The 53,175-nt window shown below is 52.5% G+C and carries 72 protein-coding genes and 2 pseudogenes (2 of these 74 only partly in view); 35 read left to right on the plus strand and 39 right to left on the minus strand.

What is annotated here, in order from left to right; genetic code table 11:
* Positions 1-4, plus strand: the final stretch of a protein-coding gene (locus AC0LWE_RS13330) for a flavocytochrome c (RefSeq protein ID WP_219347612.1). It extends 2,780 nt beyond the left edge of the window; only the last 4 of its 2,784 coding nucleotides appear in the window; its start codon lies beyond the left edge, outside the window; it ends in the stop codon at positions 2-4.
* 85 nt (positions 5-89) lie between these two features.
* Positions 90-1,055 carry an FAD:protein FMN transferase gene (locus AC0LWE_RS13335; RefSeq protein ID WP_219347613.1) on the plus strand — a complete coding sequence of 322 codons (966 nt, stop codon included), beginning with the start codon at positions 90-92 and terminating at the stop codon, positions 1,053-1,055.
* Here AC0LWE_RS13335 and dcuR read toward each other — a convergent pair.
* Positions 1,036-1,755, minus strand: coding sequence for a two-component system response regulator DcuR (gene dcuR, locus AC0LWE_RS13340; protein WP_059179602.1), 720 nt, complete (start codon positions 1,753-1,755; stop codon positions 1,036-1,038). The two genes, AC0LWE_RS13335 and dcuR, sit on opposite strands and share 20 nt — an antisense overlap.
* Positions 1,752-3,368, minus strand: a complete 1,617-nt coding sequence (locus AC0LWE_RS13345; RefSeq protein ID WP_234593046.1) for a sensor histidine kinase — start codon at positions 3,366-3,368, stop codon at positions 1,752-1,754. The genes dcuR and AC0LWE_RS13345 overlap by 4 nt, the downstream gene beginning before the upstream one ends.
* 163 nt (positions 3,369-3,531) lie before the next feature.
* Here AC0LWE_RS13345 and AC0LWE_RS13350 point away from each other — a divergent pair, with 163 nt between their 5' ends.
* Positions 3,532-4,395: an N-acetylmuramic acid 6-phosphate etherase gene (locus AC0LWE_RS13350; protein WP_219347615.1), complete on the plus strand. Its 864-nt coding sequence runs from the start codon at positions 3,532-3,534 to the stop codon at positions 4,393-4,395.
* Between the two features lie 57 nt (positions 4,396-4,452).
* Here AC0LWE_RS13350 and ompC read toward each other — a convergent pair whose 3' ends face one another.
* The gene (ompC, locus tag AC0LWE_RS13355) at positions 4,453-5,574 is read right to left on the minus strand and encodes a porin OmpC (protein WP_202667574.1); all 1,122 of its coding nucleotides are present in this window, start codon (positions 5,572-5,574) and stop codon (positions 4,453-4,455) included.
* 368 nt (positions 5,575-5,942) lie between these two features.
* Here ompC and AC0LWE_RS13360 point away from each other — a divergent pair, with 368 nt between their 5' ends.
* The 3 genes from AC0LWE_RS13360 to AC0LWE_RS13370 are packed head-to-tail and all read left to right on the plus strand — an operon-like array spanning position 5,943 to position 8,593.
* Entirely contained in the window at positions 5,943-6,644 is a 702-nt protein-coding gene (locus AC0LWE_RS13360; protein WP_219347616.1) for a phosphohydrolase, read from the plus strand.
* Between the two features lie 43 nt (positions 6,645-6,687).
* Positions 6,688-8,121 carry a DNA cytosine methyltransferase gene (locus tag AC0LWE_RS13365; RefSeq protein WP_202693069.1) on the plus strand — a complete coding sequence of 478 codons (1,434 nt, stop codon included), beginning with the start codon at positions 6,688-6,690 and terminating at the stop codon, positions 8,119-8,121.
* The gene (locus AC0LWE_RS13370) at positions 8,102-8,593 is read left to right on the plus strand and encodes a very short patch repair endonuclease (RefSeq protein WP_219347617.1); all 492 of its coding nucleotides are present in this window, start codon (positions 8,102-8,104) and stop codon (positions 8,591-8,593) included. Before AC0LWE_RS13365 ends, AC0LWE_RS13370 begins: the two co-directional genes overlap by 20 nt.
* Here AC0LWE_RS13370 and yedA read toward each other — a convergent pair.
* Positions 8,565-9,479, minus strand: coding sequence for a drug/metabolite exporter YedA (yedA, locus tag AC0LWE_RS13375; RefSeq protein ID WP_059179609.1), 915 nt, complete (start codon positions 9,477-9,479; stop codon positions 8,565-8,567). The two genes, AC0LWE_RS13370 and yedA, sit on opposite strands and share 29 nt — an antisense overlap.
* A gap of 177 nt (positions 9,480-9,656) precedes the next feature.
* On the opposite strand from yedA, the gene AC0LWE_RS13380 reads away from it, so the two are divergent.
* From AC0LWE_RS13380 to dgcQ, 3 genes are all read left to right on the plus strand, one after another.
* The gene (locus AC0LWE_RS13380; RefSeq protein WP_059179805.1) at positions 9,657-10,568 is read left to right on the plus strand and encodes a DUF808 domain-containing protein; all 912 of its coding nucleotides are present in this window, start codon (positions 9,657-9,659) and stop codon (positions 10,566-10,568) included.
* Positions 10,569-10,646: 78 nt separating this feature from the next.
* A complete protein-coding gene (locus tag AC0LWE_RS13385) occupies positions 10,647-10,829 on the plus strand; it encodes a YodC family protein (RefSeq protein WP_059179610.1) in 183 nt (60 codons plus the stop codon).
* Between the two features lie 125 nt (positions 10,830-10,954).
* Positions 10,955-12,649, plus strand: coding sequence for a cellulose biosynthesis regulator diguanylate cyclase DgcQ (gene dgcQ / locus AC0LWE_RS13390; protein WP_202667578.1), 1,695 nt, complete (start codon positions 10,955-10,957; stop codon positions 12,647-12,649).
* On the opposite strand, the gene AC0LWE_RS13395 is transcribed toward dgcQ, so the two are convergent.
* Positions 12,616-13,443 carry a mannosyl-3-phosphoglycerate phosphatase-related protein gene (locus AC0LWE_RS13395; protein WP_059179612.1) on the minus strand — a complete coding sequence of 276 codons (828 nt, stop codon included), beginning with the start codon at positions 13,441-13,443 and terminating at the stop codon, positions 12,616-12,618. The two genes, dgcQ and AC0LWE_RS13395, sit on opposite strands and share 34 nt — an antisense overlap.
* Positions 13,444-13,748: 305 nt before the next feature.
* The gene (gene yodD, locus AC0LWE_RS13400; RefSeq protein ID WP_015959546.1) at positions 13,749-13,976 is read right to left on the minus strand and encodes a YodD family peroxide/acid resistance protein; all 228 of its coding nucleotides are present in this window, start codon (positions 13,974-13,976) and stop codon (positions 13,749-13,751) included.
* A 128-nt stretch (positions 13,977-14,104) separates the two neighbouring features.
* Here yodD and dsrB point away from each other — a divergent pair, with 128 nt between their 5' ends.
* Positions 14,105-14,293: a protein DsrB gene (gene dsrB / locus AC0LWE_RS13405; RefSeq protein ID WP_015959545.1), complete on the plus strand. Its 189-nt coding sequence runs from the start codon at positions 14,105-14,107 to the stop codon at positions 14,291-14,293.
* Between the two features lie 100 nt (positions 14,294-14,393).
* On the opposite strand, the gene rcsA is transcribed toward dsrB, so the two are convergent.
* From rcsA to fliF, 14 genes are all read right to left on the minus strand, one after another.
* Positions 14,394-15,017 carry a transcriptional regulator RcsA gene (gene rcsA, locus AC0LWE_RS13410; protein ID WP_015959544.1) on the minus strand — a complete coding sequence of 208 codons (624 nt, stop codon included), beginning with the start codon at positions 15,015-15,017 and terminating at the stop codon, positions 14,394-14,396.
* Positions 15,018-15,304: 287 nt separating this feature from the next.
* Positions 15,305-16,099: a flagellar biosynthetic protein FliR gene (fliR, locus tag AC0LWE_RS13415; RefSeq protein ID WP_059179613.1), complete on the minus strand. Its 795-nt coding sequence runs from the start codon at positions 16,097-16,099 to the stop codon at positions 15,305-15,307.
* Positions 16,100-16,107: 8 nt separating this feature from the next.
* Entirely contained in the window at positions 16,108-16,377 is a 270-nt protein-coding gene (gene fliQ, locus AC0LWE_RS13420; protein ID WP_015959542.1) for a flagellar biosynthesis protein FliQ, read from the minus strand.
* Positions 16,378-16,387: 10 nt separating this feature from the next.
* Entirely contained in the window at positions 16,388-17,125 is a 738-nt protein-coding gene (gene fliP / locus AC0LWE_RS13425) for a flagellar type III secretion system pore protein FliP (protein WP_204771397.1), read from the minus strand.
* Positions 17,125-17,499 (minus strand): flagellar biosynthetic protein FliO, encoded by a 375-nt coding sequence (fliO, locus tag AC0LWE_RS13430; RefSeq protein ID WP_059179615.1) that lies wholly within the window; start codon positions 17,497-17,499, stop codon positions 17,125-17,127. Before fliO ends, fliP begins: the two co-directional genes overlap by 1 nt.
* Before the next feature lie 2 nt (positions 17,500-17,501).
* Positions 17,502-17,915, minus strand: coding sequence for a flagellar motor switch protein FliN (gene fliN, locus AC0LWE_RS13435; RefSeq protein ID WP_015959539.1), 414 nt, complete (start codon positions 17,913-17,915; stop codon positions 17,502-17,504).
* A complete protein-coding gene (fliM, locus tag AC0LWE_RS13440; RefSeq protein ID WP_059179617.1) occupies positions 17,912-18,916 on the minus strand; it encodes a flagellar motor switch protein FliM in 1,005 nt (334 codons plus the stop codon). The genes fliN and fliM overlap by 4 nt, the downstream gene beginning before the upstream one ends.
* Positions 18,917-18,920: 4 nt before the next feature.
* Positions 18,921-19,388, minus strand: a complete 468-nt coding sequence (fliL, locus tag AC0LWE_RS13445; RefSeq protein WP_015959537.1) for a flagellar basal body-associated protein FliL — start codon at positions 19,386-19,388, stop codon at positions 18,921-18,923.
* A gap of 105 nt (positions 19,389-19,493) precedes the next feature.
* Entirely contained in the window at positions 19,494-20,717 is a 1,224-nt protein-coding gene (fliK, locus tag AC0LWE_RS13450) for a flagellar hook length control protein FliK (protein ID WP_219347618.1), read from the minus strand.
* On the minus strand, positions 20,714-21,157 hold the full coding sequence (fliJ, locus tag AC0LWE_RS13455) for a flagellar export protein FliJ (RefSeq protein ID WP_059179619.1): 444 nt from the start codon (positions 21,155-21,157) through the stop codon (positions 20,714-20,716). The genes fliK and fliJ overlap by 4 nt, the downstream gene beginning before the upstream one ends.
* 21 nt (positions 21,158-21,178) lie before the next feature.
* Positions 21,179-22,549: a flagellar protein export ATPase FliI gene (fliI, locus tag AC0LWE_RS13460; RefSeq protein WP_059179620.1), complete on the minus strand. Its 1,371-nt coding sequence runs from the start codon at positions 22,547-22,549 to the stop codon at positions 21,179-21,181.
* A complete protein-coding gene (fliH, locus tag AC0LWE_RS13465) occupies positions 22,549-23,259 on the minus strand; it encodes a flagellar assembly protein FliH (RefSeq protein ID WP_202693065.1) in 711 nt (236 codons plus the stop codon). The genes fliI and fliH overlap by 1 nt, the downstream gene beginning before the upstream one ends.
* Positions 23,252-24,253 (minus strand): flagellar motor switch protein FliG, encoded by a 1,002-nt coding sequence (gene fliG, locus AC0LWE_RS13470; protein WP_059179622.1) that lies wholly within the window; start codon positions 24,251-24,253, stop codon positions 23,252-23,254. Before fliG ends, fliH begins: the two co-directional genes overlap by 8 nt.
* Complete coding sequence (gene fliF, locus AC0LWE_RS13475) at positions 24,246-25,943, minus strand: flagellar basal-body MS-ring/collar protein FliF (protein WP_202667581.1); 1,698 nt, start codon at positions 25,941-25,943, stop codon at positions 24,246-24,248. The genes fliG and fliF overlap by 8 nt, the downstream gene beginning before the upstream one ends.
* A 228-nt stretch (positions 25,944-26,171) precedes the next feature.
* Between fliF and fliE the strand changes: the two genes are divergently transcribed.
* A complete protein-coding gene (gene fliE, locus AC0LWE_RS13480; RefSeq protein ID WP_015959530.1) occupies positions 26,172-26,486 on the plus strand; it encodes a flagellar hook-basal body complex protein FliE in 315 nt (104 codons plus the stop codon).
* 23 nt (positions 26,487-26,509) lie between these two features.
* On the opposite strand, the gene AC0LWE_RS13485 is transcribed toward fliE, so the two are convergent.
* The 19 genes from AC0LWE_RS13485 to AC0LWE_RS13575 form a co-directional block, all read right to left on the minus strand.
* Positions 26,510-27,808, minus strand: coding sequence for a tyrosine-type recombinase/integrase (locus AC0LWE_RS13485; protein ID WP_474265557.1), 1,299 nt, complete (start codon positions 27,806-27,808; stop codon positions 26,510-26,512).
* Positions 27,809-27,853: 45 nt separating this feature from the next.
* A complete protein-coding gene (locus AC0LWE_RS13490) occupies positions 27,854-28,099 on the minus strand; it encodes an excisionase family protein (RefSeq protein ID WP_474265559.1) in 246 nt (81 codons plus the stop codon).
* Between the two features lie 10 nt (positions 28,100-28,109).
* Complete coding sequence (locus AC0LWE_RS13495; RefSeq protein ID WP_474265561.1) at positions 28,110-28,310, minus strand: hypothetical protein; 201 nt, start codon at positions 28,308-28,310, stop codon at positions 28,110-28,112.
* Positions 28,311-28,502: 192 nt separating this feature from the next.
* Positions 28,503-28,688: a hypothetical protein gene (locus AC0LWE_RS13500; RefSeq protein ID WP_474265563.1), complete on the minus strand. Its 186-nt coding sequence runs from the start codon at positions 28,686-28,688 to the stop codon at positions 28,503-28,505.
* A gap of 9 nt (positions 28,689-28,697) precedes the next feature.
* Positions 28,698-28,934 (minus strand): DUF4222 domain-containing protein, encoded by a 237-nt coding sequence (locus AC0LWE_RS13505; protein WP_474265565.1) that lies wholly within the window; start codon positions 28,932-28,934, stop codon positions 28,698-28,700.
* Positions 28,897-29,613: a DNA cytosine methyltransferase gene (locus tag AC0LWE_RS13510; protein WP_474265567.1), complete on the minus strand. Its 717-nt coding sequence runs from the start codon at positions 29,611-29,613 to the stop codon at positions 28,897-28,899. Before AC0LWE_RS13510 ends, AC0LWE_RS13505 begins: the two co-directional genes overlap by 38 nt.
* A 3-nt stretch (positions 29,614-29,616) precedes the next feature.
* Positions 29,617-29,832 (minus strand): TraR/DksA family transcriptional regulator, encoded by a 216-nt coding sequence (locus AC0LWE_RS13515; RefSeq protein ID WP_474265569.1) that lies wholly within the window; start codon positions 29,830-29,832, stop codon positions 29,617-29,619.
* Between the two features lie 214 nt (positions 29,833-30,046).
* A complete protein-coding gene (locus AC0LWE_RS13520; protein ID WP_474265571.1) occupies positions 30,047-30,598 on the minus strand; it encodes a phage N-6-adenine-methyltransferase in 552 nt (183 codons plus the stop codon).
* A 320-nt stretch (positions 30,599-30,918) separates the two neighbouring features.
* Positions 30,919-31,353 (minus strand): single-stranded DNA-binding protein, encoded by a 435-nt coding sequence (locus AC0LWE_RS13525; RefSeq protein WP_474265573.1) that lies wholly within the window; start codon positions 31,351-31,353, stop codon positions 30,919-30,921.
* Entirely contained in the window at positions 31,354-32,064 is a 711-nt protein-coding gene (locus AC0LWE_RS13530; protein WP_474265575.1) for a Rad52/Rad22 family DNA repair protein, read from the minus strand.
* Complete coding sequence (locus AC0LWE_RS13535; RefSeq protein WP_474265577.1) at positions 32,061-32,216, minus strand: hypothetical protein; 156 nt, start codon at positions 32,214-32,216, stop codon at positions 32,061-32,063. Before AC0LWE_RS13535 ends, AC0LWE_RS13530 begins: the two co-directional genes overlap by 4 nt.
* Before the next feature lie 202 nt (positions 32,217-32,418).
* Entirely contained in the window at positions 32,419-33,453 is a 1,035-nt protein-coding gene (locus AC0LWE_RS13540; protein WP_474265579.1) for a hypothetical protein, read from the minus strand.
* A 76-nt stretch (positions 33,454-33,529) separates the two neighbouring features.
* The gene (locus AC0LWE_RS13545; protein ID WP_474265581.1) at positions 33,530-33,952 is read right to left on the minus strand and encodes a zinc-finger-containing protein; all 423 of its coding nucleotides are present in this window, start codon (positions 33,950-33,952) and stop codon (positions 33,530-33,532) included.
* Positions 33,952-34,260 (minus strand): hypothetical protein, encoded by a 309-nt coding sequence (locus AC0LWE_RS13550; RefSeq protein WP_474265583.1) that lies wholly within the window; start codon positions 34,258-34,260, stop codon positions 33,952-33,954. Before AC0LWE_RS13550 ends, AC0LWE_RS13545 begins: the two co-directional genes overlap by 1 nt.
* The gene (locus AC0LWE_RS13555; protein ID WP_474265585.1) at positions 34,257-35,375 is read right to left on the minus strand and encodes a DUF7666 domain-containing protein; all 1,119 of its coding nucleotides are present in this window, start codon (positions 35,373-35,375) and stop codon (positions 34,257-34,259) included. Before AC0LWE_RS13555 ends, AC0LWE_RS13550 begins: the two co-directional genes overlap by 4 nt.
* Before the next feature lie 150 nt (positions 35,376-35,525).
* Positions 35,526-35,837: a hypothetical protein gene (locus tag AC0LWE_RS13560; protein WP_474265587.1), complete on the minus strand. Its 312-nt coding sequence runs from the start codon at positions 35,835-35,837 to the stop codon at positions 35,526-35,528.
* A 40-nt stretch (positions 35,838-35,877) separates the two neighbouring features.
* Positions 35,878-36,045 carry a hypothetical protein gene (locus AC0LWE_RS13565; protein ID WP_474265589.1) on the minus strand — a complete coding sequence of 56 codons (168 nt, stop codon included), beginning with the start codon at positions 36,043-36,045 and terminating at the stop codon, positions 35,878-35,880.
* Between the two features lie 56 nt (positions 36,046-36,101).
* On the minus strand, positions 36,102-36,425 hold the full coding sequence (locus tag AC0LWE_RS13570) for an antitermination protein N (RefSeq protein WP_474265591.1): 324 nt from the start codon (positions 36,423-36,425) through the stop codon (positions 36,102-36,104).
* Between the two features lie 397 nt (positions 36,426-36,822).
* Complete coding sequence (locus tag AC0LWE_RS13575; RefSeq protein WP_219347019.1) at positions 36,823-37,485, minus strand: LexA family protein; 663 nt, start codon at positions 37,483-37,485, stop codon at positions 36,823-36,825.
* A gap of 116 nt (positions 37,486-37,601) precedes the next feature.
* Here AC0LWE_RS13575 and AC0LWE_RS13580 point away from each other — a divergent pair, with 116 nt between their 5' ends.
* The 24 genes and pseudogenes from AC0LWE_RS13580 to AC0LWE_RS13695 form a co-directional block, all read left to right on the plus strand.
* The gene (locus AC0LWE_RS13580; RefSeq protein WP_047416742.1) at positions 37,602-37,817 is read left to right on the plus strand and encodes a helix-turn-helix transcriptional regulator; all 216 of its coding nucleotides are present in this window, start codon (positions 37,602-37,604) and stop codon (positions 37,815-37,817) included.
* A gap of 120 nt (positions 37,818-37,937) precedes the next feature.
* Positions 37,938-38,219, plus strand: coding sequence for a CII family transcriptional regulator (locus tag AC0LWE_RS13585; protein WP_474265594.1), 282 nt, complete (start codon positions 37,938-37,940; stop codon positions 38,217-38,219).
* A complete protein-coding gene (locus AC0LWE_RS13590; protein WP_474265596.1) occupies positions 38,219-38,689 on the plus strand; it encodes an HNH endonuclease in 471 nt (156 codons plus the stop codon). The genes AC0LWE_RS13585 and AC0LWE_RS13590 overlap by 1 nt, the downstream gene beginning before the upstream one ends.
* Before the next feature lie 48 nt (positions 38,690-38,737).
* The gene (locus AC0LWE_RS13595) at positions 38,738-39,730 is read left to right on the plus strand and encodes a replication protein (protein WP_474265598.1); all 993 of its coding nucleotides are present in this window, start codon (positions 38,738-38,740) and stop codon (positions 39,728-39,730) included.
* Positions 39,727-40,413, plus strand: coding sequence for a replication protein P (locus tag AC0LWE_RS13600; RefSeq protein ID WP_474265600.1), 687 nt, complete (start codon positions 39,727-39,729; stop codon positions 40,411-40,413). The genes AC0LWE_RS13595 and AC0LWE_RS13600 overlap by 4 nt, the downstream gene beginning before the upstream one ends.
* 650 nt (positions 40,414-41,063) lie before the next feature.
* Positions 41,064-41,597, plus strand: coding sequence for a hypothetical protein (locus AC0LWE_RS13605; RefSeq protein WP_474265602.1), 534 nt, complete (start codon positions 41,064-41,066; stop codon positions 41,595-41,597).
* Positions 41,594-42,022 (plus strand): ead/Ea22-like family protein, encoded by a 429-nt coding sequence (locus tag AC0LWE_RS13610; protein ID WP_474265604.1) that lies wholly within the window; start codon positions 41,594-41,596, stop codon positions 42,020-42,022. The genes AC0LWE_RS13605 and AC0LWE_RS13610 overlap by 4 nt, the downstream gene beginning before the upstream one ends.
* Before the next feature lies 1 nt (position 42,023).
* Positions 42,024-42,779 carry a hypothetical protein gene (locus AC0LWE_RS13615; RefSeq protein WP_474265606.1) on the plus strand — a complete coding sequence of 252 codons (756 nt, stop codon included), beginning with the start codon at positions 42,024-42,026 and terminating at the stop codon, positions 42,777-42,779.
* Positions 42,780-42,882: 103 nt separating this feature from the next.
* A complete protein-coding gene (locus tag AC0LWE_RS13620; protein ID WP_474265608.1) occupies positions 42,883-43,584 on the plus strand; it encodes a DUF551 domain-containing protein in 702 nt (233 codons plus the stop codon).
* 227 nt (positions 43,585-43,811) lie between these two features.
* Complete coding sequence (locus AC0LWE_RS13625; protein WP_474265610.1) at positions 43,812-44,267, plus strand: YbcN family protein; 456 nt, start codon at positions 43,812-43,814, stop codon at positions 44,265-44,267.
* A complete protein-coding gene (locus AC0LWE_RS13630) occupies positions 44,267-44,431 on the plus strand; it encodes a NinE family protein (protein WP_474265612.1) in 165 nt (54 codons plus the stop codon). The genes AC0LWE_RS13625 and AC0LWE_RS13630 overlap by 1 nt, the downstream gene beginning before the upstream one ends.
* The gene (locus AC0LWE_RS13635; protein ID WP_474265614.1) at positions 44,428-45,096 is read left to right on the plus strand and encodes a metallophosphoesterase; all 669 of its coding nucleotides are present in this window, start codon (positions 44,428-44,430) and stop codon (positions 45,094-45,096) included. The genes AC0LWE_RS13630 and AC0LWE_RS13635 overlap by 4 nt, the downstream gene beginning before the upstream one ends.
* Positions 45,089-45,670 (plus strand): recombination protein NinG, encoded by a 582-nt coding sequence (locus AC0LWE_RS13640; protein WP_474265616.1) that lies wholly within the window; start codon positions 45,089-45,091, stop codon positions 45,668-45,670. The genes AC0LWE_RS13635 and AC0LWE_RS13640 overlap by 8 nt, the downstream gene beginning before the upstream one ends.
* A 106-nt stretch (positions 45,671-45,776) precedes the next feature.
* Complete coding sequence (locus tag AC0LWE_RS13645; protein WP_474265618.1) at positions 45,777-46,466, plus strand: bacteriophage antitermination protein Q; 690 nt, start codon at positions 45,777-45,779, stop codon at positions 46,464-46,466.
* A gap of 780 nt (positions 46,467-47,246) precedes the next feature.
* Positions 47,247-47,564, plus strand: a complete 318-nt coding sequence (locus AC0LWE_RS13650; protein ID WP_474265620.1) for an SHOCT domain-containing protein — start codon at positions 47,247-47,249, stop codon at positions 47,562-47,564.
* Complete coding sequence (locus AC0LWE_RS13655; RefSeq protein WP_474265622.1) at positions 47,539-48,021, plus strand: lysozyme; 483 nt, start codon at positions 47,539-47,541, stop codon at positions 48,019-48,021. Before AC0LWE_RS13650 ends, AC0LWE_RS13655 begins: the two co-directional genes overlap by 26 nt.
* Positions 48,003-48,485 carry a lysis protein gene (locus AC0LWE_RS13660; protein ID WP_474265624.1) on the plus strand — a complete coding sequence of 161 codons (483 nt, stop codon included), beginning with the start codon at positions 48,003-48,005 and terminating at the stop codon, positions 48,483-48,485. The genes AC0LWE_RS13655 and AC0LWE_RS13660 overlap by 19 nt, the downstream gene beginning before the upstream one ends.
* Positions 48,454-48,951: an HNH endonuclease signature motif containing protein gene (locus AC0LWE_RS13665; protein WP_474265626.1), complete on the plus strand. Its 498-nt coding sequence runs from the start codon at positions 48,454-48,456 to the stop codon at positions 48,949-48,951. Before AC0LWE_RS13660 ends, AC0LWE_RS13665 begins: the two co-directional genes overlap by 32 nt.
* Positions 48,952-49,059: pseudogene (locus AC0LWE_RS13670) on the plus strand (lysis system i-spanin subunit Rz); the annotation flags it as partial.
* Between the two features lie 71 nt (positions 49,060-49,130).
* Positions 49,131-49,352, plus strand: coding sequence for a head fiber protein (locus tag AC0LWE_RS13675; RefSeq protein ID WP_474265628.1), 222 nt, complete (start codon positions 49,131-49,133; stop codon positions 49,350-49,352).
* Between the two features lie 162 nt (positions 49,353-49,514).
* The gene (locus tag AC0LWE_RS13680; RefSeq protein ID WP_474265630.1) at positions 49,515-50,171 is read left to right on the plus strand and encodes a putative metallopeptidase; all 657 of its coding nucleotides are present in this window, start codon (positions 49,515-49,517) and stop codon (positions 50,169-50,171) included.
* 31 nt (positions 50,172-50,202) lie between these two features.
* Entirely contained in the window at positions 50,203-50,688 is a 486-nt protein-coding gene (locus AC0LWE_RS13685; protein ID WP_063858626.1) for a DUF2280 domain-containing protein, read from the plus strand.
* Between the two features lies 1 nt (position 50,689).
* A complete protein-coding gene (terL, locus tag AC0LWE_RS13690; RefSeq protein ID WP_474265632.1) occupies positions 50,690-52,366 on the plus strand; it encodes a phage terminase large subunit in 1,677 nt (558 codons plus the stop codon).
* Between the two features lie 69 nt (positions 52,367-52,435).
* Positions 52,436-53,175: pseudogene (locus AC0LWE_RS13695) on the plus strand (DUF1073 domain-containing protein) (its annotated part continues 703 nt past the right edge of the window); the annotation flags it as partial.

Here is a 53,175-nt window from a genome sequence, read left to right on the forward strand (position 1 = left end):
CTGAGCCGTTATGGTTGACCGGAACGCGGTGTTCCGGTCATTTCCCCGACAGCGTTTGCCTGTCAGAGCTACCGTCAGGAGCCACTCCCATGCCAGATGACGACCGCGTCTACAGTTATTCCGCCGTGCTGATGGGCTCTCCCATTCTCCTCAAACTCTTCTCGCACAACGAAGCGCTTGCCGCGCAGGTTTTTCGCTTAATCAAACAGTACGAAGATTTACTGACCGTGAACCGCGCGCGCTCCCAGGTGATGGATATAAATCTCGCCGCTGGGAAGCACCCCGTCGCCGTTAGCCGTCCGGTATTTGAATTGATTCGCTGTGCAAAAGCGGCCAGTTTGCTGGAAAACAGCGCATTTAATCTGGCCATTGGTCCGCTGGTTAAATGCTGGAAAATTGGTTTTCAGGGCGACAGCGTCCCGCCTGCCGATGAAATCAATACGCTGCTGGCGTTAACCGATCCGATGGAAGTCGTGCTGGATGAGGCGTCATGCAGCGTGTTTCTTACTCGATCGGGAATGGAGATCGACCTGGGCGCGATCGCTAAAGGCTATATCGCTGACCGGGTAAGGGATTTCCTGCGCAAACAGGGCGAAACGCTGGGGTTAATCAATCTGGGTGGGAACATCCAGACGCTTGGCTCGCCTGAAGGGGGCTGGACGGTCGGGGTTAAAAAACCGTTCGACGCTGCGGATGCGCTAATCGGTTCGCTGCAAATTGAAAACAAATCGGTGGTGACATCGGGAACCTATGAGCGCTATTTCGAACGCGACGGCACGCGTTATCACCACATTTTAAACCCGCGCACCGGTTATCCGCTGGACAATGAACTCGACAGCGTGACCGTCATCTCGACGGACTCCATCGACGGCGATCTCTGGACCACGCTCGTTTACGGATTGGGCGTTGAGAAAGGCTGTGCCGCGCTGCGTGCGCGGCCAGACATTGAAGCGATTTTCGTGACCAAAGCACGTGAAATTGTATTCTCGTCCATGCGTCACTTTCGTTTCACGCTGCTCGACAACCGCTATCGCCTTACTGGCAATATTGTCTGAGTAGCCCGATTTGTTCCGGCTGGAGCCGGTATCGATACACCGGACGACCGGTAGCCCCGTAATGAATGCTGGTAAATAGAATTGTAATCTGTGCCAGCCAAATCAGGTACTTACGACAGGATACGCGTGAAATACTGACCGCGTTCGCCAGATCATCGGTGGAAAACTCCGTGTCGGGATGCCCGTCAATCCACTGACAAATCGTGCGCAGCGTCTGCGGGGTTAAGCCCTTCGGCAGGCGCTTGCTGTCTGCCAGCTCCGGCGCGCCGCCGTGCAGCAGACGATCAACGTCTGCCTGTTCATAATATTGATGTGACCCCATCAGATGTTTCTTTTCCTTCCAGCCGTTAAGCGCCTCTTCAAAACGCGGAAACTGGAACGGCTTAATCAAATAATCCACCACGCCATAGTGCATAGAGGTCTGAATGGTGGTGGCATCGGAGGCCGACGAAATCATGATCACATCGATGGCGCGGCCTGAAGCACGGATAATCGGCAGCAAATCCAGACCATTATCCTGCTGCATATAGACATCCAGCAGCACCAGATCGACAGCCTGAGCGGGGTTGCTAATGATGGCCTGGGCCTGACTGAGCGTGGAGGCGACGCCGCAGCAGCTAAAACCCTCAACACGATTCACATACAGTCGGTTAAGGTCAGCCACCATGGCATCATCATCGACAATTAAGACATTTATCACGCGATTTTCCTCTCGCTATCCCAGGGGATCTGAACAAAAAATTGAGTAAACACGCCAGGCTCTGATTCCACGACGATTTCACCGCCGAGTTTTTCGAGCTGCTGGCGGGCAAGAAATAATCCCACACCTCGGTTTTCGCCTTTCGTCGAAAAACCTTTAGTAAAAATGTGTGCCAGACGCGACGGGTCAATACCGGGACCATCATCGCTAATCTCACAGCTTAGCCAGCCGTTTTGATAATGCATCAGCAGGCTGATTTCGCCTTCGGGCTGGTCTGTCATCGCGTCGAGTGCGTTTTCGATAAGGTTACCGAGCACCGTGATCAGCACCGTCACGTGTTCAGTATTTGGGGTATCCGGCACCTGACACTCTTCCGCCAGCGTCAGGCTAATACCCGCTTCCTTGGCGCGATTTATTTTCCCCAGCAGAAAACCGGCAATCACTGGAGATTTGATTTTGTTCTGAATGGCGCCAATATCCGTCTGATAATTTTGCGCCGTCTGGATAATGTACTCTTCGAGCTTGTCGTAGCGCTTCATGTGCAGGAGCCCCAGGATCACATGCAGCTTATTCATAAACTCATGGGAGTGGGTCCGCAGCGCATCCACGTAACTCACCATCCCATCCATTCGCTGCATCAATTCCCGGATCTCGGTTTTGTCACGAAACGTACTGATTGCGCCAATCACTGCGTTCTGGCTTTTGACAGGAAAGGTGTTGCAGAGCAGCAGCCGGCCGTTACAGTCAATCTCCTGATCCTGCAATGCCTTACCCGTCTGCGATACCCTGCGCAGCGAGGCGAGCATCGGAACGTGATGGGGCATTTCCGCGCTGTGGGTTGGCAGAAGCAGAATCTGGCGGGCGGTGTGGTTAATCATTGTCACGCGACCCTGACTATCAATAGCAATCACGCCTTCCTTCAGGGATTGCAGCATCGCCTGGCGTTGTTCAAACAGAGCGGAAATTTCGTAAGGTTCAAGGCCAAACAGAATGCGTTTCAGTAAATGTACCAGGCCCCAGGTTCCCAGAGTACCCATCAACGCACTGAATAATACCGTCCAGATAACACCCCAACGGCTGCGGCTGATCTCTTGATCCACCTTATTGAGCGATATGCCAATCGCCACCACCCCGATTTGCCGGTGCTGGTCGTCATAAACCGGCGTGAAAACGCGCAGGGCTTCTGCCAGCACACCGTGGTTTACCGACACATTTTCATTTCCGGCGAGCGCAGGTTTAAGATCCTCACCGATAAACTTCTTGCCGATCAGGCTCTTATCTGGATGAGAATACCGTACACCCTGCATGTTGGTGACCACGGCGAAAAGCAGATCGTTGCGTCGGGTGATAGCTTCTGCGACAGGCTGAATCTGACTTTTCTGTGCGGATAACAGTAGGCCACGCTTTACGTCAGGACTGTCGGCCAGCGTTCTGGCGATGGCAAGCGCGGTGTCTTTCACGCCGTCTCGCGTCGCCTTGGTGATCTGCATAAAGTAGAGGGCAAAGATGACCAGCAACACCGATCCAATCACACTGCTGACCATCAGTGTGACCAGCGTGTTGAGTTTCATTGGGCGCTTGCGCGTCATGACTAAAGGCTGCACATCGCTCATCCGCACTCCATGGCTAATTATTAAGGGGTAATTATCGCTGATGACGGCGCTTTCTTAAAGTCATGTAAAAGCTTACGAATACATACCTTTTCGTGACCCCCCTCGCAGGTGACCTATATAAAACACTTTATAGTGTAAGGGAATTCATACAAGGAGGCAGTTTATGAGCGTTAAGCTGAACGGTTTAGTCAAGGAAAGACGTCACGCGGATACGGCGGATATCGACAGGTTGTCGACCCTGGACATGCTGAATGTGATTCATCAGGATGATAAAAAAATAACCGAATCCATCACACCCTTTTTATCCGTCATTGCCCACGTGGTCGACAACGCGGCCGCAACCCTGAGTCACGGTGGCCGGCTGGTGATGGTTGGTGCAGGAGCGTCTGGCCGCGCGGCGCTCCAGGCTGCCTTAGAATTTGCCCCAGGCAAACATCCTGTCATAGCGCTTGAGGCCGCAGACGGCGCGGCAAATTATGACCGTGGTGTAGCCGACTTACAGGCTATTAACTTTGGTGAGCACGATATGATGCTGGCGCTGACGGTCAGCGGTAAAACGCCGTGGGTCTGGGGGGCAATGCGACATGCCTGGTCGCTGAGATCGCCTGTTGCCATTATTACCCGCGACGAGCAGAGTGAAGCGGCGCAGCTGGCGAGCTGGGTGATTGCTCCGCAAACGGGCGCAGATGTGGTAGCCGGTTTTCATACCGTCAAAGCCGCGATGGCGCAAAAACTGATCCTGAATATGATTTCGACCGGATTAGCGGTCCGTTCAGGGCGCGTTTACAGCAATATGCGTGTGGATCTCGAGGCCAAAAGTACCCGCTGGGCCGAGAGACAAATCGCGATTGTGATGGAGGCGGGCGGATGTACGCGTACCGTGGCGAAAGCGGCGCTGGAAAGTTGTAATCAGCATTGCAAAACAGCCGTATTGATGGTCATGACCGGTTTGGATGCCTGGCAAGCACGCGATTTGCTGGAGCAGAATAACGGTTTTATCCGCGTTGCATTACAGGAAGCGCCGTAATTGAAAGGTACGGCTAATAAAAAAGGCCGCAGCTGCGGCCTTTGATATTTATGGAGATTAGAACTGATATACCATGCCTACCGCGGTGATGTCATCGGTACTGATGCCATTCGCCTGATAGAACATGTCGTCTTCATCCAGCAGGTTAATTTTATAATCTGCATAAATAGACATATTTTTATTGAAATAATAGCTTGCGCCCACATCCGCATATTTAACGAGATCTTTTTCACTGCCAAAAGCGGTATTCAGATCCTGTCCTTTAGAAATCAGGATAGACACTGCCGGGCGCAGACCAGAATCAAACTGGTACTGTGCGGTGCCTTCAAAGTTTTTGGTTTTGTTCGCGACGGCGGAGTTTTTATTGCCATACGGCGTCATATTACGGGTCTGAGAATACATCGCCGCCAGATAAATATTGTTGGCGTCATATTTAATACCCGCCGTCCAGGCTTCTGCTTGTTCACCGCCCGCCGCCGTGGTGGAATTTACCTGATCGGTGGTACGGTCAGACGAGGCGAACGCTGCACCGGCGCTAAAGCCCATGCCAATATCGTAGGTTGAAGAAATACCGAAACCGTCACCATTTTCATGACGAATATCGCGACCGTTGTCGTTATTGGTGCCTTCGTTACCATTGCCCGCGCTTTCGTTATTACCCTGATACTGCAATGCGAAGTTCAGACCTTCCACCAGACCGTACAGGTCCGTGCTGCGGTATGTCGCCACGCCGTTGGCGCGGTTGGTCATAAAGTTATCCGCTTTACTGTAGGTGTCGCCGCCGAATTCTGGCAGCATATCTGTCCAGCCCTCAACATCGTACAGAACGCCGTAGTTACGGCCGTAATCGAATGAACCATATTCACCAAACTTCAGGCCCGCAAACGCGAGACGCGTCCACGACTGATTAGTTGCGCTCTCGGTATTATTGGCCTGGAGGTTGTACTCCCACTGGCCGTAACCCGTCAGCAGTTCATTGATTTGCGTTTCGCCTTTGAAGCCCAGACGTGCATAAGACTGATCGCCATCCGCGCCAATATCATCAGAGAAGTAATGAAGACCATCCACTTTGCCGTAAAGATCTAATTTATTGCCATTTTTGTTATAAATTTCTGCTGCGTTCGCGGCACCTGCGGCCAGTAAAACAGGCACCATAATAGCCAATACTTTTCTTTTCATTATATATTCCTTTTTAATATCACTCATGTGAATAAACGTAATCACCCTCCGCAATTACATCGGCGATACTATTCGAATCATGGAATTAAGTTTCAATAATATATGTAATTAAATGATGTTATTTAATTCTAAATGTTGCTGAGGGCTGGGTTATTTCTTGGGTGAATTTTACAGAGGCTAATATATTAAATTTTGATGTGTTTATTATTGGTGCTTTTAAATGATCAATGAATTTCCATACATAAATTCTGAAATGCAAGGCTAGAGATGAGTCAAATGAAATTGATTTGTCGTAAATCGCTGGGTAAACCACGCGTGTTAGGGCGGCAGAAAGTTGCTATGGTGGACGCTTTAATGAAGGAGGGATCATGGCGCTTACCCACTGGCAGCACCGCTTCGAAAACTGGCTTTCAGAAAATCATGACACGGATGATACCGCGCATGACATTTCGCATTTTCGCCGCGTGTGGATGGCGGCGCAGCGGATGATGACAGGGCAACTCATCGACCCGCTGGTGATTCTTACGGCATGTTATTTCCACGATATTGTCAGCCTGCCAAAAAATCACCCCGAGCGCGGGCAATCCTCGCGGCTTGCGGCGCGCAAAACCAGCCAAATTCTGCACGACGCTTTCCCCGATTTTCCCGAGGAGAGTATCCCTGCCGTCCAGCACGCGATCGAAGCGCACAGCTTTAGCGCGGGCGTTGCGCCGCAAACCCTAGAGGCGAAAATTGTCCAGGATGCCGACAGGTTAGAGGCCCTCGGCGCGATCGGGTTGGCTCGCGTCTTTGCGGTTTCAGGGGCGCTGGGCGTTGCCCTGTTTAATGCCGATGATCCCTTTGCTGAATCGCGTGAACTGAATGATAAAACCTTTGCGCTCGACCATTTCCAGACCAAGCTCCTGCGTCTGCCGGATACCATGCAAACCGAAATGGGCCGAGAGCTTGCGCGTCATAACGCCGATTTCCTGGTGCATTTTATGGCGAAACTGAGCGCTGAATTGCAGGGCGATTGTCTTGGCATCGATTCACAGGTAGTGAGCCGATTCCAGCGCAGTCTGTCACGCTGAACTATGGTAATCTGTTCCCAGTCTTTTTCGTCCGGTTGAAGGTATGCAGGAAAAACTATCAGTGACTGAGCCCGCACTATTGCTGGCAGAGAAATCAACGGCAACGGTGCAGGATTTACTGTGCAAGCTGCTGACCATCTATGATGCCAAAACGCTGGTCAACCAACTGAATGCACAAGGCGAGAGCCACTGGAGCCCGGCGATCCTCAAGCGGCTGGTTTCGAGCGAGCGGGCAGGCCATCGACTGAGCGAGGGGGAATTTGCTCTCCTGCAAAATCTGCTTCCACGCCCACCGGCTATTCATCCTAATTATGCGTTCCGCTTTGTCGATCTGTTTGCGGGCATCGGTGGCATACGTCATGGTTTTGAGGCGATTGGCGGGCAGTGCGTCTTCACCAGCGAATGGAACAAACACGCGGTGCGCACCTATAAAGCAAACTGGTACTGCGATCCCAACACCCATCAGTTCAATGAAGATATCCGCGATGTCACGTTAAGCCATAAAAGCGGCGTCACGGATGCTGAAGCGGCTGACCATATCCGACGCACCATCCCAGCGCATGATGTCCTGCTGGCGGGCTTTCCGTGTCAGCCGTTTTCGCTGGCGGGTGTGTCCAAAAAGAACGCCCTCGGACGTGCCCATGGTTTTGCCTGCGATACGCAAGGCACGCTGTTTTTTGACGTGGTGCGCATTATTGACGCACGCCGCCCGCCTGTTTTTGTGCTCGAAAACGTCAAAAACCTCAAGAGTCACGACGGCGGGAAAACCTTCCGCATTATCATGCAAACGCTTGATGAACTGGGTTACGACGTGGCCGATGCCGAGAATATGGGTGCGAACGATCCCAAAATTATCGATGGCAAACATTTCTTGCCTCAGCATCGCGAGCGGATTGTGTTGGTCGGGTTTCGCCGTGATTTAAACCTGAAAGGTGATTTTACCCTGCGGGATATTCCCTCGCTTTATCCGGCACATCGACCGTCCGTGGCGGAGCTCCTGGAACCGGCATTTGATGCCAAATTCATCCTGACCCCGGTGCTGTGGAAATATCTCTATCGCTATGCCAAAAAGCATCAGGCGAAGGGCAACGGCTTTGGTTTTGGGATGGTTGACCCGCTCAATCCAAACAGCGTCACCCGCACGTTGTCGGCGCGCTATTACAAAGACGGCGCTGAGATCCTCATTGACCGGGGCTGGGATAAAGCCCTTGGCGAGATCAATTTTGACGATCCGCAGAACCAACGCCATCGCCCGCGTCGGCTGACGCCGCGTGAGTGCGCGCGCCTGATGGGATTTGAATCGCCCCAGGGGTACAGCTTCCGTATTCCGGTTTCTGATACCCAGGCCTATCGGCAGTTTGGTAATTCCGTGGTCGTCCCGGCGTTTGCAGCGGTGGCAAAACTGCTGGAATCACGCATTAAACAGGCTGTCAAATTGCGCCAGGGTGAGGCCGTCAATGACGGATGTGCACAGTAAGGCGACGCGCAGCAAAAACATGCGTGCTATCGGCACGCGTGATACGGCGATTGAAAAACGGCTTTCAGGCTTGTTAACGCAAGCGGGTTTTGAGTTTCGCGTTCAGGATGCTGCGCTGGCGGGGCGGCCTGATTTTGTGCTGGATCGCTATCAGTGCATCATCTTCACCCACGGCTGTTTCTGGCATCATCACGACTGTTATCTGTTCAAAGTGCCTGCCACGCGCACCGAATTCTGGCTGGCAAAAATCGGTAAAAACGTCGAGCGTGACAGGCGCGATGTCGCCACGTTGACGGTGAGCGGATGGCGAGTGCTGATTGTCTGGGAGTGCGCGCTGCGCGGCAGGTTAAAGCTTGATGATGCTGCGCTGACGGAGCGTCTGGAAGAGTGGATCTGCGGCGGCGGTCAGGCCGCGCAGATCGATACGTCAGGAATTCATCTGCTTACGGTTTTTCCACCTCACAGGGTGTAATAATGGGTTTAGCCGGGATAAGGTATTTCCCGAGCGTGACCAGCACCACCGCCATAATAATAACACCCAGCGCTAACCACTCGACCGATGACAGCGTCTCGCCTGCAAACGTTGTCCCTAACAGCACGGCCACCACCGGGTTTACGTATGCGTAGCTGGTGGCGACGGCAGGACTGACGTTACGGATCAGGAACATATAAGAGTTAATGGCGATAATCGAGCCGAAAATGGCCAGATAACCCACCGCCAGGAAACCAGAAAGACCCGGCATGGCCGTGAGTTTTTCACCTGTGATCGTTGATGCAACTAACAGCACGATTCCCGCTGCCAGCATCTCAATAGCGCCCGCCATCATCCCGGACGGTAATTCGATGCGCGACCCCAGGACGGAACCAAACGCCCAGCTCAGGGAACCCATCAGGATCAACAGCGCTCCCCACGGATTGCCGCTCAGGTTGCCGCCGCTGTTAAGCAAAATAATTCCCGCCAGGCCAATACCAATGCCCATCCATTCCAGTTTGCGGGTGCGAATGCCGAACAGACGGCTAAAGCACAGCGTAAACAGGGGAACCGTCGCGACCACCACCGCCGCAATGCCTGACGGCACGTTCTGATGCTCTGCCACCGTAACAAAACCATTGCCGACAGCGAGCAGGAGCAGGCCGATCAGCGCCGCGTTTATCATCGGACGCAGCGGGGGTAATCGATGACCACGGAGCAGTAAGAAGGCCAGCAGCAATACGCCAGCCGATAAAAAGCGGATGCCCGCCATCATCAGCGGGGGCCAGCTTTCCACACCGACGCGAATGACAAAATAGGTGGAACCCCAAATGATATAGAGCGAAAAAAGTGCTCCAATAAGCGGTAATAGTTGCCTGAAACGCATAGTCCCTCACGGCGAATTAAAAAGGTCGCTCATAGTAAACGTCAAAACTATCGTGCTGGCGAGTGCTTTAGTTGTATCAATGATGTGAATTATTTGTTGACTTAAGGCATGGGTTTCGAGGTTCTGATTTTTACTCCATACTATTCACTTAATTATCAAAATAAGAAGGATCAGATTTTGGCAGGAAGTAGCTTATTAACATTATTGGATGATATTGCCACGTTGCTGGACGACATATCGCTGATGGGGAAACTGGCCGCGAAAAAGACGGCCGGTGTATTGGGTGACGACCTATCGCTTAACGCACAGCAAGTGTCTGGCGTTCGCGCCAACCGTGAGCTGCCCGTGGTGTGGAGCGTGGCAAAAGGGTCACTTCTCAATAAGGTGATTCTGGTGCCGCTGGCGCTGCTGATCAGCGCGTTTATTCCGTGGGCCATCACGCCGCTGTTAATGATAGGCGGTGCGTTCCTCTGTTATGAGGGCGTTGAGAAGGTGCTGCACTCTTTTGCCTCACGTAAGGATGAGGAGACACCGCAGGCTCGCCAGCAGCGCCTGGAGGCGCTCGCCGCGAAGGACCCGCTCGCCTTTGAACGCGATAAGGTCAAAGGCGCAATTCGTACCGATTTTATTCTGTCGGCAGAAATCGTCGCCATCACGCTGGGGATTGTTTCAGAAGCCCCGCTGCTGAATCAGGTGCTGGTGCTCTCCGGTATCGCGATTGCCGTGACAATTGGCGTTTATGGCCTTGTCGGGGTGATCGTTAAGCTCGATGACATGGGCTACTGGCTGGTGGATAAATCCAATAGTCTGGCAAGAATCATCGGTAAAGGATTGCTGGTTTTGGCGCCATGGCTAATGAAAAGCTTGTCGGTGATCGGCACGCTGGCGATGTTCCTGGTGGGCGGTGGGATTGTGGTGCATGGTATTGCACCGCTGCACCACGCCATTGAACATTTTGCGCAAGGACAGGGGAGTGTGATGTCTGCCATTTTACCGACGATCGTGAACCTGGTGATTGGCTTTATTATTGGTGTCATCGTCATCGCGGGCGTGAAAGGTATCGCAAAACTGCGCGGTGTTTCGCACTAATTGTTCTTTGCGCGCTATGGAAAAAGGGCCATTCCTCGTCTAGATTGAAACAGTTTCACCCTGATACTGGAGGCGGTTATGGTCTTTGTGGTCAGTGATGAAGTTAAGCCTAAAAACGGTGGCCCACGTATGATTGTCACGGGATATTCCAGTGGCATGGTGGAATGCCGGTGGCACGACGGTTTTGGCATCAAGCGAGAAGCTTTTCGTGAAGAGGAGCTACTGCCGGGTGACAAACCGCAGCGACGCGAGACGGCTTAATCACGTAAAGCCCGGCATGTCCGGGCTTTTTGTTGGCTATCGCTTCAGGCGACACTTGTCTTAATGTATCGGACCGTCGGGCTTAGGTATGATGCGTAGCGTAAAGATGTGATCAGGGAGTTTGTGTGCAGCGCGATACCTTTGTCATCAAGAAAAATCTGCTGGAACGGTTACGTCACCACCCCGGTCAAATTGTTAACGCGTGTTTTCTGGTCGTCCTCATTTTTTCCACCATTCTGACATGGCGAGAAGTCGTTGTGCTGGAAGAGGCTTATATTTCAAGCCAGCAAAATCATCTGCAAAATGTAGCCAACACGCTGGACCGGCAGCTCCAGTACAGTGTCAATAAACTGCTCTTTTTCCGTCAGAGCATGGGTGATGCGCTGCAAACGCCGCTTGGTTTTCGCGTATTACAAGATGCGGTCCAGAATTTTAACACTCTGCGTGCAAAACCCTTCTGGCAGCTGGAAGTTGAGCAGCGGCGTGCGCTGCCGATAAACGGCGTGTCTGATGGCATGGTGACGCAAACAACACTTCTGGTGCGCGATGATAAGCGGATCGGCAGAGAACTCTCCGCTGCACTGGAGGTGGGCTATTTACTGCGCCTCGCCGTCTCGCACGCCAACAATAAAGAAAAGGGCGTCACATACGTCTCGCGTGCGGGATTTTTTGTTTCGACGCTGCCCGCCGCGCTTAACACGTCCATCATATCCCGCTACTACGATCTGGTAACGCGCCCCTGGTTCACCCAACAGACTGACCGCGGCAATCGAGCACGTGCGGTGCGCTGGTTTATGGCTCCCTTTACCGCTGGAAAAAATGAACGTCTGATCACCGCCAGCGTGCCGGTGTATCAGGACAACTACTGGTATGGTGTACTGGCGATGGATTTCACGCTGCCAACCATGACCCAGCTGCTGATGGACGCCGTTGATCAGCACAAAGATGGTGAATACCAGCTGTATGACAACCGCCTCAATCTGATTGCGACCTCTGAAGAAAACACCGAACGCGTCACTCAGCTTGATGCGCAAGAACTCGCTCAAATCGCGCATGCGGTGGAGAGCGATACTCAGGGAGGTCTGCGGTTGAGCACGCAGTTCATCAGTTGGGAGCGGCTGGAACACTTTGATGGGCTGGTGCTGCGTGTCCACTCTCTCAAAGAGGGCGTTCGGGGCGATTTTGGCAGTATCAGTATTGCCCTGGCATCGCTGTGGGCGCTCTTTACCGCGACGCTGTTGATTTCGTGGTTGGTGATCCGTCGGATGGTAAGCAACATGTACACGCTGCAAAATTCATTGCAGTGGCAGGCCTGGCACGATCCGCTCACCCGGCTCAACAACCGCCGTGCGCTCTTTGATCGAGCAAAGGCTCTGGCCGAGGAGTGCCGTCAGCAGCAGCTGCCGTTCTCGGTCATTCAGCTCGATCTCGACCATTTCAAAAGCATTAACGATCGATTTGGTCATCAGGCGGGGGACAAAGTGCTGGCCCACACGGCCCGGCTGATTAAGCACGCGTTGCGAAATAGCGATGTGGCAGGGCGCGTGGGCGGTGAGGAGTTCTGCGTTGTGCTGCCGGGTGCGACAGCGGAGCAGGCGGCTGGCGTGGCGGAACGTATTCGGGTCTCCATTCATCGAAAAGAGATCCTGGTGAAGAAGAGCACCACGGCGCGGGTTAGCGCTTCGCTTGGCGTCAGCAGCACGGAAGAGAACGCCAGTTTTGATTTTGAGCAATTGCAGTCCATTGCCGATGCGCGTCTCTATCTGGCGAAACAGCAGGGGAGAAATCAGGTGGTGTGTCGCGGTCCGGATAAAAAATGATCCAGCCCTTCTCGCCAGCCCTCAGGCCCTGCCTGTTGAGTGTGATATACCCGCTCCGGGATATCCTCCTGGAGCCGGATGCCGAGTCGATTGATGCTTTTCACAACCACGGCGTAATCGACGTTATCAAGCAGCGGGGCGTCGTTTGGACCGTCGCCAAGGCCAATGGTGGTCGGCACAAAACCTTCGCGCTTGCGGTATTCATCAATTAACCAGTTCACCGCCTGATCTTTCCCGCCGCGCGCGTCGAGAATGTGCCAGAACCGTGCGCCCTGGATGAATTTAAATCCCATCTGAGCCAGCTCTGCCTCAAACTTCGTCATCTGTTCGTCGCTGTCGCGCCAGATTAGGGTCACCGACGCCTCATGCAGTCGCGCCAGGGATGACCTTTCACGATTAAGCCCGGTCCACTCGCCGATAACCCGTTCATCAACATCATCAAACGTCGTGAATTTATAGCCGTCGCGCTCGCGCAGCGGATTAATCACAGCGCAAATGTCGCTGTGCGGCGTGCCATTGATCAGCCGTGGCGCATCGGGATGGTCATCCCAACGCACATCCAACTGAATCACCGCGCCGTTCTCGGCAATAAACGGCAAGCCCTCCAGCCCCAAATCCTGCTGGATCTCAAGCGTTTCAGCGGCCGTTTTGCTGCTGCACAAAATGACCGGAATCTGATGGTCTTGCAGCTTATCCAGCCACGGAGAGGCGGGACGCCAGTCGTAGGTATGGATATCCAGCAGGGTTCCATCCAGATCGGTAAAGACTAAAAGCGTCTCCTTGAGTAAAGACATGGCATCTCCTGATTAACCGTTGTTTCAGAACGGACCTAAGATAAATCCTAAAGCTAATCGTGCGTTTTCGTTCCCGATAATGGAAACGATCCCAACAATCCTTGTGGTGGCAGGCGTTGGGGATTTATAACCAAAACTGAGGGTTATAGATGAATGTATTTATGATAGGAATATATCCTTGTCATGCAAAATAATTGGGGATAAGGTAAATCCCACATCAGATTTCCTGGTGTAACGAATTTACAAGTGCTTCTTGCATAAGCAAGTTCATCCCGGTCATCCCCATGACCGGGATTTTTTTCGCCTCAGCGATTCACTTCCGTCACGCTAAAATCATGGATATCTAACTCAAACGCCTCAGCCAGTTCGCGGTAGGTGTGGTAGTCATGCCCATTGACGACCACGCGGGTGGGGTCATCTTCCGTGCGCCGCACTTCGCTTTCACTGATCTCATTGATGGCGGCCAGCAGGGCATCGACATCCACGTTCACTTCTCGCTTGGCGGTCTCGCTGTACTCTTTTGCGGTTTTCATCACGCATACCTCATTTCACCGGATTCAGCGTTAAGTATAGACTGCCCACAAAAGCGGCAATCATTCAGGCAGGCGCTGCCAGTTGTTGCGAATTGTTCTACACTGGCTCAAAACCACAGGAGGATTTTATGAAGGTCAACGATCGGGTAACCGTAAAGACAGACGGTGGACCGCGCCGTCCGGGCGTAGTGCTGGCAGTGGAACAATTTAGTGAAGGCGTGATGTACCTGGTGTCACTGGAAGATTATCCGCTGGGGATCTGGTTCTTTAACGAGATGGGGCATTCCGACGGGATCTTTGTCGAACTCGCTGAGTAGCGGCGTGTCGGGTGAGATGCTGCTTACCCGACTCACTTCATCGAACGAAAAATCTCTGGCGAGGCCAGAGATTGATGGGGTGCAGAGGAGAATAAAAAGATTAACGCATGTTCACGAAAATGCCATTTGTCACATTATCCGTCAGACGAACAACATGATAGATAACTTGTTTATTATGCGTTTTAATTTTCCTTTTAATATTTCCCTTATGTGAGGAAACGGTTTTTGCTTTGATATTCATCTGGTCGGAAATCTGAATTGTCCCTTGCCCTGCCATCCACATTCGCAACATACTCGATTCAGTACGGCTTAATGATAACGTGGGTAAGTTAAATTCTCCTACACTCTTCGCTTCTTTATTTAAATAATCACCCAAAATGTCATCCAGTGACTCGGGTTTAATCGACTTCGAACTGATCAATAAGTTTTTACGCACTAACAAATATTCATCGAAATGGATATTCGCAATTGCCATAAAAACAATAAACAGGGTTTTAGGATGCTGATTAATGATTTGCTTAATGTGCTGACTGTTGGCTGGATCGTGAATGAAACAGTCCTCATTAATAAACACCACGCCTGGCTTGTAAGCTTCACAAGCGGCTGCAAGTTCGTCAACATCATGTACATCATTGACGTCTCGTTTTTTGACCCCTCTACTTGCAAGATACCCGGTTAGCCCTAGCCGGGTGTAACTGCATAAATCCATAATGATCGTTGACATGGCATACCCTCACTCAATGCGTAACGATAATTCACCATCTGCCTGAGAGCTCAAAACAGCCATACGGGATGGATAAAAAAGGTATTAAACCTGTGAGCAATACAAAGACTTTCAGGCGAACTCACTATCCCGTAAAGTTACGTATAATTTGCCAGGAATCATCTTAAAGTAAAGTAAATATTAAGTATTGTGAAGGGCATAAAAACAAATAAACCGCACCAGATATATCCTGGTAGATGTTTTTCAGCTTTTATTTTAGGAATATCCTCAGAGAGACAATATAAACATCAGGGGTTAATATTTCGGGGTAGCTCACGAACAATATCGGATAAGAGATTGAATATTTCGCTAAATAAATGCTCGCAGAAAGGTGCAATCAGCGGCATTAATAGCCCCATCAAGATCAAACCGACCGTCAGGGTGATGGGGAAGCCGATGACAAATACGGAGAGCTGCGGTGCCATTCGGTTCAGCAAGCCCAGAGACAGGTTCACGGTCAGCAGGAGGGTGATGACCGGCAACGCCAGCATCAGTCCATTAATGAAAATCAGCCCTGCGGCACGGGTCAGTGCCAGAAACGCGTTACTGTTCACCGGATTGCCGCCGATGGGCAAGGTATGGAATGTGTCCACCAGCATCGAAATCAGCCACAGGTGACCATTGAATGTCAGAAACAGCAGCATAGCCAGCATATCAATCACGCGAGCCAGCACGGGCATATTGAGGTGGCTGCCAGGGTCAAAGAAGGTGGCGAATGACAACCCCATCTGCAGGCCGATAAGTTCACCCGCGGTACGAATCGCCGCAAAGGCGAGCTGCATGGTGAAACCAATCGCCACGCCGATCAGCACCTGCTGAAGCGCAAGCCAGACTGCTTGCGGGGAGAAAATAGGGATATTCACCGGTGGCAACGTCGGCGCTATCACGAACGTAATCAACATCCCCAGGCCAATTTTGACCCGTTTAGGAATCGATTTTTCGCTCAGTATGGGCGCCGTCATGATCAACGCCATTACACGCAGTAGTGGCCAAAAATAGAGGCCAAGCCACTCCATGAATTGATCGCTGGTGAAATGTAGCATTCAGATAATCAGCCGATGATGTACGGCAGATTGGTAAACAGGTTGCGCATGTAATCGAGCAACAGATTGAGCATCCACGGTCCGGCAACAATTATGGTCACGAACACAGCGATGATTTTAGGAATGAACGACAGCGTCATTTCGTTAATCTGAGTAGCGGCTTGCAAAATACTGATCACAAGACCGGTAACCAGGGCCACTAACAGTAAGGGAGCGGCAACGGAAATGGCGACTTTCATCGCTTCCGTGCCCATCATCATGACCGATTCGGGTGTCATTGCGCGCTCCTCAACTGTAGAAACTTTGCGCCAGCGACCCGACAAGCAATTGCCAGCCGTCTACCAGTACGAAAAGCATAATCTTAAAGGGCAGGGCAATGGTGGCAGGGGGCACCATCATCATACCTAACGCCATCAGCACGCTGGCGATCACCAGGTCGATAATCAGGAACGGGATAAAGATCGTAAAACCAATCTGGAAGGCCGTTTTCAGCTCACTGGTGACGTAGGCCGGCAGCAAAATGCGCATTGGCACAGCTTCAGGCCCCTGAATCGGTCCCTCGTTAGCCAGACGAGCAAACAGGGCGAGATCCGCTTCACGCGTCTGACGCAGCATAAATTCACGCAGCGGTTGCGCGCCCTTTTCCAGCGCCACCTGCATGGAAATTTTATCTTCACTGAACGGCTGATAGGCGTCGGCATAAATTTTATCGATGACCGGCGACATAATAAAGAAAGTCAGGAACAGCGCTAAACCGAGCAACACCTGGTTAGGCGGTGCGGACGGTGTACCCAGCGCGTTTCGCAGTAAACCAAAGACGATAATGATGCGCGTAAAGCTGGTCATCATCAGCAAAACAGCCGGGATAAACGTCAGAGAGGTGATAAAGACCAGCGTCTGCACCGGCAAAGACCAGCTTTGTCCTCCTCCAGCCATCGGAGTGGAAATCAGGCCTGGCAATTGCGCATAGACGGCGGGAGCAAACAGGGCGAGGCCTACAAGCGTAAGGGACAACAAACGGCGCATCACGATCTCCCGGAACGCTTAAGCAAACTCTTTAACACGGACTGAAAATCCGCTGGATTCTCTGCGGTATCCTCGCCCGCAACGGGCGCAGGAGGCAGTTTATGAAGCACATTGATGTGTGATGCGGTGACGCCAAGCACCAGGCGCGCATCTTCAACGTCGACAATAATCACGCGCTCGCGTGGGCCGAGCGAGGTGCTGGCACTCACTTTCAAGCCGCGCGTGTTGGCGGTTTTACCCGCCAGACCAAAGCGTTTCGCGAGCCACGCCATAATCAAAATAAAGGCAATAATACCCAACAGCGCACCGCTTACCTGAAGCAGCGGTGAGCCTGGAACCGCAGAGGGCTGTGAGACAATTGCCTGGGTTTTCATACTTAACGGCTCAGACGACGCATACGTTCGGAAGGGGTGATGATGTCAGTGATACGAACACCGTATTTATCAGCCACAACCACAACTTCGCCCTGAGCAATCAAATAGCCGTTGATCAGGATGTCCAGCGGTTCACCCGCCAGGCCATCAAGTGCGACAACGGAGCCCTGCGTCAGGCGCAGCAACTCTTTGATGGTCATACGCGTCCGACCCAGCTCAACAGTCAGCTTGACCGGGATATCCATAATCAAATCGATATCCTGCAGGGTACCGCTCACGTCACCGCCGCCTAACTGCTGGAACACCGCATCCGCAGCGCTTTTGCTCGCGGGTGCCTGTTGCTCGTTCAATGCATCAGCCCACAGATCGTCCAGCGCTCCGCTGTTTGCATCGGACGGATTGTTCATATCACTCATTTGGGCTGTTCCTCATTCAGCGAATTCAATATCGGATTGATCAAGTGCTCAACACGTAGCGCGTATTGACCGTTTACGGTGCCGTACTGGCTGGTCAATACAGGTACGTCATCCACATGGGCAATAATACGGTCAGGTTTTTCTATCGGCAGAACATCGCCCGGTTGTAATTTCAGTATCTGAGATAACCGTAGCGGAATATCCGCAAAGCTTGCCACCAGTTCCAGCTGCGAGTGCTGAACCTGACGGACCAGATTCTCACGCCAGTTCTGATCTTCGTTGCGGGAGTTTTCCAGCGGCGGGTTAACCAGCACTTCACGCAGAGGTTCGATCATGCTGAACGGCAGACAAATATTAAATTCGCCGGTCAGGTTACCAATCTCAACGTGGAAAGGTGTGTTCACCACGATGTCATTCGGTGACGTCGTGATGTTGGTGAATTTTACCTGCATCTCGGAACGCACATACTCCACTTCCAGCGGGTTGATCGCTTTCCATGCGTCGCTGTACGACTCAAGCGCCAGCTTCAGCATGCGGTTGATCACGCGCTGTTCAGTATGCGTAAATTCGCGTCCTTCCACCTTCGTCGGGAAGCGACCGTCGCCACCAAACAAGTTATCGACCGCGATAAACACCAGGCTCGGAGAAAACACGAACAGGCCAGTGCCACGCAGCGGTTTCAGATGGATCAGGTTAAGGTTAGTTGGCACCGGCAGGTTGCGGGCAAACTCATGATACGGCTGAATGCGGATCGCACCGACTGTAATGTCCGGACTACGACGCAGCAGGTTGAACAGGCCCATACGGAACTGTCGTGCAAAACGTTCGTTGATGATCTCCAGCGCCTGAAGGCGCTCGCGCACCACGCGACGCTGGGTATTGGGATCGTAGGGACGAATTTCAGGCTCGCCGCCCAGACCCGGTTTTGGATCATCGCTCTTCTCGCTGTCGCCGTTAAGCAGCGCATCGATTTCCGCTTGAGAAAGAATACTATCGCCCATGTCTCTACCGCAGGATGAAAGCTGTGTACAGAACGTCAGTGACTTCCTGCTTAGGTTGACCGGTTACCAGTGGCGGTGCCAGCGTTTGCTTGATGGCCTCGACCAGCTTCTGCTTACCGTCATCAGTTGACAGCCCAGTGGCGTCCTGACGAGAGAACAGCAGCAGCAGGCGGCTACGGACTTCGGGTAAATAGTCACTCAGACGAGTGCGCGTTGCTTCGTCTTTCAAACGCAATGTAATGCCGATATAAAGCACGCGATCCGCGTCACCGAGGTTAACGGTAAACGTATCCATTGGGAAAAAGACCGGGGCCGGAGGCGGTGGGGGTTCTGCTTTAGCAGTGGCTGACGGCGCTTGCTGCGACCGCCAGTAACTATAGCCAGCAGTGGCGCATGCGGCGAGCGTAATCAACACCAGCAGCGGGATCCAAATGGAACGCTTGCCTTTTTTGGTGATTGCGGAGTCAGTCATCGGTTACGTGCTTCCTGTTTCGGTACAGCTAATAGAGTGATTATCCCGTGTTCTGCTTTGGTCAAAGCGTGGAACAAACGAAGATAATCACGTTACCTCTGGCGTTTAGGCAAAGATGTCTACCGCGCCATTTCCGCGAGCTGCAGACTGTAATGCCGCAGGCGTGATCAGCAATTCATCATTTTCATCGCCCATTTCGCCCTGTTGGCCGGAACGAGAAGCATGCTGTTGCTGCTGGAAAGACGACTGCTGCTGGTTCGCAGAGCTGTCACTGCTGATGGTGCTTTGCGATAACTGAATACCGTTTTCTGCAAGCTGCGTGCGCAGCATTGGGAGTGCCGCTTCCAGTGCAGAGCGCACGTGACCGTTGGCAGAAATCATCTGCAATTGAGCCTGGTTATCATCCATTTTAATAGAGATTTGAACTTGACCCAAATCTTCAGGATGTAAACGCAGCTCTGCGCTCTGCTGTCCCTGCTTAGTGAACAGCGTCACGTGTTGGCTGATCGCCTGTTGCCACTCGTGCGTGCCCAGCGGCTGGCTCAGTAATGGCGCGGATGCGACATTCGTGGCGGCCGGGGGCGCTGTGACGTTTGCCATGATCGGTGCGAGAGATGCAGAAGGTGACGCGGACGAGAACGCACTCGCGGCTTCATGCTTTTCAGCCGCGGCGGCGGCAACCGGCGTCAACTGCGCGCTGGCGGGCAGTTTGCTATCCACATCAGTGGACTGCGCTTTGGTTTTGCCGAGGGTAGACCCGTCATCATTCAGTGCAGCCTGACGGCCAACGCCTGGCTGTGAGAGTGCTGCCTGCGTGGTAACCGCGTTCACGTCGTTAGCTGGCGTAGCCCGCGCAGTCGCGGTTTGCTGATGCGGAAGCATCGCCATTAACGCGCTTAACCCGGCCAAATCTTCTTCGCTCAGATCGCTTTTGCTGTCTTCTTTTTGTGCGTCAGCCACAAGCGTTTTCAACGCATCGCTGTGCGTCGCAGGCAACAGGCCGGAAACCAGACTCTGGAGAGTCGTTTCTGCCGTGGCTGCTTGCGCCGCTTCGTCGGTTTTGAACAGATCCTGACGCGCCAGCAGAGAGGCGAGTTTGCTCGGGATGGCGCTATCGCCGTCCTGTAATAAGGCCGCTTTCGACAGTTTGCCGCCAGCCGCTTTAAGATCGGCCAACGTCAGCGGCGCGTCTTTTCCCTGACCTGCGGCGTCGGTTAATGCACCTGCCAGCAGAGAGAGAAAATCTTGCGCGCCATCCGCGCCTTTACCCGTCTGCGTACCGCCAGGCAGGTCGCTGTCGGTCATCAGCAGTTGTTGCAGTGTGATCATTCAGATTTCCTCATTGATGCGCGCTGGGCAAACTCATCCATTTTTTTCTGATCGAGCCGGTTCTCGGCAAGCAGTGTCGCGGCGCTCTGTCGGTCCTGTAACGTTGTCCAGGCCTGAAGCCGCTGCTTCTTCTCGCGCCAGAAATCTAGCGCCTTTTCCACTTTTTGGTTCCACTGGGTAAGCTGTTGGCGATGCTGTTCAATCGCTTTTTCCAGCGTCAGAATAAACTGTTGATAGTTAATCCAGCGCTGACTGCCAATGCCCTGTGTCATATCGGTATTCAGGTTGGTACGGTATTCGTGCTGATAATCGATCAGCATCGATAACTGTTCTTCGGCCTGCTGACAGCCCCGCCGCATCGCACCAAGTTGTAATGCGGCATCGTCCACTTCTTTTTCAGCCAGATCTTTCAGCGTAGCTAATGCGCCATGTTGCGCCATAATCTCCGCCCTCCACCTTTATTACACCTGCGGGAAAATAAGCTCTAACGCTTGCGTTGAGTCTTCCCAGTCGGCACGTTCAAAAATACCTTGTTGCAAGAAAGCTTCCAGCTGCGGCCAAACGGCAATGGCCTTGTCGAGCATCGGATCGCTGCCTTTGGCATACGCGCCCACGCTCACCAGGTCTCGGTTACGCTGGAAGCTTGAAAGGAGTTGTTTAAAGTTACGCACGCGGGCGTAATGCTTTTCAGAAATAAGCGAGGTCATGGCACGGCTGATTGAGGCTTCAATATCAATCGCCGGATAGTGACCGGCTTCCGCGAGTCGACGCGACAGCACAATGTGGCCGTCAAGAATGGCGCGCGCGGAGTCAGCAATCGGGTCCTGCTGGTCATCGCCTTCGGTCAGTACCGTATAAAACGCGGTCACGGAACCGCCACCGGTAATCCCGTTACCCGCACGCTCAACCAGCGCCGGAAGTTTGGCAAAGACTGACGGCGGATAGCCTTTGGTCGCCGGTGGTTCACCGATGGCGAGCGCAATTTCACGCTGAGCCATCGCATAACGCGTCAGGGAATCCATAATCAGCAGCACGTGTTGACCGCGATCGCGGAAATCTTCTGCAATGCGTGTGGCGTACGCCGCGCCCTGCATACGCAGCAGCGGAGAAACGTCCGCTGGCGCGGCGATCACCACGGAACGCGCGCGGCCTTCCGCACCGAGAATGTTCTCGATAAAGTCTTTAACTTCGCGACCACGTTCGCCAATCAGGCCCACGACGATCACGTCCGCCTGGGTGTAACGCGCCATCATGCCGAGGAGGACGGATTTACCGACACCCGACCCGGCAAACAGACCCATACGCTGCCCACGACCCACGGTCAGCAGGGCGTTGATCGGACGAACGCCCGTATCAAGCACATGTTCGATTGCCGTACGTTGCAGCGGGTTAACGGGCTGGGTGATCAGCGCGCCGGTTTCGGTGGTATCAGGGGAGGGCAGGCCATCAAGCGGTTTGCCTGCGCCATCCAGTACACGGCCTAACAGCGCCGGACCGAGTGGCAATTGCTTGCCGCTGTGCAGCCCGTCACCGGAATTATTTTTGGCGTAAACGCGCGCGCCGGGCAAAATGCCTTCGACTTCTTCCAGCGGCATTAAAAACAGGCGTTGGCCGTTAAAGCCCACGACTTCACTTTCGACTTCTTGCGTGTCGTTACCATCCTGACGCTCAATCACGCAGGTTGCACCGAGGGGGAGCTGCAAGCCTGTGGCTTCCAGCACCAGGCCGGTTGCGCGGGTCAGACGACCATAACGACGCACGGAAGGCAGCTGCGCCATTTTCGTTTCGAAGTTATCGAGCGTGTTCAACCAACGCGTGAGTCGGGCTGTCATCAGATCACTCCCGGTGCAGCCAGACGGCACAGTTCCTGCCAGCGCGTCGCCACGCTCGCATCCAGATCGCCTTCATCGGCAGAGACTTTACAACCGCCATGATGTAACGCCGGATCGCCACGCAGACGCCAGCCGTGCAGGCTAAGCGTGGCGCCAAGCATCTCTTCGACGCGCTGTAAATCGTCGGGATGAACGCGCAGCTGAGGTTTACCGCTGAATAACGGTTCCTGCTGGAGTAATCCCTGAATCTGTTTGATCAGCGACGAATTGTCTACCGGAGGCGTATGACCAATCACCTGACGCGCAGCTTCCAGCGCCATTTGCATCAGACGCGAGGCAATGACGCTATCCAGCGCGTCCAGGGTATTTTGAAATTCACTGACTAATTGCTGCATGCGGGCGTTGATCGGCGCTTGCTGCTGACGCGACTGCTCCAGACCTTGTTCAAGGCCTTTTGCCAGGCCTTCCTGATAACCTTGCTCGTGTCCTTTCTGGCGGCCTTCATTCATACCTGAGGTGTAACCCTGCTCATGCGCTTGCATTTGCAGTTGTGCCAGCATCTGAACGCGTTGCTCTTCTTCCGTCAGCTCCGGTTGTTCTTCAGCGTCACTGTCTTCGTCGCTCAGAGCGACCATCGCAGGCATAAATTCTGTGACAGGAGGCGTAAGGTCGTCTGGCGTCCAGCGCTTCCACGGCAGCTCATTAGACATATGCGTCGTCTCCGCCGCCAATCACCATCTCGCCGGTCTCTGCCAGACGACGAACAATAAGCAGAATCGCTTTCTGTTCGTTTTCCACCTGAGACAGACGAACCGGGCCACGGTTGGCAAGGTCGTCGCGCAGGATATCCGCCGCACGCTGAGACATGTTGCGCAGGAATTTCTCGCGCAACGGCTGCTCGGCACCTTTGAGCGCGATAAGCAGGGATTCGGAGTCCACTTCCTGAAGCAGGCGCTGGACGCTGCGATCGTCGACTTCGACCAGGTTTTCGAACAGGAACATCTCGTCGATAATTTTCTGTGCCAGCTCGCCGTCGAATTCGCGAACAGCGGACATAACCGCCTCTTCCTGCTGCGTTTTCATCAGGTTGATAATTTCTGCCGCCGTTCTCACGCCGCCCATTTTGCTGCGCTTGAGGTTTTGACCATCGAGCAGGCTGTTGAGCACTTCGGTCAGCTCCGCCAGCGCCGCTGGCTGGACACCACCGAAGGTGGCGATACGCAGCATCACATCGTGACGCAGACGTTCGTCGAACAGCGCCAGAATATCGGCCGCCTGCGCACGTTTGAGGTGCACAAGGATGGTGGCGATGATCTGCGGGTGCTCGTCGCGAATAAGGTCGGCGGCACTCTGCGGTTCCATAAAGTTAAGCGTTTCGATACCGCTGGCGGTATCGCGCGTTTCGAGAATATCCTCCAGCAGGCTGGAAGCACGCTCTTCGCCTAGGGCTTTCACCAGAACCGTACGCAGGTATTCGTTGGCATTGACGTTAAGCGCCGCAAACTGCTCAGCTTCACGCTCAAACTCGGCCAGTACGTCGGTCAACTGTGAATTCGAAATCTGACGCACGTTCGCCATGGCCTGGCTCAGCGTCTGGACTTCGCGGTCGGAGAGGTGTTTAAACACCTCTGCCGCACGATCTTCACCGATGGTCATCAGCAGGATGACGCTTTTATCTGTTCCTGAAAGCGTAGTATTACTCATGGTCGTTACTCATCCACTGGCGGATGACCAGCGCGACGACGCGCGGATCGTTGTCTGACATTTCGCGAATGCGCTGGCTCATCACCTCAGCGCCCAGGCGCTGATTCACACGGCGTTGCTGCGTCTGTTCGTCTTTACTCAGGCGAACTTCCACGGCTTCTTCTATATCCTGACGCGCATTCATTCTTTCTTGCGCGGCTTTGGCTTCCTCAGCGCGACGGGTGAGCTGCGGACGAATCGCTTTACGCCACAGCAGCCATGCCACAATCAGAACCAGCAGCCAGCGGCCAGCGGACATCATCTGTTCGATAAACGACTGCTGTTGCCAGAACGGCAGTTCACCACCGGTCTCGTCGGTCGCAGTGAACGGCGAGTTCACGACGTTAAGTGAGTCACCGCGTTTTTCGGTAAAGCCCATCGCTTCGCGGGTCAGGTCTTCAATTTGTTTCATCTGATCGGTGGTCAGCGGCAGAGGCTTACCGTCCGGCAGCGTTTTATAGTTCACGACGACCGCTACCGACAGGCGCTGGACATCGCCAACGTTCATCTTGGTGTGGCGAATCGTACGGTCAACTTCGTAGTTAGTCGTTTCGTTACGGCTGCTATTGCGTGGGCCCGCGTTGGCTGCCGTCGACGTAGTCTGCTGTTGCTGATTATTCTGCTGACCGTTTTGTTGTCCGTTCTGCGGGTTAGCAGGCGGTGTCGAGATCGGTGCGTTGTTGGCCGGCGCAGGCTGATTAGAGAGTGCGCCCGGCACGCCGCCAGGATTCTGGCCGCCAATCTGTTCGGTGGTGTTCAACTGACGTGAACGCATCACGGCCTGAGCGGCATCGCCGTTCGGGCTGTACTGCTCTTCCGTCTGCTCTTTATTGTCAAAGTTGATTTGCGCGGTAACCTGCGCATGAATGTTGCCGCTGCCCACGATAGGGCCAAGGATCGCTTCGATGCGGCGCTGAATGCGGCCTTCGACATCGTTGGCATATTTGAGCTGCGCGTCGTTGAGGTCGCGACTGCTGGTGTTGGATTGCGTCAGCAGATGACCGCTCTGGTCGACGACGGTCACGTTGCCTGTCGGTAAACCGGCAACGGCGCTGGAGACCAGGTGGGTCACCGCGCTGATTTGCCCTTCATCCAACGCGCGGCCCGGTTCGAGAGTAACGGTCACCGATGCGGATGGATTCTTCTGCTCGCGCACGAAGAGAGACGGTTTTGGCATCGCCAAATGGACGCGAGCGGTTTTAACCGGACCCAACGTTTCAATGGTGCGCGCCAGTTCACCTTCCAGCGCACGCTGGTAGTTGATCTGCTCGCTAAACTGGCTGATACCGAACTTTTCCTGATCCAGCAGTTCAAACCCGACCGCACCGCCTTTCGGCAGGCCTTGCTGGGCAAGACGTAAACGCAGTTCGTGAACTTTGTCCGCTGGGACTTCAATCGCGCCGCCGTTATCAGCGAAACGATAAGGAATATTCAATTGGGTTAGCTGCGTGACGATAGCCCCGCCATCCTGATCGGACACGTTGCTATACAAGGTGCGGTAGTCGGGGCTTTTCGCCCACAAGACCATCGCAACGAGAATCGCAATAGCCGCGGCGCCAGCCACGATCAATGGGATTTTAGGGTTCGCACGCAGGCGGTTCATCCACTCGAGCGATTTATTTTGCGATGCCGTTGCTGCTGTTGCAGTCATAGCGCACCTCGCGGCTCAATGTGGATTACGTTATTTGTGTAAAGAAACAAAATGACTCCCGGGTCGGCAAACACGACAAAAGGCCCATATTTATGGCCCCGCCATTATTTGATGAATTGAGATTTTCTATGCGTCAAATAACCCGTTTTTTTAACGCTATTTAGCGGCATTATCTCATTGACAAGGTGCTAGTCTTGCCGCTGATAAAAAACCATCCAGGGGAGAGTCATGGCAATACAGGGCATTGAAGGGGTGATCAGTCAGTTGCAGGCAACGGCGATGACGGCCCGTAATACGAGCGTGGCGGACACACAGCCGGAAATCAGCTTTGCAGGACAACTGCACGCTGCTCTCGATCGTATCAGCGATACGCAAAACGCTGCGCGTACGCAGGCGGAGAAGTTCACTCTCGGCGAACCTGGCGTGGCGTTGAACGATGTTATGACCGATTTGCAGAAATCGTCTGTCTCTTTACAGATGGGCATTCAGGTACGCAATAAGCTGGTCACGGCGTATCAAGAAATGATGTCGATGCAGGTGTAGGTGAGATAACCTACTGATAAACATCACTTCCCGTAAGACGATCCTACTGCGTGGGGCATGGGTGGGGCAAACTCTGATAATTTCTGGTTCAGTATGATCACCTGGTCCTGATTGTTTTCGGCCATCCATGATCCGTAAACGCGGTAAACCATCTGAGCATCTGAGTGACCCATCTGCTTCGCGATGAAGTTAGGGTTTGCACCAGCTGTTAATGACCAGCATGCGTAAGTATGCCTGGACTGATATGCTTTGCGGTAACGAATCCCGGCGCGCCGCATTGCCGTTTCCCAACTTTGGTTTATCGACCCCACTGCGTAATGATGCCCTGCCAGGCTATTACGTGTCGCTATTTGTGGGTTGAACACGAAAGTGCATGGATGCATTTCAGTTCTGCCAAACTCCCTGAGCTTTACCTCAACCTCATATTGCTTACCGAGCCTTGTCATTTCCGCCTGGTTTCGCAATACGTCAATCGCTGGCTGGATAAGATTGATAATCCTGTTAGTGCCGGCCTCAGTTTTTGGAAGGGTGAACTCCTTCGTTAAAGTGTGGTTGCGGCGGATCATCATCGTTCCGGCCTTCAGGTCTATATCTTCCCACGCTAGCGAAACAAGCTCGCCATGCCGGACTCCCGTATACACGGCCAGAGACCACATGTTTTTCTGCTGCTGATGGTGGCAACCATCTATCAGCCTCATGAACTCGTCACGGGTTAATGGGTCAGGGTCAACCTTTGACTTCTTCAGCGCTGAAATGCCAGAGAACGGATTGGACTTTATATACCCACTGTCTGCCGCGAACTGGAACATGCCTGCCATGATGTTCATGTAATTGTTCACGGTGGGAACGGATCTGCCTTTCACCGGCGTCCGGTGCCCAACCTTCAAAATCTGATACCCAGTCAGTAAATCCTTCCTGATGAAAAGCAGGTCTTCATTAGTTACAGATGAAGCAAACCTGTCCCCGCCAATTCTCGGCACCATGTTTCTGACAATGGATGTATAGCGACCCATTGCATTAGTGCTGATCTCCATTCGTTTTAACTCAAGCCATTTCCTGCCAAGCTCAATGACTGTTATTTCCTTACTCTCTACGCCGAATTTCTTCAGGTTGGTGGAGTCGGGGAACTGAGCAGGGTAGTTGAAACTGCCTGTCTTAATCGCAAAACAAACTGCGGCGCGAAGCTCTCCAGCCATTTTCCTGTTTTTTGGTGTGTCCGGCACGCCAAGGTTTTCCCTAACCCTGGCCCCTTTATAAATGAACCATATGCGAAGATTTCCGCCATGATTCTCTACGCCTGTTGGGTATGCTGACTTAGCCATTACTCCCTCCTGACGCCCAAGAGCCGGATAAGCATAAACGGTTCTTCATTGGCGCGCACCCGGCTGTTTCTTTGACATGCTCTCAACCCACTGATCGACAGCTTTTCTGTTGTACATGCACTCGCTGTTTTCTTTGGGGTTTCCGTCAGGTGCGACATGAAGATATTCGCGGCCAACCATCCATGATTTCTTGCGCGCCGCCTCGATAGTGCCCGGCCGTAAGCCGGTGATCTCGACAAGCTTCTCTTGGGTCACCCATTCGTTGGGCACAATTAAGGTCATTTCGCTCATAGCCTTCTCCTTACGCCAGTTTCTTATACAGTTGCGGACCGTCCACAGTGGCAGCCCGTAGTTCGTGTTCAGCGTGCGATGAGAAGTCACCCGAATCCCACTGGACGCGATACCAGGTAGGCCGACTGTCCTGCTCGGTCACGCTATCGACAACACCTTTTATGTCGCCGCTCTTGTGCTTCACTATTGCGCCCACATTAAAAGCAGCCATCTCAATCCCTCCGGTTCGTGTAAAAGCGATATGAGACCACCCATCGCGGTAAAGAACGCGATGAACATGATGATTGGATTCATTTGCATGATTTACTCCCAAAAAAACGCCCACCGGAGTGAGCAATAACATCAAGGGATAACTGGCTTTCGCACCCAATAGCCAGCTCGTCAGAACCGGCTATCAATTGCGTCATAGTTGGTTCCGGATTTTCTCCAGATAACCAAGGTCAGGCACACTCTCATCACATACCTCAGGCTCTTCGAGAGCATCTCTGAAAGCTACGGCTACAACCTTGCCTCCCATATATTCCATACCAGCATTTACTGCCGGCCCCTTGCCGTCTTCATATTCAAATACGAAAGTAACCTTATCCATAATCTCTCCTCATGCCCGCATAGCGCGGAGGTGTTTAATGTTCTCGCTATCTTCAAGTTCGGCGCGTATACGCCTCGACTCGTGAAAGTCGAGATATTGAAAATCTTGATTGAATCGGTCGATTGAAGCGGTGTTAATCCGTCCCTGTCGCCAGTAGCGGACTATTTGTGATGTGGTGGAATGAATAATTATCGGCCACCCTGAGGAATCAGAGTAAATCTGTCCTCGGCGGATTAACTGGAACATTGGCTGACTCCAGATGGTGATGATTAGCGTCAAAAACTGCCCTAGCAAATCCGCGAGGGGTGAGAGATCGGAGTTGCTTGGTTTTAGTAGAGTTGCCGCCTAATGATTTCCAGCCCCAAAAACAACCGATGTTTATCGGACCTGGGCGTTTCTTTGGCATGACGAACCCACCTCCAGCCCAAATGCACGTTTTCTTTGTGTAGCCATCACACGCAGGCATTTTTGGGTGATAGGACCCCTCGCCTATATGCAGATATGCCCCGTATTCGTGTGGGTTAAAGTAATAATCAGGCTTGCGCCAGTGGGTCGACATTTTACCAACCGGGTTCTCTACCATCCACGCCGCGCCGAACTCCTCGGCCATTTCCTTAACCATCTGCGCGTGCCGCACTGAATCCAGTGATGTATGCCCATCATGCTTTGCTCCTGACACAGCTAAATCTGTGCAATCAGGGAAGGCGAAAATCATCTGCGGTTTTGGTATTCCGGTAAGCTCTGGTTTGTATGGAAAATTATCACTTATCCAGCAATTCACATAATGCAGGTTGTTGTGCTGCATCTTGATGTAATATTCCCCGTGGTTTCCCTCGTCAGCATTGAAGCAGTAAACGTCGTGCCCCGCTTCTGCCCATGGGAGACCCATAATTCCTGAGCCGTCAAAAAGCGACCAGATTACCATCTGTCACCTCCCACTCTTTATGCGCAATTCTTCGTCAGCCTGGCACGACGCGCATCGCTTACATCCCGGAACATTCACGCGCCGTAAGTCAGGTATCGCGTCATCGCAATCGACACAGTGCGTTGCCGATACTGCGTTGCGGTTGATTCTGTGCATGCTCAGTGCTGCTTCTCTCTGCAAGTCTTCAAGTGCCGATGCGTTATCGATGATGTCACACATTTTCAATGCTCCCGAAACTGCCCGTTAATCCGGCCAATCGTGTAGACGAACAAAAGAAAAGGGACACCAAGTCCCTTAATCTTCTCGAAGTGTTTAGCCAGAAGCGGCCTGCTGACAGCGTCAAACTTTGGCTTAGGCTTCTGAGCCATTGCCGCCTTTAGCTCATCGTTACAGCGCCGGGCAGTGGCTCGTAATGCGTTTTCCTGCTCTGGAGTCATGCAGCCTCCCGTCGTGCAAGTCGTTTATTGCCGAATGACATCAACTCGTCACGGTCGATCGTCGTGAATTCACAGTGAGTGCGGGGATAGGGACGCCAGATGATTAACATCGACCCTTTGTTGTTCCCTGAGACTGGCTTGCCGGTGACCGGGTTGATGAATGCCAGTCGACCAGCAGTGATGAAGCGAACCTCGCTGGCGGTCGCCATTGCCTCTTTGAACCAACCAACTGAGGTGTCAGCAGGAACCAGCATCACAGTGCCGATCTGATTCAGGCTCTCCGCTGCCGCTTTCTTAACGAATGGCGTGATGTCGGAATAGGGAGGATTAAGCCAGCAATAACCAGGCATAGTCAGGTGATCAGCCCAAGGTGTTTGCAGTGTGTTCTGTTCTTCCGTGATGAACTTCCTACACAGTGCGTTATGAGGCGCGGCGGCCGCATCCAGTTGAAAGCAGAACTCCGCATCCAGAGCAGCGAACAGGGCAGGTGGTGTGCGCCACAAATCACGCTGATCTGCTGGCGTGTTACTTCCGGTATAATCGGTCATGCTGCCTTCCTCATATTCAATTCGAGCTTGCGCAATCTCGCAACGCGTGACCTTATTGACACGAATCCTCTACCCATCAGTCGTTTCTCCCGGAGCCGTATCTCTTCCGGTTATCATTCAGGTATGGGTCAGCGGCTGTGTACTCTGTCTTAGGCTGAGCATCGATATGGCTTTGTCGCTCAGCTCTGATTATTTGAGAAAGCTCAATTCTGTCAGCCCGCTCTTGAGGTGATAGCCGCCAGTTGGCTACTGGTCTAAGAAGTTTTGCACGGTATGCGGGAGTGAATTTGCACATGACTACATCCTTATCCGGCTGGGGATCAAAAGGGTATATCGTCGTCGAAATCCATTGGCGGCTCGTTTTGTGGTTGCGGTGCTGGTCGCTGCTGTTGCCGTGGTTGCTCAGATGACTGCTGCTGACGCGGCTTGTCATTGCCGGGAGTCCCGCGTGGAGGAAGGTCGATATCCCGCACCAAAACGGTTGGTGTCTGCACCGTCGAGCCGTCCTGTTTTGTCCATTCCTCTAAAACGAACTCACCGGATACCGTAACCTTTGCGCCCTTAACAACCGCTACAGAAAGCTTTTCTGCCATCGCGCCAAACATCTTGCAGTTCAGCCAGGATGTTTTTTCGTTATCACCAAACCCTGACTTCGCTGGCAGAGAAAATGATGCGATGTGCTTGCCGTTAGGCGTGACGCGGAGAACCGCGTCTTTACCAACATTCCCCGAAACTGTGATCGTGTTAATTGCCATTTATGCCGCCTGTTTAAGTTCTCTAATTCGGATGCCAGTAACGTCTTTGCATTTCGCCTGGTGATCGGCAAAGCCATTCAGGCTTGACCACGTCGCGGCGTATCGCTCCTGAAGCTTCTTACTGTTATTTTCGGTGCTTGCGTACTGAGAGAAGTCGGAGAGAATCTTGTCTGCATCTACGCCTTCAGGTGGTGTTGCTTTTGGTGTTTGTTCTTCTGCTTTTATCACTGTTCCGTCGGGCAATGCCCAGGCTGGGAGGGAAGGCGGCTTCCAGTAAAATACGCCAGCATCTTTCGACTTAGCGTAATGGAATCCATCAGCGCGTTCAGTAGAGATTACGGCGAAACCCTCTTCCAGATTGTAGAGGTACCGACCGATACCCCACTGGACAGCGGCTCGCTTCATCGCGCCGGATCTACCACCCTTAACAGCCTCCACCTGAGTGTTTTCAGCGGCATCCCACTTAGTGATCCACTCATCACCAACTTTGATAGATATGCCGCACTCAACACCGCCGTTATTCGGGATGTCGCGATATTCGTTGCGCCATCCAGACTTACCGCATACTTCGTCAAGTCGCTTCATAATTGCCCGGTTGGTGACATATGCCAGCACCTTGGCCCAAATGCCTTTGCTCGCTTTCCCTGCTTGCTGTATGCGCCACTCGATATCGTCGGTGGCGAATGGCTCGTCTAACAGGTCCAGATTCATGTGAAATCTCCTGCAAATTCAGACCAGCTAATCACTGGATTCTGCCTCTCAGCAGCCAGGTTAACCGGTTCGTCGTCACCTGCTTCTGCGGCGATCACGTCACTCATCAGCCGCACGAATGCATCTTCATCCCATCTTTCAGCGGCGCTCATGCTACGTACTCCTGCTTTGTAACCGTGTAACCATGCTCAGCCAGGCACTCAAATACCACGCCCCAATCCAGTTGCTTGAGGACCTCTTTGGTATCAATCTCGCCTGTCAGCAAGACGCCCTCCAGTTCAATTCTGATGTTGTTGTGAGGGCTTACAGATGTGCGCATATCCACGCACTCGCATGTGATGTTCATGGGCAACCTCAGTAGTTGATTGAGCCGTTACGAACCTGACGCTTAGCCAAGAGTTCTACAGCCTTGCGAGCAAACTCTTCAGGAATTCCGCCTTTAACAAAATCATCCTTTGCTTCGTTATTGATGCGCTTCTGGTGAGCGACGTTGGCGGCTCGTTTAGCAGCTTCATCAGCGACACGCTTCTCTTCTGCCAGCCTGGCTGCTTCCTTTGCCTCTGCTTCACGACGCACTTTGTCGGCGGCTTCCTGCGCCTTGCGTTGCTCAGCTGCGATGGCTTCCTGCTTCTCGCGCTCAGCCTGTTCACGCGCTTCCTGAGCCAGTTTTGCTGTGCGTTCCTGTGCTTCTTTAGCTTCACGCTCAGCACGCTCCTGTGCTTGCTTAGCCAACAATTCAGCCTGTGCTTTAGCGGCGATAGCATCGGCTTCACGCTTTTGTGCTGCCGCTAGTTCTGCTGCTGCTTTCTCTTCCGCTTCACGCTTAGCCTGTTCTGCTGCCTGCCGTTTTAATTCAGCCTCGTGAGCAATGCGCTGGCGCTCCGCTTCGGCTTTCTTCTCTGCCAGTTCACGATCGAAAGCGTCATTCATCAGTAGCGCCATTTCGTGATCGGCTTCAAACTGCTTCTTTAGCGCTTCAAGCGATGCCTTTTCTTCAGCTTCAATGCGCAGACGCTCTTCTTCAGCCGCTTTCTCTGCCGCGATGCGTTCCTGCTCCGTTTCCCATTCAGTCAACGGCCGGCGCACTTCATCTTTCAGCAGGTCGAGGCGCTCACGAACCAGTCGGCGGCTCTCGTCAATCTGTTTTGGCAGGGCTTTAAGCTCCGCGACAAGGCCTTTACCGGCATTGTCGATATACGTTTTCGAACGGGCCACCTTGTGCGCCATTGAAGCGATGGCGTCGCGTCCTTTTTTGGTTGATACATCCGGTACCAGGCTGCGAGCTTCCTTCTCGATCGCCTCAATAATCGGGTCAAGTTGCTCCTTGGTTGTGAACACTGCCATTGCGTTCGACTTCTCAATGACGACTAAATCCGTTGCTTCGCTCATGGGTTCTCCTGAAATTTGGTTGTGCGCTTCCCGTCTGCGATAGCCGGACAGGGAGTGATGAAAGTGGGGGAGGGGGTTACTGATTGCAGATACGTTCTGCTTCTTCGCATTGCTCTGGAGTGAACCACCCGAAGTGACATTGACCAACTGGAATTCCGAGTTTCCCAGCCAGCCATTCATATGCCTCACTGCGTGTCATCCGCCCTGATTTCCACAGGCGCTCAAAAGTTGGCTTGCATTTCTTCCTTGCGTCACGCGTTCTCTGGTCTGCCAATGTCCCGAGCGGAATTGATGTGAATGGATGCATGCCAACGTAAGCACGGCAAGATTCGCAGAGGTAGACGTAAGGCCAATCGCCATAATCCCGCCCGTAAACTTCTTCATGTGTCCCGACTCGCACGTGCCCACTGCAAAATCTGCATGAGCAAGGGACTGGCAATGGATTCTTAACTCTGGCTGTTGCTTTCCTGCTTGGGTTTGCTGGGGTTTTAACTTCCATCACACCCTCACTTCAAACGAGTTACGATTTACCCTGACTCCAAGCGCTTTACGCTGATCCTCAATTGCCTGTTGCAGCATCACCGAGTCTTCCAGATAGCGAGCAATGGCTTTCTTGCTCAGTGATGCGCGGAGCTTGTGCGAATCGACGATGACCTGATTAACGATGTGACCGAAGCCATTCTTAATCATCTGGTCACGGTTCATTACCAGCTTGTGGCGAACGTTACCGACCTCTACCAGTTGCCATGTATGACCGTTTGCAAGCTTTGTCACTGTGTACTGCTTGTTGTTGTGGGTGACTGTCATGATGCCTCCACGAATTCGCCGTTTTCATCCAGTTGATACCAAATTCCCGCCTTAATGCTGTTGTCTCCGACCTTGCTGGCGCGGATGTGGATCAACTCACCTTCATCGTTGCGGAAGCACAGGACTATCGCGCCACTTTCCCCAGCACGAGCTTTACTCTCGATGCCAAATGCAGCAGCTACCGAATGCGATCCAGATACTTCTGCCGCTGAGCGGTCGCCGGTGTTGCTGGCCGCTGAGCGGTCGCCGGTGTTGCTGGCCGCTGAGCGGTTGCCGGTGTTGCTGGCCGCTGAGCGGTCGCCGGTGTTGCTGGCCGCTGATTGGTAGCCGGTGTTGCTGGCCGCTGAGTAGTCGCCGGTGTTGCTGGCCGCTGATTGGTAGCCGGTGTTGCTGGCCGCTGAGCGGTTGCCGGTGTTGCTGGCCGCTGATTGGTAGCCGGTGTTGCTGGCCGCTGATTGGTAGCCGGTGTTGCTGGCCGCTGAGCGGTCGCCGGTGTTGCTGGCCGCTGAGCGGTCGCCGGTGTTGCTGGCCGCTGAGTAGTCGCCGGTGTTGCTGGCCGCTGATTGGTAGCCGGTGTTGCTGGCCGCTGAGCGGTTGCCGGTGTTGCTGGCCGCTGAGCGGTCGCCGGTGTTGCTGGCCGCTGATTGGTAGCCGGTGTTGCTGGCCGCTGAGCGGTCGCCGGTGTTGCTGGCCGCTGAGTAGTCGCCGGTGTTGCTGGCCGCTGATTGGTAGCCGGTGTTGCTGGCCGCTGAGCGGTCGCCGGGCATGATCTGCTGCTCAAGTGATTTATCAACTTTGCTCCAAACCCAATCGATACAACGCTGCACAAATTCCGGCATGGAAATTTCTGCCTTGATGGTGATTGTTGCGCTCGCAATTTTACTGTCATCTGAATGACGTGAAACATCACCGCCTAATTCAACTTCGCAGTAGCGGCTTACCCCTGGAGCATAATAACCAAAGACGTCGATCGGGTTTTCGCAGCTGTGGAAACCAGAAGAACAGGCTTTAACTTTGCCTTCGTGCTCGAAGGTCTTGCCAATCTCAAACTGGAATCCGCGACAGGTCATATCCGCGTTAAAACCTTTATAGGCAACGATAGTTTTCTGAGTCATGTGATTTCCTTGTGATGCGCTTAAGCCGCGCCGCTGAACTTGAAATACCTCTGCATATGCAGACATTTAAGCGGTGGATAGCCGCCCTGATAACGGAGCACCCTCGTGAAGATGCTTTGGTATCAGCAATAAAAAACCCGCCGGAGCGGGTTACACATCAGTCTTTTGCAGATAAGCATCTCTATGCTCTCGGCATCGCTTTAGCCTCTCTTCTGCATTGCGCACATCAACATCAAGTTTCGATGTGACCCAAACTTCTTGAGCGCTTTGAAAATCTGTAAAGAATCGTGAGGTAGAGCGGAGTGTTTGCTTTCCTGACCAGTGGCGAATAACTGATTTCCCAATTACCTGCTTGGCGGTAACTTTGTCAGCGGTCAGCTTGCTGATAGTAGGGTATTCGCAATTCACCGTAACGGCATAAAACACCTGCCCAACATGCAAATCCTTTATTTGTACTTCCATCGCCTTACCCTCTTGTCTCGTGAGCTAATAAAAAGGCCGCCTATTTGGCAGCCAGCATTGCTTGCCAGATGAAAACCACCGCATCTTCAATCTCAGAGTTATCATCGACCTGATGGGCTATATCGGGGAATTCCTCTAGCAACTGCTTAACGCCTGCGGAAATTTGCTCTTCACTTGGCTGTAACTCAACTTCGTACTTAAATCCCATTGCCTCACCTCATAAGTTAATTAACGTGCCGTAACCGAATCTTTGCTGTTGCAAACTCAAATCAGCGGTGTCGATTTACCGCGTGATTTCTGTACCGCGTGAATCTTGTTGCCGAATGGGTTGCTGTCTTTGTACCAGGTGCGGTGATTCTTGCGCTCAACAACTTCTGCGCGTCTTTCCATATCCTGCCGATACTCAGCCAGCCCTGATAAATCAATCGGGTTCACAGCGCTTTCTACGCGTGATTTCGGCTTGCGAGTAAGCGAGAGAATCTTGCGGGTGTCTGGCTTAGCGCTTACCCCAACTAACAGGGGATTAGCATTTTTCCATTCAGCCTGTTTCTCTGCGCGGCGTTCGCGGCGGCGTGCTTGTGCATCCATTGTGGATCTCCTGTCAGTTAGCTTTGGTGGTGTGGTGGCTGGAGTCGAACCAGCTTCCATCGGTGCGCTGCCGATTGGGTTACGCGCGCCTTGTGGTTACTTCTCGCGAACTTTCGCCACAAAGCTATTCCCTAGCTCGCCGTTAAGCTTCACCACACCCCAAAGCTTTCTGCTTTGAATGCTGCCCTTCTTCAGGGCCAGATTTTTAAGAGCTTCACCGTCCTGGTGAGTAGTGCGTCCTGCTGATGGGTTAACAATACAAAATGTACTAAATAACGTCAATACAAAATGTACTTAAAATTATCGTAAAAATACGAAGGGTATGATTTTTAATGAAAAGTATTTTGATTGGGTAATAAAAAACCCGCCGGAGCGGGTTAGTGGGGCGGGGTGGTTTTTACAGGCCTTGCCATTTAGCTTCTATGACTACGCCGATTATGCGGCAGTTACCATTGACGGGAATCATGTGGTAGCTGGGGTTCAGGGGCTTCAGGTAGCGCTGACCGGCGTCAACGACGTACTTTTTAAATGTTGCCTCATTCTCGGTGTCGAGCTTTGCGATCACCAGTCGCCCATTGGTCGCTTCTACATCCGGGTCGACAAGAATCTGCATTCCCTCTGGAATACTCAGGCCTGTAGGCGAGGTCATTGAATCCCCGCGCACCGTTAGCCAGAACGAGCGATCGCTGGCGTTAGCGGTCGTCTCAGGCCATACCTCGATTTCCTCAAGGCGATATGGCTCTATTGCTTCGCACCAGTTACCGGCGCTTACCCAGCTAATAAGAGGGAAGCTTTTAGCCTCGGCATTGGATCGCGGGTTAGATACGTTTCCCATCTCACCGCCAGGGTAGTCAACCATGCCGTCAGACGTTAGGACTAATTCTTTGAGGCCCAGTTGCTTCATTACTGCTGCGATATCGTCAATGCTTGGCTCTCGGCGACCGTTAAGCCAATGGCCTATCGCCCCCTGAGTTTTGCCAAGGGATTCCGCCAGCTTGTCCTGGGTGATGCCTAATTGTTTCATCCTGGCTTTCGCCAGTTCATTCCACGGTGTCTTCATCCCCCGATTATTACGAGTTGTATTAACAGTGACAACACACAAAATGTATTAATCCTCTTGCATTTATTCAGTACGGTTTGTATTATTGATTTACGTACTCACCCAGGAGATAACCGATGAGCAATCTTCGGATGAATAGGGAAGCCGCGAAGGTGTCCCAAACAGCTTTAGCAGAGAAGGTCGGCTGCACTCAGGGTGCGATTGGTCATTACGAATCAGGACGCAGACAGCCTGATTTGAAAACCTGCCGCAAGCTGGTAGAGGCACTAAATGCCTTCGGCGCTAACGTCCAGTTAGATGACGTGTTCCCACCAGAACACCACGCCGCTTAAGTAACACCTGCTCTTATCACATCTCAGCCCTGAAAAAGGGCGATTCAAAACAACAAGTCTTTATGGCTCTGCGTGTATGCGCATGGCCTTTTAACTATTTCAACAAAGGAATTATCACAAATGGAACGCACAACCTCACGAAACAAAGACCAGGCTCGAAAAATTGAGTCCTGGATCCTGAATCAGATTGCATTGCGCGGTTCGACCAACGTCGCTAAAGCGCTTGGCATGGACAAGTCAGGAATTACCCGCTGGAAGGAAAGCATGCTGCCTAAGCTGGCGATGCTCTTAGCGGTACTGGAATGGGGAGTCGTTGATGACGACATGGCGAGACTTGCTAAGCAGGTTGCTGAAATCCTCACAAATGAAAAGACAAAAGACGAACGTTGTATGGAGGCGTGATGCTGGAAATAATTACACAGGCTGATCGGAGCGATTGTTTGGTATGGACAGGCATAGTTAACAATAAAGGCTACGGGAAGATAAAAGTTAAAGGCGAAGTGGTTAGCGCCCATCGGTTTGCGTATTGCGTGGCCAATGGCTTAACACTCAAAGAAATTGAAGGGTTAGTTATTCGGCATAAATGCGACAACCCTGGCTGTATTAATCCTACTCATCTCGAAACGGGTACACCCATGGATAACGTCATGGATCGTGTCGCGCGTGGTAGATCAGCAAGCGGAGAATGCAACGGGCATGCGAAATTAACGGTAGAGCAGGTCGATGAAATCTTAGCTTCATACATTCCTAGAGATAAGAAATTTGGCGGTACAGCGCTCGGGAAAAAATACGGTGTTTGTCAGACGACGATTAGCAAAATCGTATTAGGTAAGAAATGGAAGTTAAAAAAGAAAAAGCCCTTGAAGCGGTAACTTCAAAGGCCCTTCGAACACTGTGTTACGCCAAGTAACGAGGTAATTATGGCAAATGTCGCCAGAGTATTCAACTTCCCGGCTCCTAAGTCGGGAGAATCTTGGAGCAACAGAATGGAGAATAAAAAGTTCGGTCATTTCTCTCTGTTCAGAAGCCTCCTCCAAACCGATTGGGCTAAAGATACCGCGAAGATGGCTCTCTGGGTTCGATTGCTCGGAGAGGCGTCATACCGCGTCAGAACCGTTGAATTTGCTGCAAGGCAGTGGGAGCTATCAACTGGGCAGCTCGTTACGACGGCGGCGATTCTGGCAAGAAAACTACGCGATCAGGATGGCAAGGAAAAGAGTCCTCAGGCCGTGACAAGAATGCTCAATTTCTTCGTCAAAGAGGGGATGATCAGCACCGAAGGGAACCGGTTTGGAACTGTGATAACCATCACAAATTACGCCTCATATCAGGTGATTTTACCCGATGAACCATCCGATGAACCATCCGACAAAGCGCGAGTCAGTAATGGCGCGGGGTTGAGGCTGGTAGCCGATGAACCATCCGATAGACCACCCGATGAACAGAACAAGACATTAACTAACAATACTAAAAACAATAAAACCTTTACGTCCGAGAATTCTGACGAATCCTCTGACAAGCCCGTTAAAAAATCTCCTCTGGTTAAACCTGATGCAGCGATTCAAAGCGGCGGCAAGTGGGGAACCTCAGAAGACCTCCGCTGTGCAGAATGGCTTTTCAGTGAAGTCCAGCGCATCGCCCCATCTGCAAAGCAACCGACATGGGCTACATGGGCCAATGACATTCGCCTGATGCGGGAGAAGGACAGTCGCAGCCACAAGGAGATCGCGGCGCTGTTTAAGTGGGCATGCAATGACAGCTTCTGGCAGGGGAATGTTCTCTGCCCTGCAAAGCTTCGTGAAAAGTGGACCCAGCTTGAAATTAAGCGCAACAAGCAACCAGCGGCCGCCAGTTCTGGCAAGCCAAAAATCGACATAAATAACACTGACTGGATACGTGGGGTGAAACTATGAAAAGCCTTTCCGAGCAGCTGATGAATCACGACCGAGAGCAGTTTCGGCGCGTAGCCAATAACCTCCCTGACTTCTACGAAGAGAAGCCCCAACTTGAACAAGTGGCGCTGGTAATTAACGACGTTTTCGGGCAGCTACTTGCTGCGTTCCCTGCGGCCACGGCAAATCGTGAGCAGTCCGAGATGGATGAAATCCGCCGACAGTGGGTGCTGGCTTTCATGGAAAACGGAATAACCAGCATGGCGCAGGTTGATGCTGGTATGAGGGTGGCTCGCAAGCAGGTGCGACCGTTCCTGCCATCACCTGGACAGTTCGTCGCATGGTGCAAGCAGAGCGGCGGGGCGCTTGGTATCACGGTTGATCAGGTGATCGCTGAATACTGGGATTGGCGTAACCGGTCGTTTGAGTTTTCTTCAAGTGAGCAATTCCCATGGTCTCAGCCGGTCATGTACCACATCTGCACAGAGCTTCGCTATCGAAGCAATGAGCGACAGTTAACACACAGTGAGCTTACTCGTGAGGCTGGCGTATTGCTGGATATGTGGGATAAGCGCGTCACGGAAGGAAAGCCAGTGCCGCCGGTTCGTCGGGCAATATCCGCACCAAAGGCTGATCGCGGTCCAACCCCAGCGGAGCTTTTGCTTGCCAAGTACAACCGGAACAAATCAAACGGGATGGTGTGATATGGCTATGACAACTCGCGAAAGGGCGCTCGCAGCACTCCGACTCTACCCTGACAGCCGTTCGGACAAGATAGCAGCCATCCTGAACATGACAACTAAGCGACTCTCCAGCACCATCACGACACTGCTGGCTGATGGGCTTATCTCGCGAGCGGGAATTTACGGCAAGCGCACTTACAGGCTGACGGATTACGGGATGCGGCTTGCACCAACTTCACTGCCTGATTCCGTGACGCTTAACACATACCTGGTAGTGCGCACCGAGGCGAACGGAATCTGCCAGGAATGCCGCAACAGCGCGACGATGAAGAGGGTTCTGTCATTTTACGGGAGACCATCCCCATGAAAAGCAACGGACAGATACCCGCGATAATCCAGTACATCACAGAACACCCCGGCAGTTATATGACAGACATCCTCCGCGACACCAAAATCCCAAAATGCTCAGTCACATCGGCCCTGTCAAAACTGACAGGCGCTAAGGCATTGCGTCGCGAGGGGTATCAAAAACGATACCGGTATTACGTGGAAAACCCTGAAGCAAAAACAACCTGCAGGCCAAAGAAAATCACGCCTGTAGAAGACCGCGTAAACCCCCTATCTAACCTATTCAATCAGCGCCTGGCTCAAGTCAGGGGCGGGAGATAAGCATGAGCATTAAACGATATATCGTAAATGGCAGTTACGGAATGACCCCGGAAGATGAAACCTACGAGCATGGGCAGCCTCTCTGGGTTCGCAACTCAGACTACAACAAAATCCAGTCACAGCTCACAACCCTCACAAGTCAGTTAGAGAGCGTTGTTGCTGAGAATGCGGCACGTAAATCCGAAGTGCCACTCGGCGCTATTGAGAATGGGCGAGCTTTCGCAGATCGGTTGGAGGCGTATTCATTCGAATGTCAGGGCGGAAACCTCAGCATGTGTAGCGACTGGCAAGAGCTTATTCGCTGCTTCGAGCATCTTGCCGAATGGGCTATGCACGGTCAGGACGAAACCCTAGCCACAGACGCATTTCTTGCCGAAGTGCGGGCCAGCGGTGTGGAGATGTACGCAGAAAACCTCGACAGCAGCGCAGACGATGCAAAGCGAGATGGGTTTGATGATGCTGTTAAGTTTCTACGCAGTGAAGCTTCCGGTGTGCGTTTGTTCGCCGCCCAGATTCGCAAAGGAGCCGCCAAATGAGCACAAACAAGCAGGCGCTGCGTCAATTGGCTGAAGGGGTAGGTCGAGAAGAATGGCAGGCGCGTAAAGAGCCGGGAATTGGCGGTGAGCATACAGTCATCGTGAAAGGCAGTCTTGTTAAGCGCTCAGGGTGGAGCACTCACAGGCCTGTTGCGGATCAGGTTGTTGACAAGAAAACAGCAAAGTTCATAGCAGCAGCCAACCCTGCCGCCGTGCTGGCGCTGCTGGACGAACTGGAAGCCGCAGAACGGCGGAATGCTGAGTTGATGGAGAAGCTCGCCAAGCTAATTGACATCCTTGACTGGCACACCATTGAACTCGGCTGGGGAGAAAAACCCATAACCCTGGCCGAATTAATTGTTGCCCGAGAAGGAGCTGACTCGTTGAGCAGCTTCCGAGCCGCTGCCACAGATAAGGGGGAGTGAGATGATCCACTATCACGGCGGTCCAATTACGCCGGATACGTGCGCACTGAAGGCGTGGAAAGGACGGCATGCCTTCATCTCGTTCGCACACTCCGGGCAGATCAATCTCGCATCTGAGTACTGTCAGTCGTTCGCCCTGGACAATGGCGCATTCACTGCATGGAAAGCAGCCGGAAAAAACAAAATTGACTGGAGCGACTACTACGAATTTGTGGCGCGCTGGAAGAACCATCCCGGCTTTGACTTCGCCATCATCCCTGACGTTATCGACGGCGGCGAAGAAGAAAACGACGCGCTGTTAAATGAGTGGCCGCATGGCAAATTCTTCGGTGTTCCGGTCTGGCACATGAATGAGAGTGACGACCGGTTTATCAGGCTCTGCAATGAGTACCCACGCGTCGCAATCGGTTCGTGCGGTGACTATGACGTTAAGCGCCCGAATCTGGCGGTTGCGAGAATGAAGGACTTGATTCGCCATGTTGTTGATTTGCATGGGCAGCCAGTATCAAAGCTTCACGGTTTACGAATGCTAAACCCGCTGATATTCACAAAATTACCGCTTGCCAGCGCAGACAGCACAAACGTTGCAAGGAACATCGGCATCGATAAAGCCTGGTCTGGTGCATACGCTCCTGCATCGAAAAAAACCCGCGCCGCTTTGATGGTAGAGCGCATTGAATCGCACAACAGCCCCGGCTCTCTTGCGTACTGCGAGACGCGTGACCGGTTCGACATGCAACTGCAATTAGCAGTGTGAGGACTAACCCATGACAATTACCAGAGAGTTCACCAAAGAGCAGTTGATTGCAGCAGCATGCTCAAGAATTGATTTTGCCAAGCAAATGTTGCGTGAAAACCCATTGCCTCTCGCAAAGCGAAAGTGGGAGGTTGAGCTGTCTATATCTGAAATCGCGCTGGCATCGCTCGAAGCGGAGGCTGTGGCGTGGCTACTGTCAGGCGGCGGAGCAAAAAATGACGTTCGATTCGATAGTAGCAATGCTTATGCTGACCCATTACGTGAGGTGACACCACTCTACGCAGCACCACAGTTACCGCAGCCAGTGGTGCCGAACATGGCCGCAGTTGGCGAAATGCCATTCCTTGGCACCCAAGAGAATGCATTCGTTAGCGGATGGAACGCCTGCCGCGCCGCCATGCTTCAGGGTAAAGCCGAACCTGTAAGTAATCGTGATGAGTTGGCCACAATGACCAACCAATCCGAGCAAGTGCTCGACATGGTCAACTCTCCGGTGATTCAGGATGGTTGGGTGGCTTGCTGTGAGCGGATGCCGGAGGATGATGACTTTGTCCATATCTGGCCACGCCCAGACTTTGGCGTTGAATTGCATGTCGGTCAGTACTGCGAATGTCATCCCAAAGGCGATGGCTGGTACGCTCAGGTATATGAGCAAAACTACGGCATCGAGTGGCACCCAATAACCGTTACCCACTGGATGCCACTGCCAGCAGCACCGCAGCAGGAGTCTGTGTCGTCAGCGCTGGAACATGGGATGGCTCGCTACTCTGGTGCAATGCAGAAACTCGCTGATGGTGGTGACTGATGCCTAACCCATTCGACGCCACAAATTCAACGTCAAGCAACGATTGATTAATTTATATATCCTGGCAAACTAGTCTTGCCGTCGGAGTTGAACGCCCGGCGGTAAGACCTCTGCATGTGATTGGGAAATCGCATGCTACACACAAAGAACACATCAAATCACCCGTCACAGATGCAGAAATGCACCTGCGACTTCCTGCATTCTGCGTACTCCGTTCTGGAGGTCTTATGAATATCCCTCAGTGCGGCATAAAGCTGCATGCTGGCAACTTTGACGACATCGGAAAGATACTTCGTGAGCAGCTCGCTACCGGTCAGCCACTTCGCCTCCAGGTGAAGGAATGGCGCGAGAAACGCAGCATCTCGCAAAATAGCCTTAGCCATATGTGGTACGCCGAAATCAGCGAATACCTGATTAAGTCCGGACGCACCGACGCCACCTCTGAGTGGGTTAAGCGCAACCTCAAAAAGACTTACCTCGGATGCGAAGAAGTCACCTATACCGACTTCATCACCGGCCAAAAGGAATCCACCTGGGAGCCTCGACACACGTCGCAACTTGATACCGGTGAAATGCATATCTTCCTGTGCAAGGTCGAAGCCTGGTGCGCCCAGTTCGGTCTGGCGCTGACTATTCCATCTGGCTGTGAATTCGAGCAGCTTCGCAATAAGCAGGAGGCGTAATGACACCTATCGCTAAAGTCATGGAGCGCGGCATCTTCAAGGTCCCTGTTCGCCGTAAGCGCAAGCCGGTCGTTAATCCATCCGACATCCCAACTTTCAATTACTCCGCCCATCTCTATGACGTGCGCTGGTTACGCCTGCGCGCCAGAAGGAAATCTGCATGAATATCTATCAACGCATTAACGGCGCTGACTGGCGCAATGTATGGGTAGTTGGCGATCTGCATGGTTGCTACACCAATCTGATGGGCCGCCTCGATGAGCTTAAATTCGACCCGGCACAGGACTTGCTCATTTCAGTAGGTGACCTGGTTGATCGCGGCTCTGAAAACGTTGAGTGCCTTGAGTTAATCACGATGCCCTGGTTCCGAGCTGTGCGCGGCAACCATGAGCAGATGATGATTGATGGATTATCGCCTCATGGCAATGTCAGTCACTGGCTGGTTAACGGTGGTGGCTGGTTCTTCAATCTTGATTATGACAAAGAGATTCTGGCAAAGGCGCTGGTCCATAAAGCTGCCGAGTTGCCGCTGATCATCGAACTGGTGACCGGTGATAAGAAGGTGGTCATCTGCCATGCAGACTACCCGCACAACGAATATGCGTTCGATAAGCCAGTGCCAGAAGAAATGGTCATCTGGAACCGGGATCGCATTGGTGATGCGTGGGACGGAAAGACCTCAGAAATCACTGGTGCCGACCTGTTTATATTTGGTCACACACCGGCACGCCAGCCGCTCAAATATGCCAACCAGATGTATATCGACACCGGTGCCGTGTTCTGCGGAAACCTCACGCTGGTACAGATTCAGGGTGGTGATCATGCGTAAACCAGTGCGCCGCACCTGCAAAATCTGCAAGACCAAATTCACCGCCACCTTCGATAACGTATGGTGGTGCTGTCCTGAGCATGGCGCACAGTTTGGATTGCAGCAATTAGAGAAAAAGCTGGTAAAGCAACGGGTCGAAAAAGAAAAAGCCGAGCGCGGTGAGTGGCGTAAGCGTAAGGCCGCAGTAAAGCCTCTTAAGCACTGGGAGGATATGACTCAGCGAGTCGTCAATGATTATATCCGTGAACGTGACCATGAGCTTCCCTGCATCAGTTGCGGAACATTTACAACCGTTCAGTGGGAGGCCGGGCACTACCGATCGCGAGGGAAGGCATCACACCTCCGCTACGTGGAAGACAACATAAATAAACAGTGCCACCACTGCAACGTGCAATTGTCTGGCAATCAGCAGCAGTACCGCATTCACCTGATAGCGAAAATTGGCACTGAGCGGGTCGAGGCGCTGGAAAACAACAACGTCCCTCATCGTTACACCATCGAAGAACTGGAAGCCATCAGGAAGCATTACAGCGCCCTGAGGCGTCAGCTCATCAAGACAAGGGAGGCTGCATGACCTTCTCTGACTTCCTCCGCTACCAGTATGAAAGCATCAAGCGAGCTGAGCTACCGCCTATCGCAAAGCACAGCCAGAAAACTAATCAGCCATTAGGAGCCGCAGCATGAACAATCAACATCTCGAGTTCGTCCGCCAACAGCTGATTACGGCCACCGCAGACCTGAGCGGAGCCACGAAAGGCCAACTGGTAGCCTTTGCTGAGAATGCGATGTTTGAAGCCACCTCTCGCAGTCGTGGGCGTAAGAAAGTAGCCGATCCGGTAACAGGGCGCATGGTTAATCCTGATGGACCGGCAATGAACGGCAGCCAGTCGCGCGCCAAAGGCTCACATATCCCGCTGGTTAATCACGTCGAATACTGCACCTCGTCATGGCGTCGTGCTGTGCTGTCACTCGATGAGCATCAGAAAGCCTGGCTACTCTGGAACTACAGTGAGAACACCCGATTCGAGTATCAGGTTGCGATTACTCAATGGGCGTGGGCTGAATTCAAAGCGCAGTTGGGCACGAAGAAGGTAGCGGGCAAGACAATGGACCGGCTAAAGGCGCTTATCTGGCTGGCGGCGCAGGATGTCAAAGCAGAGCTGGCAGGGAAGGAAACTTACGAATACCAGAAGCTGGCGGAATTGGCTGGCGTAGCTAAATCGACCTGGACGGAGACATACCTTCCACACTGGCTGGTAATGCGCGGAGAGTTTGCAAGGCTCGACAGTCGTGCTCTCATTTCAGTAACGCGATCACGTTCACAACAAAAGGCGGCAAGTTTAGATGTAAGTCTTGCAAAACCGAACTGAAAGCGCTATATTTCGTGTAAATCTGATATTGTGCCAATGTTGTATGCACTGGCGGTATCACAGAATTAAGAGCCTCGCCTAGTGCGGGGCTTTGTCGTTTCTGCGCATAAGCGAGAGGTTCTCATGGAAATCGGATGGGGCGAAGGTTAAGCAAAACACGTCGTCATAACGGCGGCGTTATCCTGCATCAGGTGCTGGGTTGATCGCCAGCCGTCTACTCCACGAAACGGAGTGCACAACAGGTAAGCAGCCTGACGAAGATAGCTGAAATGAAGCCATCTCGTGTTGTGAAACGGGCTGCTTTCCGTTGTGGTGAAAAGCTTAAATGACAAGCCAACCATGTGGAACCCCATCGATTAGGTATCGTCCAGTCGCATGAGATATGGGGAGGGTGATGAGCACCCATACCACCACACACCAAACCCAAGCCAGGGTATCTTCAGCCAATAGCTGACATTGTTTTACCCTCATATTGCCCACGTACCATGGGCTTTTTTAAAGCGCATTTCTCCAAATACCAGACAGACATGACTACTCCCTTACTCGCTGTGGCAACGGATTAGTGCGCTCCAAAAAAGAAAAACCCAGCACTATGGCTGGGCTTCGTGAAGATGGGTGGCAAGAGACTGCGTCAACAGCCTCCTGCCTGATTTGCTCATGCCTTTAGTCACGAACAAACCACGTTACCGATCAAAGTATCCTGGATTTGTTCAACGCACCATCATCCCTATTCCTAATTTGAACAGATCCCCTTCCTTTTGGGGGCAGAGCATGTTCCGCATGAATACACAAAACGGCTTCTGGTCGTACTTCTGGTCTTCAATAACGGGTTTTATGACCATGCTAACTTTGCAGGATGTGCTTTTTGCATTTGGTGCGGTGGTCTCTGCGTTGTTCGCCTGGCTTACGTACCGGTCTAACGACCGAAAGAACAAAGCTGCGATAGAAGAAGATCGCAAGCGAACCGACATCCTCAAGGCTGCCTATGCCCGGGGAGACGTTTCCAATATTACCGAAGGCGCAAAGATAGTTCGGGATATCGAGACCGAGCTGCAGCCTCAGGATTCCATCAATGGCGCTACCTCAAAAACTACGTAACAGCATTGTCGCTGCATCGGTTGCCGGTGCCGTCTCCATAGCTGGCGTTCTGATTACCGACCAGGAAGGCGTTAAGTACAAACCCTACCTTGATCCGATTGGCATCCCAACGGTTTGTGCCGGAGTTACTGGCCCTGATGTTGTGATGGGTAAGACATACACGAAGCAGGAATGTGATTCCCTTCTGTATAAGCACATGCAGCCAGCAATAAAAGCGGTCGATGATTCGGTGAAGGTAAGGCTGAACGACTACCAGAAAGCGTCCCTGTACTCGTTTACGTATAACGTTGGTGCCGGTGCTTTCAAGTCATCCACTTTGCTGAAGAAACTGAACCGCAACGATATCCCTGGCGCATGCGATGAATTGCGCCGGTGGACATACGCCGGTGGTAAGCAGTGGAAAGGCCTGATCACCCGTCGAGAAGTGGAGCGTCAGTTATGCTATGGAAAACCGTAGTCACTCACTGGAAAGCCATACTCATCTTTCTGCTTATAATCTGGGTGGCCGCAGCCGGTAAGATTGCTGATCACTACCACGATAAATACAAGAAAGCTTCTGACGATCTCGCGCTGGCTACTTCCGCCATCGCTGACATGACAACCCGGCAGCGCGACGTTGCCGCACTAGACGGCAAATACACACAGGAACTCGCAGATGCTCAAGAGAATATCAATCAGCTTGAGCTCGATGTTACTAATGGGCGTAAGCGGCTGCGGCTCAACGCAACCTGCAAGAACAATGCCACCGGAACCACCGGCATGGATGATGCTTCCGCCGCCGAACTCACTCCAGACGCTCGACAAAATTATTTCCATCTCCGAGAGCAATTAGTCACGGCTGAGAAGCAAATTCTTGGCCTTCAGGCATATATTCGCACGGTAGTCTTTGATGAAAAGAGCCAAAGTAACAAAAGAAAGTGAAGCGTATATCAGGGAGCATTTGGAAGTAGATGTCTGTGTTTCATCAGGCCTGAAATGGAAGAAGGCTCCAAGGTTTAACGGTCATGTGCTAGGGAAAGAAGCGGGAGTTAAAACCGCTGACGGCTACTACCGAGTAGGTGTGAAAAGACAGAAGCTCTCTACACATCGGGTAATTTGGTTTCTGCTGAACGGGGACTGGCCGTGCTGCATTGATCATATAGATGGAAATCAGGGGAACAACTCTCCTGAAAACCTGAGGTCTGTGACTCTTTCAGAAAACCAACATAATCGAATCTGCATCGGCGTTAAGCATGACGCAAGCCGTGATATGTATAGCGCAAGAATCACTGTTTCTGGAAAGAGAATCGAGCTTGGGTCATTTAAGAGCCATAGTGAGGCGACTGAAGCGTACAAGTCTGCAAAAAGAAAACTTCACCCATCCGCACCGGATCGCTGCTACCAGTGAACTGACTCCGCTGAACGGGATTATTTCACCCTCAGACAGCGAATCGAAACAGTCACCAAGCAATTAACCGGATTGCAGGAATACGTAAGGACGCAGTGCCTTAAATAACAATTATCCCTTTGCGGGGATGAAACAAAAATATCCCTTCCAGGGGATAAAAAATCAAACCGGAGGCAAACATGCCAACTCGCGTAATTTCAGCTGGCGGCGTTCCTACGACTGTCGCCAATATGGACGATGTCGATGGTGAAGCGTATACGCTCCCAGCGGCCACTACGGCAGCCATCGGTGGAGTGAAGAAGATGGCGGCACAAGCAGATTCTACCGCTACTGATGTTGCTGGCCTGGTTACCGACTTCAACGCGCTACTGGCCAAGGCTCGTGCCGCTGGGCTGATCTGATGATCACCGTGAAGGTGGTAGCTCAAAAGCGGTGGTGGGTTAACCCGCTACTCAGTGTGCTGAAGGCATCTGTCTATGCACGACTCCTGAAAGAGAAACACCTCCAGCCGCTGGCAGGATTCATTGCCCGATTCGGCTTCAAATTCAAGACAGAGAAATAACATGGCAAAGCTCACTGACAAGCAAGAGCTGTTTGCCCGTGAGTCGAGGCCGCTTCCGGGTGAGGTTTTCATTGCTGAGTTCTATCCGTACAACAGACTGATTCCCGCTGATGGCATTTACGAATGGGTGCATCAGAACATCATCTCCAGCACTGGCGCTATACATAACCCCGATCACGCTCACCTCGAAGGAGCAGATATCGCTTTCCTTTGGGCTCAGTACGGATTCACCAAAAAAGGCCGTACAGTCCTAGGTCAGGCTGAAGAAGTTATGTTTCGTGCCGGTGGGTGGCAGAAGGCAAGAATGGAGCAGCAGATGAATGACTGGTTCGGTCACCAACCGGACTACATCATCACATTAGCCGCTGACTTCTGTTCTCAATGCTCGGACCTGGAATTCTGCGCCCTAATTGAGCACGAGCTTTATCACATAGCGCAAGAGGCAGATGAGTTCGGCGCTCCTAAGTTCTACAAAGAATCCGGGCTGCCAAAGCTCTGTATGCGAGGGCATGACGTCGAAGAGTTTGTTGGCGTTGTGCGTAGATATGGTGCAAGTGTCGACGTGCAGGAGTTAGTCGATGCTGCAAACAAACCTGCCGAAGTTGCAAAAATCAACATAGCCAGAGCATGTGGAACTTGCCTCATGAAATTGGCTTAACTTTTATACTTGTTTATACGGGTGGTGAAGCATGGCTGCATTAAAGCCAGAAGTGAAAGCCTTCATCGTCCAGCAGCTTGCGTGCTTCGATACCCCATCTCAAATAGTCGAGGCCGTACAAAATGAATTTTCTATTCAAATAACCCGCCAGCATGTGGCGTCACACGATCCAACAAAAGCTGCTGGTGTGAGTTTGGCTAAGAAGTGGGTGGATTTATTCCACTCAACGCGTGCCCGATTCCAGAGTGACATATCAGACATCCCAATTGCTAACAAGGCATACAGGCTCCGTGTACTTGACCGGATGATGGGTAATGCAGAAAAAATGAGGAACATCGCGCTTGCGGCGGAAATTATCGAGCAAGCAGCGAAAGAGTGCGGAGACGCCTATTCCAATAAGCACAAATTTGAGCACTCTGGGCCCAACGGCGGCGCTATGGAGGTGATGAATTACACCCCAGAGCATTACGCTGCTGCGAAGAAAGCAATAGAGGACAAACTAACCGGGCTGGACTGATATGAGCGAAATCATCGAATGGGAAGATTTAACTTTCCCGGATCGCGTTGTGCTCAAATCAAAGTCAACGAAGTCGTTTCTCAACTTTACCCGTGTTTGGTTCGAGCTGATTCAGGGTGATCGTCTGCTGGTTAACTGGCACCACCGGTTGATGGCATCGAAGATTGATGACCTGATCGCCGGGAGGTTAGAGCCTGGCAACCTGATTATCAACATCCCGCCTGGCGGCACAAAGACGGAGTTCTTCTCCATCCACTTCCCCGCATACGTCAATGCACTGGTGCAGGAAGGGAGATTAAAGCGTTTCCGAAACCTGAATATCTCGTTTGCTGACACTCTGGTTAAGCGTAACTCACGCCGCACACGCGACATCATCGCCAGCCGTGAGTATCAGGAGTTCTGGCCTTGCTCATTCGGCGTTAACCAGGCTGAAGAGTGGGAGATAAAAGACGATCGCGGTCGCTCAATCGGGCAGACGGTATCCCGCTCCAGCAACGGACAGATAACCGGCGGCCGTGGTGGTTACTTCGGACCCGAGTTCTCCGGCATGGTTATGCTGGATGACTACAACAAGCCCGTTGATATGCTGAGCGAGTCACGCAGGAACAGCGCTAACACGCTCCTGGTGAATACAATCCGCTCCCGTCGTGGAGATAAGTCGAAAGAGCACCCAACGCCGTTTGTGAGCATTCAGCAGCGCCTTCACACGGACGATGCAACAGGTTTCATGTTATCTGGCGGGATGGGCGTTAAGTTCCACCACGTAGCCATCCCGGCGATGATTGATGAGAAATACATTCAGTCTCTCGCTGAGCCGTGGCGCTCGCTGTGCTGGGAGACGGTTAAAGACACAGATTATGTCGAAGTGTCCGGCACACGCTACTGGTCATACTGGCCTCAGATGGAAGATGTGAATGACCTCCTGCAGCTTTGGGAGAAAGACCGTTACACATTCCTCTCTCAGTACCAGCAAAACCCGATGGCCCTCACCGGTGGCATTATCGATACCGGATGGTTCCAGACCTACACCACGCTTCCTAAACTGACTCACCGCGCCGTTTACGTTGATACCAACAGCGGCAAGGTTGAGGACTGGCTGGACTACACCGTGTTCACCCTCGTTGGAATGGGTGTTGATGGCAATCTCTATATCATCGATGTGGTGCGTGGGCGCTGGGACCCGGAAGACCTTCTGAAGAAAGCGGAAGAGGTCTGGGAGAAATGGCGCGTGCAGGGTTCAATGCGAGTCATGCCAATGCGGCATATGGCTATCGAAGAGAAGCAGGCTGGTCAGGGCCTCATTACCACGCTGAAGAAGCGCAGCGCCACCCCTGGTCAGCTCAGTATTCCGGTAAAAGAAATCCCTCGCGGCGCAGGCCAGAACAAACTGGTCCGATGCCTCAACGTCATTCCTCAGATAAAGACCGGCAAAGTCTACGTGCCTGAAACGCATAACAGTGATGGTGCGGCGATTATGCACACCTATTACGAGGATGGAACGGTGGCAGGATCTACGTCATGGGTGCTGACAGCAATGACCGAGTGCGCAGCGTTCTCTGCCGACGACAGCCACGACAATGACGACATCCTCGATACATGGATGGACGCCATCGATGACAACCTTATTTCCGGTCGCCAGCCAATGGTGATCGACCCAAGTCAACTCAGGAGAATTTAAGTGCGGTGGAAATGGTGGAAGAAAGAAATCGCCGCGCCTGAGCCGGTGAAAGAACCTGAAAAGGTTCAGATGAAAATTAACCCGATGGCTGTCGCTGAGATTCAGGCTAAGCCGCCGAGAGAGTTTAAGCGATACGAGCCGCCAAAAGGGGTTATCCCTGAAAATCTCCATAGCGCCTACCTCGCTATGGACTCCTGTGATTACGGCTCGCTGAACGACGCATACAGCGCAGGATATGCTTACGGCAACCTCGACAGCTTCCCCGGATATCCCTATCTGGCGATGATGGCCCAAAAGCCTGAATACCGGAAGATGGTAGGCACTATCGCCGAGGAGATGACGCGCAAGTGGATCAAGCTGAAGACTGTAGGCGACGAAGATAAGTCAGATCGCGTTAAGCAGCTCTATGCCGCACTCGACAGGTTCCACGTTCGTGACAAGTTCCGTGAAGCAGCAGAGCATGACGGCTATTTCGGTGGCGGGCAGATTTATATCGATGTCACGTCTCCCAAAAACGTATCCGCCTGGACTGATGACACCGAACTGCAATCGAAGTTATTCCTGAGCGACAAGAAGATTTCCAAAGGCAGCCTAAAAGGCTTTCAGGTTATCGAGCCGGTATGGACCTATCCTGGCATCTACAACGCACAGAATCCTCTAAGCCCTGACTTCTACAAGCCGAAACAGTGGTTTGTGATGGGTAAGACGGTTCACGCCAGCCGCATGATTGATTTCGTATCGCGGCAGGTTCCTGACCTGCTGAAGGCCTCGTATAACTTCCGTGGGCTTTCTCTGGTTCAGATTGCCGA

The organism is Lelliottia sp. RD5 (assembly GCF_056032945.1).

Coding starts and splice junctions, on each gene's coding strand:
- fliN (WP_015959539.1), bottom strand. CDS start 17,915: ATGAGTGATATGAACAATCCGTCCGATGCAAACAGCGGAGCGCTGGAC.
- AC0LWE_RS13515 (WP_474265569.1), bottom strand. CDS start 29,832: ATGTGTGACATCATCGATAACGCATCGGCACTTGAAGACTTGCAGAGA.
- AC0LWE_RS13675 (WP_474265628.1), top strand. CDS start 49,131: ATGCCAACTCGCGTAATTTCAGCTGGCGGCGTTCCTACGACTGTCGCC.
- AC0LWE_RS13530 (WP_474265575.1), bottom strand. CDS start 32,064: ATGAATCTGGACCTGTTAGACGAGCCATTCGCCACCGACGATATCGAG.
- fliI (WP_059179620.1), bottom strand. CDS start 22,549: ATGACAGCCCGACTCACGCGTTGGTTGAACACGCTCGATAACTTCGAA.
- AC0LWE_RS13590 (WP_474265596.1), top strand. CDS start 38,219: ATGCTGGAAATAATTACACAGGCTGATCGGAGCGATTGTTTGGTATGG.
- AC0LWE_RS13510 (WP_474265567.1), bottom strand. CDS start 29,613: ATGGTAATCTGGTCGCTTTTTGACGGCTCAGGAATTATGGGTCTCCCA.
- AC0LWE_RS13385 (WP_059179610.1), top strand. CDS start 10,647: ATGGTCTTTGTGGTCAGTGATGAAGTTAAGCCTAAAAACGGTGGCCCA.
- AC0LWE_RS13635 (WP_474265614.1), top strand. CDS start 44,428: ATGAATATCTATCAACGCATTAACGGCGCTGACTGGCGCAATGTATGG.
- AC0LWE_RS13395 (WP_059179612.1), bottom strand. CDS start 13,443: ATGTCTTTACTCAAGGAGACGCTTTTAGTCTTTACCGATCTGGATGGA.
- AC0LWE_RS13495 (WP_474265561.1), bottom strand. CDS start 28,310: ATGGCTGCTTTTAATGTGGGCGCAATAGTGAAGCACAAGAGCGGCGAC.
- AC0LWE_RS13680 (WP_474265630.1), top strand. CDS start 49,515: ATGGCAAAGCTCACTGACAAGCAAGAGCTGTTTGCCCGTGAGTCGAGG.
- AC0LWE_RS13585 (WP_474265594.1), top strand. CDS start 37,938: ATGGAACGCACAACCTCACGAAACAAAGACCAGGCTCGAAAAATTGAG.
- fliK (WP_219347618.1), bottom strand. CDS start 20,717: ATGATCACACTGCAACAACTGCTGATGACCGACAGCGACCTGCCTGGC.
- ompC (WP_202667574.1), bottom strand. CDS start 5,574: ATGAAAAGAAAAGTATTGGCTATTATGGTGCCTGTTTTACTGGCCGCA.
- fliR (WP_059179613.1), bottom strand. CDS start 16,099: ATGCTACATTTCACCAGCGATCAATTCATGGAGTGGCTTGGCCTCTAT.
- AC0LWE_RS13525 (WP_474265573.1), bottom strand. CDS start 31,353: ATGGCAATTAACACGATCACAGTTTCGGGGAATGTTGGTAAAGACGCG.
- fliM (WP_059179617.1), bottom strand. CDS start 18,916: ATGGGCGATAGTATTCTTTCTCAAGCGGAAATCGATGCGCTGCTTAAC.
- terL (WP_474265632.1), top strand. CDS start 50,690: ATGAGCGAAATCATCGAATGGGAAGATTTAACTTTCCCGGATCGCGTT.
- AC0LWE_RS13650 (WP_474265620.1), top strand. CDS start 47,247: ATGAATACACAAAACGGCTTCTGGTCGTACTTCTGGTCTTCAATAACG.
- AC0LWE_RS13490 (WP_474265559.1), bottom strand. CDS start 28,099: ATGAGCGAAATGACCTTAATTGTGCCCAACGAATGGGTGACCCAAGAG.
- AC0LWE_RS13350 (WP_219347615.1), top strand. CDS start 3,532: ATGAGCGTTAAGCTGAACGGTTTAGTCAAGGAAAGACGTCACGCGGAT.
- AC0LWE_RS13685 (WP_063858626.1), top strand. CDS start 50,203: ATGGCTGCATTAAAGCCAGAAGTGAAAGCCTTCATCGTCCAGCAGCTT.
- fliH (WP_202693065.1), bottom strand. CDS start 23,259: ATGTCTAATGAGCTGCCGTGGAAGCGCTGGACGCCAGACGACCTTACG.
- AC0LWE_RS13605 (WP_474265602.1), top strand. CDS start 41,064: ATGAGCATTAAACGATATATCGTAAATGGCAGTTACGGAATGACCCCG.
- AC0LWE_RS13665 (WP_474265626.1), top strand. CDS start 48,454: ATGAAAAGAGCCAAAGTAACAAAAGAAAGTGAAGCGTATATCAGGGAG.
- AC0LWE_RS13625 (WP_474265610.1), top strand. CDS start 43,812: ATGAATATCCCTCAGTGCGGCATAAAGCTGCATGCTGGCAACTTTGAC.
- AC0LWE_RS13335 (WP_219347613.1), top strand. CDS start 90: ATGCCAGATGACGACCGCGTCTACAGTTATTCCGCCGTGCTGATGGGC.
- AC0LWE_RS13500 (WP_474265563.1), bottom strand. CDS start 28,688: ATGGATAAGGTTACTTTCGTATTTGAATATGAAGACGGCAAGGGGCCG.
- fliF (WP_202667581.1), bottom strand. CDS start 25,943: ATGACTGCAACAGCAGCAACGGCATCGCAAAATAAATCGCTCGAGTGG.
- fliO (WP_059179615.1), bottom strand. CDS start 17,499: ATGAAAACCCAGGCAATTGTCTCACAGCCCTCTGCGGTTCCAGGCTCA.
- fliL (WP_015959537.1), bottom strand. CDS start 19,388: ATGACTGACTCCGCAATCACCAAAAAAGGCAAGCGTTCCATTTGGATC.
- AC0LWE_RS13655 (WP_474265622.1), top strand. CDS start 47,539: ATGGCGCTACCTCAAAAACTACGTAACAGCATTGTCGCTGCATCGGTT.
- AC0LWE_RS13565 (WP_474265589.1), bottom strand. CDS start 36,045: ATGGGATTTAAGTACGAAGTTGAGTTACAGCCAAGTGAAGAGCAAATT.
- AC0LWE_RS13660 (WP_474265624.1), top strand. CDS start 48,003: ATGCTATGGAAAACCGTAGTCACTCACTGGAAAGCCATACTCATCTTT.
- fliE (WP_015959530.1), top strand. CDS start 26,172: ATGGCAATACAGGGCATTGAAGGGGTGATCAGTCAGTTGCAGGCAACG.
- AC0LWE_RS13630 (WP_474265612.1), top strand. CDS start 44,267: ATGACACCTATCGCTAAAGTCATGGAGCGCGGCATCTTCAAGGTCCCT.
- AC0LWE_RS13370 (WP_219347617.1), top strand. CDS start 8,102: ATGACGGATGTGCACAGTAAGGCGACGCGCAGCAAAAACATGCGTGCT.
- AC0LWE_RS13575 (WP_219347019.1), bottom strand. CDS start 37,485: ATGAAGACACCGTGGAATGAACTGGCGAAAGCCAGGATGAAACAATTA.
- AC0LWE_RS13360 (WP_219347616.1), top strand. CDS start 5,943: ATGGCGCTTACCCACTGGCAGCACCGCTTCGAAAACTGGCTTTCAGAA.
- AC0LWE_RS13600 (WP_474265600.1), top strand. CDS start 39,727: ATGAAAAGCCTTTCCGAGCAGCTGATGAATCACGACCGAGAGCAGTTT.
- AC0LWE_RS13505 (WP_474265565.1), bottom strand. CDS start 28,934: ATGTTCCAGTTAATCCGCCGAGGACAGATTTACTCTGATTCCTCAGGG.
- dsrB (WP_015959545.1), top strand. CDS start 14,105: ATGAAGGTCAACGATCGGGTAACCGTAAAGACAGACGGTGGACCGCGC.
- AC0LWE_RS13520 (WP_474265571.1), bottom strand. CDS start 30,598: ATGACCGATTATACCGGAAGTAACACGCCAGCAGATCAGCGTGATTTG.
- yedA (WP_059179609.1), bottom strand. CDS start 9,479: ATGCGTTTCAGGCAACTATTACCGCTTATTGGAGCACTTTTTTCGCTC.
- yodD (WP_015959546.1), bottom strand. CDS start 13,976: ATGAAAACCGCAAAAGAGTACAGCGAGACCGCCAAGCGAGAAGTGAAC.
- AC0LWE_RS13485 (WP_474265557.1), bottom strand. CDS start 27,808: ATGGCTAAGTCAGCATACCCAACAGGCGTAGAGAATCATGGCGGAAAT.
- fliP (WP_204771397.1), bottom strand. CDS start 17,125: ATGCGCCGTTTGTTGTCCCTTACGCTTGTAGGCCTCGCCCTGTTTGCT.
- AC0LWE_RS13645 (WP_474265618.1), top strand. CDS start 45,777: ATGAACAATCAACATCTCGAGTTCGTCCGCCAACAGCTGATTACGGCC.
- AC0LWE_RS13545 (WP_474265581.1), bottom strand. CDS start 33,952: ATGGAAGTTAAAACCCCAGCAAACCCAAGCAGGAAAGCAACAGCCAGA.
- AC0LWE_RS13610 (WP_474265604.1), top strand. CDS start 41,594: ATGAGCACAAACAAGCAGGCGCTGCGTCAATTGGCTGAAGGGGTAGGT.
- AC0LWE_RS13615 (WP_474265606.1), top strand. CDS start 42,024: ATGATCCACTATCACGGCGGTCCAATTACGCCGGATACGTGCGCACTG.
- fliQ (WP_015959542.1), bottom strand. CDS start 16,377: ATGACACCCGAATCGGTCATGATGATGGGCACGGAAGCGATGAAAGTC.
- AC0LWE_RS13570 (WP_474265591.1), bottom strand. CDS start 36,425: ATGGATGCACAAGCACGCCGCCGCGAACGCCGCGCAGAGAAACAGGCT.
- AC0LWE_RS13550 (WP_474265583.1), bottom strand. CDS start 34,260: ATGACAGTCACCCACAACAACAAGCAGTACACAGTGACAAAGCTTGCA.
- AC0LWE_RS13560 (WP_474265587.1), bottom strand. CDS start 35,837: ATGGAAGTACAAATAAAGGATTTGCATGTTGGGCAGGTGTTTTATGCC.
- AC0LWE_RS13540 (WP_474265579.1), bottom strand. CDS start 33,453: ATGAGCGAAGCAACGGATTTAGTCGTCATTGAGAAGTCGAACGCAATG.
- AC0LWE_RS13640 (WP_474265616.1), top strand. CDS start 45,089: ATGCGTAAACCAGTGCGCCGCACCTGCAAAATCTGCAAGACCAAATTC.
- AC0LWE_RS13580 (WP_047416742.1), top strand. CDS start 37,602: ATGAGCAATCTTCGGATGAATAGGGAAGCCGCGAAGGTGTCCCAAACA.
- AC0LWE_RS13555 (WP_474265585.1), bottom strand. CDS start 35,375: ATGACTCAGAAAACTATCGTTGCCTATAAAGGTTTTAACGCGGATATG.
- rcsA (WP_015959544.1), bottom strand. CDS start 15,017: ATGTCAACGATCATTATGGATTTATGCAGTTACACCCGGCTAGGGCTA.
- AC0LWE_RS13345 (WP_234593046.1), bottom strand. CDS start 3,368: ATGAGCGATGTGCAGCCTTTAGTCATGACGCGCAAGCGCCCAATGAAA.
- fliG (WP_059179622.1), bottom strand. CDS start 24,253: ATGAGTAATACTACGCTTTCAGGAACAGATAAAAGCGTCATCCTGCTG.
- AC0LWE_RS13535 (WP_474265577.1), bottom strand. CDS start 32,216: ATGAGCGCCGCTGAAAGATGGGATGAAGATGCATTCGTGCGGCTGATG.
- fliJ (WP_059179619.1), bottom strand. CDS start 21,157: ATGGCGCAACATGGCGCATTAGCTACGCTGAAAGATCTGGCTGAAAAA.
- AC0LWE_RS13595 (WP_474265598.1), top strand. CDS start 38,738: ATGGCAAATGTCGCCAGAGTATTCAACTTCCCGGCTCCTAAGTCGGGA.
- AC0LWE_RS13365 (WP_202693069.1), top strand. CDS start 6,688: ATGCAGGAAAAACTATCAGTGACTGAGCCCGCACTATTGCTGGCAGAG.